Genomic DNA, 57671 nt, shown 5'->3' with positions numbered 1-57671 from the left:
CGCGGCTCGACATGCAGATTGGTGAAATTACATCGTCCGCCCCCGGAAATCAGAATCTTCCGGCCCGGCTCATTATTATGCTCCAGAACAAGAACACGCTTTCCACGCTGCCCGGCTGTCAGGGCAGTCATCAGTCCGGCAGCCCCTGCCCCCAGGACAATTGCGTCAAAGACCTCATGTTGCCTGCCTGCCATAAATGTTTCAGTCCTGTTCGGGTAATCGATCAGCAGGCTTGCTTCACTCCGGCGGAAAAATCCATACCGGAAAAACGATACTTCATAAGACCTTTACGCCGCCGTCGGGTCTTCCCGCCGCCACAGTCTTCGCATCAGACGCCCGTCAATCGCGGCCAGTCCGATGCCGATCAGGGCTACACCCGCGATAGTATTCCAGGCGACTGGCTCACCGAGAAATACAGCGCCCATCATAATGGCGCTCACAGGCACCAGGAACGTCACAAGAGCGGCCCGGGTCGCTCCCTGACGCGCAAGAATGCGAAAGTAAATCAGGTAAGCGAGCGCTGTGCTGAGCAACGCAATCCCCAGAAGAGCCGCCCAGCCGGAAAGTGTAAGTGGGGAAATGACCTGGAGCCGGTCCACGAAGATGGCGAATGGCGCAACAGCTATGGCTGCGCCTGTCAGCTGGCCGGTTGTTAGCTGAAGTGCCGATATCCCCTTCAGCTTCCGTGAAAGAGCGTTGCCAGTCGCATAGGACGTCGTTGCTCCGAGACAGGCCAGTTCACCGGGCAACTCCGTCAGCGATAAACCGCCCACCAGATCACGTCCGATCAAAATGGCCACACCCGCGAACGCACAGCCAATGCCGGTCATGACAGATCGCGTCAGACGCTCGTCTTTCGTCGTCAGATGCATGGCAATTGCCGTAAAAATCGGAGTGGTCGCATTAAGAGTGGCCGCGACACCACTCGGCACGGACCTTTCGCTCCATGCGTAGAGGCAAAACGGGAGAGCACAGTTAAAAATTCCGAGGATCAGAAACCACCGGGCCTTATAAAGTGTCAGTGACAGGCGACCGCCGCTCAGGCGCAGAATCACATGCAAAACCAGGGCAGCCAGTCCCACACGCCCCAGGACAAGCGTCGCAGGCGGAAGCACGGGAGCCAGTATTTTGTAAAAAAAGAACGAGCCGCCCCAAAGCACGGAAAGAAACCCGAGAACGAACCAGTTCTGACCTGTGGAGGAGGAGTCCCGGATGTCGCCTGTGGCTGTCATGCAGATATACTATCTTTTACAATCGGCTGCCTGACAGGCACGACTCTGTGATGAATCCGGTGTCAGGGGGAGCTTCGTGCATATAGCAATATGAGATCCGGCCACCGGCTTTACTCACACATGACGTTGCAAAAGCGTGGTCATATAAATTTCCGTAACAATACTTATCGGAATCCCGTCCTTACGACGCAGCACTGCGACATGCCGAAGGATTTCATCTCCGCCTGTTCGTGGCTGAAGCCTGACGCTTTCCAGTGTTGTCCGTGAAATCGTAAGGGGAGACACAACGCGTCCAAAAGGTTCCGACGTCATTGTGAGGACGTGATTCATGGTATCCGGAAGTCGCGCTGGTACATACCAGTTCTCAGCCCGCGACAGAATATGTCTGTGTACAGAAAGGCTTACGCGGCGATACTGCACGATCTCATCTGGTCTGACGGCGAGAAGTTCTCTGATCTGATCTGGCGGCCTGCCCGGCCCGTTTCGCTCAACAGATGCTGTCATCCTGACAGGCGCAGGAAAAAGCAGAAGGTCTTCACACCACAGTTCCATAGCCCGCGTTGCGCTCGACGCGGCGAGCAGCGTCTCATCAAGTTTCTGAAGAAGACTGGTCTGACCCAGGGACATATGCATGGTCGCCTCAACCAGCTTCGAAAATACGGCGTCTGGCAGGTATCCGTGATTTTGCTGTCAGCAAAGGGAGCCCGCTCCAGATATTTTTAACAGCCTCGACGATCACAACACCCCCAAAAGCGGGAAGAACGGTTCCCCCTGCTTTTTCGATCGTCTGCCCGATTTTTCCGCTGCCAAATTTACGAAAAGGTGGCACGTAAAGACCTGTTTCGCTGTGCTCGACATGGAACATGGCCTGCCCGAGACGAAGCCGTATCTGTCCTTGAGAAAACGGTGTTCCCTGGCCAAAAGGAGTGGTGTCACTAAAGGCCCACAGGCCCCGGCGGTTAGGAATAACCAGCAGGAGTCTGCCATCATCCTTTAATATTTTCCATACTGCGCGTAGCAGGCCAGCCTCGGCATGATCGGTCTCAAGCGCATGGATCATCAGAATGCGATCGAAAGACAGATCGTCGAAAGGGAGACCTTTCCCGCTGACGACGCACTCTCTGGGGTAATGTATTATGCTTGATTCTGATGATGATATTGCAGCTTTGAGCCTGGCAGCCACGGTAAGGGCGCTGCTGTCATCCCAGAGAGGCAGATAAGGAGCGGCAAAACCGAGCCCGAGCAGCCGCTGCCCTGTCAACTCCGGCCAGCGGCGCGTGAGATGAGGACCGAGCAGGCGAACGGTACGTTCTCCCGCGGGGCTCGCGTAAAATGCCGCTGCCGTGCGAACTTCATCATGCATGATGCGTACACTATCAGAAAGCCATGCCACGAGGCGACAGCAGCACAGGCGGAGATCACCGGATGCCAGTCACAGTTTTGCCTATTCCCGCTCTGTCAGACAATTATGTCTGGTTATTGACCGATGAGAAAACCGGTGCTGTTGCCGTGGTTGACCCCGGAGACCCGGCTCCGGTTCGTACTGTGATTGAAGCTCATGGCGGTCGGCTGGACCTTATTCTGCTGACGCACCATCATTCCGATCATACAGGCGGCGCGGAAGTCCTCCGGGAACGTTATGGCGCACGAATGGTCGGCGCTGAGGCAGATGAAGCCCGCCTGCCCCGCCTGGATCAGGCCGTGCGTGCTGGCGATCATGTAACACTCGGCGACAGCCGGGCATCAGTGATTGACACGCCAGGGCATACCCTTGGCCACATTGCCTATTACTTTGCAGATCCGCCTTCCCTGTTTTGTGGAGATACTCTGTTCAGCCTGGGTTGCGGCCGGCTGTTCGAGGGAACGGCAAAAGACCTGTTCGACAGCTTTCGTCGGTTTGACGCTCTCCCGGACCAGACGCGTGTCTATTGCGGACATGAATATACCGAATCGAACGCCAGATTTGATCTTCGCATTGATCCCGATAACGCTGCTTTAGCAAGAAAAGCTGCGGAGGTTTTCGCTTTACGGGCTGAACATAAACCGACCCTGCCTTCCACGCTGGGCAGCGAACGTGCCTGCAATCCGTTTCTGCGGGCGCCGGACATCGAAACACTCGCCAGGCTGAGGCATGAAAAAGATCAGGCCAGATAACAAACCGCTTTTCAGGACCGTTACCGGACCGGACGCATATTACCGGGCAACAGAGAACCGAGAGTTTCCACAGGCAGGTTACCCACCATCCATGATCCGTTTCGAATCCGAACCGGAAGGGTGAGCGAGGTTTTATCGGCGGTCTGGCCCGGATCATTATCGTCTGGCCCGACAGGATTTTCCTTTACAGATAAACCGCGCGACGCTCGGGTCACTGCCAGAGAAAAAAGATGCGCGATCTGTGCGACCGGAGGAGAGATGCTCCCGGCTTCCGACAAATTGTGTGCGGTCTGATCGAGTCCATGAAGGGTGAGATTAAAATCGCCGGTGCTTTGTTTTTCATAAACAAGCCGTCCGGCGAGTGTTGCAGACAGAGGCCCGAGCTTTCCTTCCCCGATATGAAGAGTGAAAGTTGTGTTACTGTGATTTCCGCCACCATTTGCCGCATCACCAGATGATCCGCTGACAGAGGCCGCCGCCCGGAGCGCAGTTATCCGGTTACCCAGGCCCGTCACGGAAAAAGGCAGCCTCACCGAGGCCAGTGAAGTATCGGAGGCCAGTGTGAACTGACTCTTGCTGACAGAGCTCCATGTAATGACCGAGCGCACACCGATTAATTGCAAAATCAACGGCCCTGAAGTTGCACCATAACGAATCGGTGAAACTTCGATATCGGCAGTTTCTTCAGGTAAGATGAATATTGCTTTTCCGCCTGCATCGGAATTTTCAGCAAAATGTACGGATGCAGCGCTCCCGTGTCCGCTCAACCGCATTGCAAATATGACACTTCCGGATTTATCCGTGCCGCTGGCAACAGCAAGAGCCTGCGAACCGCCAAAAGTCAGCCTGATATGTCCTGACTGAAATCGACCTGTTTTAACGGTAACGTGGTCACAGCCATACAACAGGTGTTTATCCCCGACATATCCGGATAATCTGACATCCGTAAGATCGGTTTCTGTCGATAAAATCGCGAAACGTGAAGACATAGTACGCCAGTTCAGTCTCCATCCGGCTTGTGCGAGATCGTCCCGCGCAGTCAGAAGCGCCTTTGTCGCGGCCCGATTTTCAGATGCGTTAACGGCAATCAGAGCGAAACCGGTCAGGCCTGCCAGCGCCAGCCCACACATGCCCCACAGCAGGATTTTCGCCTCGTACATCGCCTCATCTTCCACGCGTAAATCCATGAACTCAATATGGAATTATGCCTCGTCAGTGTGATGTGCCCTGACGGCTCGCGGATTTTATCCACAGGTCAGCGTAGGTTTCATCCACGAAAATCGGGAAAGTTATCCCCTGCAATCTTATCATTTTCTGGCGATGCGACGTTCGATGCGAATCGATAAAAATCGCTGTTTTCTGCGGCTTTCGAATAAAGTGCAGGTCATGCTGAAAATCGATCTTGACTCAGGAAACTGCCATATCCCGTTTGAACTTCCGGCTTTCACAATATAGCCATGAACACGCCGCGTTTTATCCCACAGAGTTATCCACAAGAGGATGCTGAGCTTCGCTCCTGTTCACCAGAAGCGGCTCGGCGTCACGCCATGCCTGCTCGATCGCTCCGAGCATAACGCGGCGATCTGCCCCTTCAACGGGATCACACACAACGATCGAGATCGTTCCGGGTCGCTTAAGAATGCCCTTATTGGGCCAGAAAAGTCCTGAATTGGTGACAACAGGATAAACCGGCAGCCGGGTGTGGCGGGCCATTGCGACAATCCCGGGCCTGAGGGCTGTCTTCTCGCCAGGGGCCAGGCGGCTGCCTTCCGGAAAAATAATCATTTGCCGCCCTTCTTTTGCTGCCCTGTCGGTTTCGCGCAGCAACGCGCGCATGGCCTTGCTGCCGGCTGTCCGTTCGATAGCAATCATTCCGGTGAGTTTGAGCATTGGCCCCATGAAAGGAACACGCAGAAGCTCCTGTTTCATGACATAGGCGGGTCGTGGCACCAGGGTCATCCAGACCAGCGTATCGAAAGCCGACTGATGCTGTGATGCTATGATAAACGGACGATCCAGCGGGAGTTTTTCAAGCCCGATGACACGGGTTTTAATTCGGCAGATCCGCCGCATACCTTCGAGAAGGACGGCACTCCATAATCGCGCATAAGGCAGAGCGAATCCGTGAGCAAACGCCCGCAGAGGCAAGGAAACCAGCCCCAGCAAAATGGTCGCGACAACGAGATACGCCCTGAACGCAGCGGAGCGGAGCATAATCATGGAGCAGCGGCCTCCGTGTTGTGGTGGCTGCAGGCGAGCCTGACCAGTCCCGACCCGAACCGTGAAGCGCCGGATGCAGACCAGAAAACCCCTGCCCGTGCAAGCCTGAGGGCTGCCACTCCGATATGACACTTGATTATCCCGCGCTGACCGGCCAGAAACCGAACCATGTCGCTTCTCAATTCGATCAAACTTGTCATTGCCCGCCCTCATCCTGAAGCCCGCCCGTTCCTGGGTGTTTCAGGCGCGGCGACACTTGTCGCCCGCTATTTGGGGTGGCGCCTCAATTGTCCGGTCTTGCGTCGGGTCGGCATGGCAAGTGGTCTGTTTTTCGGCTTTTGTCTGTATTTTTTTCGGGATCCGAACCGGGTTCCTCCGGCCCGCGAAGGCCTGGTGCTGGCACCTGCGGATGGTCGTATCGTCTCAATCGAGAAAATTGCACCTCCGCCTGAACTTGGAATGGGCGATACGCCTGTCTGGCGTGTTGCCACCTTCCTGTCGGTTCTGGACGTGCATGTGAACCGTATCCCTGTCGCAGGTACAGTTACACGCATAGCCTACCATCCCGGCAAGTTTCTCAACGCCAGCCTCGATAAGGCTTCGACGGAAAATGAGCGAAATGCCCTGAGCGTGACGCTGCCAGACGGACGTATGGTTGCGGTCGTTCAGATTGCCGGTCTGATCGCACGTCGTATTGTCTGCTCGGTCAAACCGGGAGACCGGCTGGAAGCAGGCGAGCGGTTTGGTCTGATTCGATTCGGTTCCCGCACTGATGTCTATCTGCCACCGGGCGTAACACCTCTGACAGAAGTGGGTCAGACGATGATCGGTGGCGAAACCGTCATCGCGCAGCTTGCGTCGTAAATTCGGACTGCGGCCAATTCGCAGTCCTGCGTTCCCATGCCCATGGAAGCGGATTACCTGGTCGATTTCAGGTTATTCAGCGCACCATGTTAGCAGACCCGGGCACGACAGCTGATATGGCAGAGACAGCACCCCAGCGTCGCAAACGGCGACGGCTCAGAGCCACCCGCTTACCGCGCAGGCGTGTAAGAGGGCCGTCCTTCAACCGGCTGATCCCTAACCTTCTTACCATGCTTGGTCTGTGCAGCGGCCTCATGGGAATGCGGTTTGCACTGGATGGACGCTTTCAGAGCGCTGCCATCGCGTTGCTGATTTCGGCGGTTATAGACGGACTCGACGGGCGTATTGCCCGTCTGCTTCGTGGATCGACGCGTTTTGGCGCGGAATTTGACAGCCTCTCTGATTTTCTGTGCTTCGGTGTTGCACCCTCGTTTGTGCTTTATTTGTGGGCATTAAAAGATGCTGGCCGGTACGCCTTTCTTCCCTGCATTCTTTTCACTGTATGCATGGCATTACGGCTGGCACGCTTTAATGCGAGCTTGGACGGAGAAGAAGAGAAGCCCAAATATGCCAGTAATTTTTTTACCGGTGTCCCCGCTCCGGCCGGGGCGGGTCTTGCATTGTTTCCGCTCTTTTTAGGTCTGGAAGCCGACAAACTCGGGTATCGGAATCTTTATGAACTGACACGCCTTCCGTGGTTGCCTGCTCTCACACTTGCCAGCACGGCGTTTCTGCTCGTTTCGACGCTTCCTGTCTGGTCATTCAAAAACTTTAAAGTCCCGGCCAGGTTTGTATTGCCTGTCATGCTCGGTTGCGGCGCCTATGTCGTCGTTCTTGTGGCCGATCCCTGGGGCGTACTGGCCGGAATGGGCATTGCTTACGTTGCCCTTCTGCCTCTGAGCCGGATAAGTTTTCTCCGCCTGAGACGGGCGGCCGAAGCTCTTCAGGAAGAGGAAGACGTTCCGGAGGCCTGAGAAATTTACGGGCCGCAGATTTTTTTCATCATTACCCTAACCGGTTACCGCGGACGCGCTGCCGTCCTGATGATCCGGACTGAACGGAGTCGTTGCAATTAACGCTACGATCCCTTCCAGAATATGATGCGGTGAAGGCGGGCATCCCGGAATGGCACAGTCAACCGAAGAACACCCGCCAAGACCACCAAGCATGGCATAATTTGCTGAGAACGGACCGCCATCAATGGCGCACGATCCGACAGCCAGCAAGCCTTTTGGGCAAGGCATGGCGTCCCACGCCGCTCTGACCACAGGTGCCATCATGCGCGAACAGGCGCCGGTCACGAGCAGCATATCCGCAGTCCGGGGATTACCTGCAAAACCCACCCCGGCTTCGGCCAGACCGAAACCGCCATTAATTAGGGCCTCCACTTCGGAGCCACAGGCTTCACATCCGCCGCTATCAACGTGAAACAGCATCAGAGGCGACCGGGATACCACGGGCGGCAGAGCCGGACCGGACGGTGCCAGCAGAGACGCAAACAATGCACGCATCAGAACAGTCGACACGACATCCTATCTCCCTCTGATGCGGGCCTCCCCGGTGAAGACCTGCCCGTTTACTCTTATTACAGATCAGCGGCTGCAATCGAAATGCCGAAAGAGCATCTTACCAGATCAAAATTGTCGGGAGTGGTTCCCGGAACACTTTGTTCAAGAGCCATCAGCAGCCTGGATGCCGGGTCGGAGATATAACATTGTCTTACCCTCCCATCCTGCAAGCTGACGACATACCACACCGGACCATGAGGCCCTTCGATGGCCGCGTAGCCTTTGCAAGGTTCCGCCAGCATGACAACCGCCGGACCTGATCCTGTTTCTCCATTATCATGACTGTTAAGAAGCTGCTCCGAGATGCTTTCCAGAATTCTGAAACTCTCACTGATTTCTTCAAACATGACGTCACATCGCGTCAACGCATCACCACCGGATGACACCACGGGACGAAACAACGCATCGTCATAAGCTTCCAGATGAGTCCGGAGATCACTGCCATGCCCGCATGCCCGTCCCGCAACACCCTGTAGTTCCAGGGCCCTCGCCTTCGCATCAGAAAGTCGTCCGGCCTGTTGCAATCGTTGTCGGAAACCAGGGATTGTTCGCCATAACAGTTCCAGTTCTTTCATCCCGGAACGGGAAAAAGACATCAGTTCGCCACAGAGCGCCTGCAATTTCTCCCGGACAGTCACATTGTCCTGCCAGCACTCAGGCGCTTCCCTTCCGAAGCATACACAATCCATAAGCAGCCGATGACCAGTCGCCGCTTCGCACAGCTGTAAAATCCGCTCACGTAAACCGTAAAGTCCGGTTGCCGCAATCTGCGCATCTGCCGCTCTGGCTGTTCGGGCAAGAATAAGAAGATGGGTTGCTATACGTTCAGTTTCACAAAAAACGACGCGGCAGCGGTTAGTGCTCCTCTGGGTCTCAATACCAAGAGCGTTTTCAGCGGCAGCACTGAATGCCCACTGATGTGCGACAGCGGAGCCGGCGCCGACACGCCCGGCGAGATGCAGCGCACTGGCAAGCGTTGCCTCACGCATACGGGCGGTGATTCCGCGATGTGCGTATCCGGCGCGTGTCTCAACTGTACGAATTACACCGTCCGCAACACCGAGACGAAAATGAACCGGCCCTTCCGTATTGCCGGTTGCCGGCCCCCGGCCGAAGATCATGCCATGCGCCGCAACCCGCTTATCGGGAGGTTCAAATTCGGCGAGACCCGAGGCTGGAGAGGAAGGAACAGATCTTGTTGCCAGTGGAGCCGCAGACGTCCACGCTCCATGATCGATGAGAGGACGTGTGTCTGAAGCTTCCATTGCTTCCACACCCCACAGATCCCGAATCATACGCTCGAACGGTGCGGCCGCCGCCCGCACGCCGGACAAACCGCGATAACGCGGGCCTTCCAGCGTATAAGAGGCCATCAGTGGTCGAGGCCCGGCTTCTGCCGTACTGCCGTCGTTGAGCAGCGCATAAATTTCATTTCCGTCACACCACAATCCCACAAAAACGACGGGGTCATCGACCAGATACTGGACAAATTCATGCCATGCCGGTTCATCCAGCCGAAAATGCCAGGTACATGCTGTCTGTTGACCCGCCCGAATGATCCGCCGGACTGACATCCGCTGAGGAGCAGAAAGTGCCGGTACACTACTGAAGAGGAACGGGCCGCCGCTCACCCCCCGAACTCCGGAAACCTGTCCGCAGAAATTTGTAATGGCGCAGAGACAGTCTGAGGCAATATCATTACGTAGTCTCTGTCGGCAGAAGATCGCGTCCGACACGACGGATTGCTGGTAGTACAATGATTGTCAGCGCCAGCATCATAGCAACCGATCGTGGTGCCATGACATACAGAATGATCAGGACCGTTACGAAAGGCAGAAGACAGGCCAGCCGCTCAACGGTTCTCATGGTCCGGACAGAGTCTGATTTTGTTTTACCGGACATAAACCATGGCAATGTGAGCGTCGGCGCTGTCAGCGCCAGACAGACTACCTCTGGCAACTCCAGTCCTGCCGCAACAGCAGCAAGCGCAAGACATGCCTGTGTCAGATTATAGCCCTGACGCCACCGGACAGTATATCCAGGGGTCAAAAACTGCATCCGAAGCGTCGTTACAAAAAGCGTCACGAAACCAAAACCAATGAACACCGTGGAAAATATTATGCCTCCATCAACTGATAATGGATGCATTGCCAGAGAACCGGCAACAAGCAAGGCGCCGGCAGCGGTTCGAAACGTCGCGCAGACTGTCCGAACATCCGCGGGCTTCTGATCACAATTTTCCACCGGAAAGGCGGTAACCGGAAAAAGCCCCCCCAGAACCGCATAACCTGCCCCGGCCAAAAGCCCGCTGGCAGGGCCTGGAAAAAGCAGCCCGGCAAGGACAAGCAGTGCTCCAGAAGCCTTTACGCGCAGCGCCATCCAGCCTGTAACAGCACGTCCCTGCCCCCTGTCAGTCATGACAACACTCAGGATTGAGGCCAGAAGCAGCGTTGCTATTTTCAAAAACGGATCAGCAAGAAAAACCGCGACAATAACAAGACCTGTCGTCCAGTACGGCCGCGCATACTGCAGAGGCTGATACTTTTGATATTTCTCGGCACGAAGGCAGGCGCATTCTGTTAGCAAACTGACAGACAGAAGAACACTTCCCACTACAGCCAGGGGCGTCTCAACCAGCCAGAAATGCGTAGTGCTCGCATTTATTATTGTCAGATAAATTGCAAATGGCAAATTAAGGACGCTCATTACCAGTCCAGAAATAGAGAATGGCATCCGAAGAGTATCATTATCACGGAACTCACCGCCGTCATTCGCACCTGGCCCCACTGAGGCAACAAGAGCTCCCCCGGCGAGAAACGGCCAGATGAGAGCGAGGAAAAGTAAAATTTCAGATACTGCTTCCATCAGGGATTATCATGCTCGTATCTGTTGGATGTTATACTTAGCAATGAAAGACGTTGCGCCAGCCACGAACCCGCGCCAGCCAGAAAAAGAATGCCAATGCCTAAGAGCCAGACCACGTGTGTCTGAGCTGTATCAGCTGCTGCGAGAAGAATTCCGTCACATGCTGAGAGAAGGCCCGCAAGCTGGAATTTAATTCCGGGACGAACCGCAAGCGTGGCAAGCCCGGCAAAAACAATCATAAGAGCCGTTGTGATAGCGGACGGATTTACCGGCACGCCGGACAGAAACGGAAAAATTTCGCCCGCGGACAAATTCATACAAACGCCGACACTAAGAGTAAGCGAGAGGGAAAGAGCTGCGGGAATGCGGGCTGGTTCGGACTGCTCCGCATAAGCGCCCAGCCTCCAGACCGGGACTATTGAAATAACAAGTGCTACAAATGCAACAAATAATATCCGGCCCGTATCGAGAGCAGGATTTAAATGATGAAGCGTCACGACTGAAATTGCCGTCAGCAACCCCAGAGCCGGGAGAACCGCCGGCCCGCTAAAAGCTGTCAGCAGTGCCAGGAAAGGCAGGAGCGCCAAAGCGAGTGTCACAACCTTTTTCCCTCCGCATGGTCGCGGGAGATTTCCTGCTGCAACGTCTCCCCAAGGGAATTCACTGAGGCGAGATGTGAACCGAATACAATCTGGATCGCGAACAGCAGTAAAAGTAACGCCGCTGTCGTTCGCATACGAATGACAGCAACGGGTCCCGCAACGATCAGACGACTGACAGAAAGAACAATGCACAGCATAATGCAGCGAACTATCCAGAGCAGAAAGCCGAGACCGAGATTACCGAGGCTGTCCAGAATCCCTGCGGATTCCGAAATGACCACCAGCGAGCCCGGCCAGAGAAGGTCGCCAGCCAGTGTCAGCCAGACAAGAGAAATGCTGTCACAGGCCAGCATCAGCATGGCGCGATCTGTTCCCTGAGCACTGGTTTCAATCTCGTCGGAACCCGAAGATGAGCCAGAAATGAGGAGCGCTAAGGCAGCGAGAACGAACGGAGCTCCATCTCCAAATGGGCTTTCGGATCTGAGACTGCTTAAAACAACATCAAGGTTTGTTGTCGCACTTTTAGTAAAAAAGATTACCGAAACCAGAAATATTACCGGAATGATGGCTGCAACTGAAATTATGCCACGAAAAGTATTCGCTGCCGTTTCTGACAGACCATTCAACAAAACAAGCTGACAGGAAATATAAGAAGCCATTAACAAGAAAGTAATAGTTAAAATATCTGATAAGGGCGCTGTAGCAAGTCCAAGCGCAGATGTCGGCACTAATGCCGATGCGACAAGTGCAGATGTTATTCCACTCGTCGCTGCAACCGCAACAATGACATTTGCCTGAGACGCCATTACATCGACATTCGCGGGCTGAACAGAAAGTTCGCTCCAGTATTTCCTGGTCAGATACAGGCGACGAAGCACAGGAGGCGCGGCAACTCCGGCAAACCGCGCGGACATAAAGCTATGAAAACCCGACATTACGGGTGCAACCAGAATGACTAATCCCGTCTGAATAACTGAAAGTGCTGATGCCGAAAAAAAGGACATTCTGTTCATAATCTTAATGCTGCGAACCACAGACCTGCAGCTATGATCAAAAGTACAACGGCCAGACCATGCGTTTCAATTGTATGAATTCGACAAAGGACAAACCTGAGCAAACGAGGAGTCAGAAACAGAGTCTTCCTGATATAAGAACGTGCATTGCTTATGAATGCTGGCAGAGCCGGGACCGCTTGTTTCAGAATTGCGCTGGCCATATCTGTCCCTGGCCACAACAGGGGCTCTCCGAAAGGGAGACAGGAAGAACGCCATTTCAGGCCACCCGACCATGGCATTTCCCCGGTTGCCGATACGTCCGGAAATATCTTACGAGGCAACGAGGATGGTAGCGGCTGACGTGGAGTGCGCCGTCTCAACAGGACGACTGGCACTGCAATAGCTGCAAGCATGAATGTTACCGCAATCGGTGTCCAGGAAGAGAGACCATCGGGACCGACAAGAGTAACGAAAGATGATGAAGTGACTATTGTGCTATGTTCATCATGAAATGGTGCTCCGATACCGGTTGCCTGAAATGTCACCATTCCGGGAAATACAGACATTATCCCTGAAATGAACAGACAGATGAGAACAGGCTGCATTACCGACATGGATACATCTGTGCTGGCCGCCATTCGAGGAGAACGCGGCACTCCGAACACAACCAGAATCACAAGCCGAAGAATGGCCAGACAGAACAGAGTGACGACCACACCAAAGCCAGCCAGAAATGTAATTGACGGCAGAGCAGGCGCATATCCTTCCGGCAACAGCGCCAGTGCTGTTGTCACCACCAGCCAGAGCACGCTGAACCCGGCTGCAGGGGGTAGCAAAGCCATTACACACATTGCCACAGCGAATGCTCCGGTCAGCCGGGGAGCAAACAGCCCAAGACCACCCAACAGGGACAGACGATCTGAACCACCACTTCTGACAACATGATCACCGAGATACAGAAGTGCGATCGCCACGGGCCAGACGCATATGAGGTCGACGACAAATGCGCTGAGCGCAGCATGGGCGGATAAAGGAGAGTCTGCTGCAATGGCCAGGAGATAAAGGCCGGATGCAATAACAGCCAGCACATGGGTAAGAGCAAAAATTCCACCGAAAGCCGTGCTGGCCCGACGGGTGAAAAGAGCGTCTGTCGCGCGTGTAATGCCCAGTATCACTCCACCAACCAGAAGCAGACCTGCCATTTGCCGGATCGATGTGTTCTGAGTGTGCAGACCGTTTCGGCTGAGAACAAGAAGACTGCAACCCATTTCAAGAGAGGGTGCCAGGGCAAACGCCCCACGTCCCGGGGCGGCTGCACAACCGGAAACAAGTGCCGGAATGCATGCGATCCACCCGGTGCCCGGGGCACATGATGCGACAAACAAAAGTGAACGAAGCCCGCTTCCGAAAAGACTCTGTCGGGACGAAAACAGAAGCATCTGTGCTCCGGCCCCGGTCATGGCCAGAAGCCACGGCTCCACAGAAAGCGCACCCAATGACGCCATCGCACAGGCAAAAGTGACACGGCGCCCGAACCGATCATCGGACACCTCGATAAACAGACCTGTCATCGCAAAAGGAAACAGGAATATCGCTTCCTGAGCACCCGTCCTCAGGCCCAGAACAAAATCGGCGCCGGGTGCCGTTGTCCATGCAAGAGATATAAGGGCGGTCAGCGCGACGAGCCCCCAGCATATGCGGGCAGCAAGACTAAGCTGTTCCGGCGAAAGCCTGACCCATGAGGATGGCGCGACAGCGAGCCCGCATGCCGAGACAATGAGCAACAAGGCAATGATTGTCAGGATTGTCAGATACCCATCATGACAGAAGCCGAATAACTCTGCCGTATTATCCTAATGCATCGTGTCTGAAAGGTGCAATCCGCGACTATGCGGAGGCTGACGCGCTTGTTTATTCAAACAGATTCGCCAGAGAAGAAGCGATATGTGCCGTCAGAATCGGAATGACCTTATCGACAGTCAGACCGGCCTGGTCAACGTAAGCCACGTCCTGAACATTATAAATTCTGAAGGCTGAAGCCTCGCCACTCTCCTGATATCGTGCATTTGAATTTACGACGTTCGTCGCTGTTCCTGATACAGGATCTGCACTGACAGCAGCGCTTTCCCGGCTCGTCCGGATCAGTTGTTGCACTGGAAGTCCACTGCCCGGGCGTTCAGCCAGGCGAACGTCAGTTATCACCGCAAACGTAACGTCACCACCCATGATCTGGCTGAAAAGCCCCGTCGGAATGTTACCGATATAGGTCGATACAAGCCCGCCAGGCACGGAACCTCTCATAAGAGAGGGATTCTGGCGACTACGCCTGATGCGCCCGGCCTGAAGAACATTTACCTGGAGTTCAAACCGGGCAATATCCGGGTCATCGACAAGCGTGTAGCCCCGCTTCCGGAGCGCATGCACAAGCTGGGCTTTAACATCAATACCCGGAAAATCGGACGTATTCCTCACACCGACGTAAATCGTACGCTGATCGGGCGCCACCGGATCAAGGAAGATCGTTTCTGACATCCTGGTGTGAACAGCCATCTGATTCTGAGCTGTTATGGCTTCCTCACTCGCACATCCGGAAAGCACAAACAGAAGCATCACGACCATGCGGAACCACGCCGCGATGTCTTCTGCCCTGCCTCTGATTGTAAAGTGACTGCCGCCAGGAATTCTCATACCCGGAATCTGTCAGAAATTCATTAATGAAAGATTTCTGATTAATGGCCGCTTTGCGTTATTAAGTTTTTCGTAAAGCCCAGGGAGGAGCTGTTTTACCGCTGGCTCCGCGTTTGCCGAGCCACGGCTTCAGATCATCGAATGCCCTTACTCTTACGGTTCCGGGCCATAACAACCCCTTTGAGGCGCTGAAAACGACAGCCTGCTTCAGACCCGGCCCTGTATCCTGATATTTCTGTAAAGCGACACCCAGTCCTCGCGTCATGACCGGCACCTGATCCGCCGGAAAAACAAGCAGACGCTTGTCGCCGCCAAGCACAGCGACATGATCGCCGTCCGCAGGAACACAAAGACGGGCGCTTTCATCACCTTTAAGGTTAAGAATCTGCCGTCCGCCTCGTTTTTCAGCAGAGAAATCAGCATCAGCCACAATCATGCCACGTCCCGCGCTCGATGCGACCAGCCACTTTTCCTCCGCACCCAGAACAAAAACGGCAAGAATATCCTCGTCATTCGAGAGATCCATCAAAAGGCGAAGAGGCTGACCATCACCCCGTCCACGAGGAAGATCGGCAACACTGACGGTAAAAGCGCGTCCATCGGTTGCGAAAAATCCAAGTCTGTCAGTACTCTGGCAGGGAAGGGCAAGCCGTAATTCATCACCTTCCTTAAATTTCTGCGCCGCTCCGTCGATGCCATGTCCGCGAACGGCTCTGACCCAGCCTTTTTGAGATAAAATCATGGTCAGAGGCTCTCGCTCCACGAGAGTGGCCGCCGAAATATCAATTTTTTGCGGTGCCGTGCCAAGCGTGCTGCGCCGTTCTCCCAGCGGTCCGGCGCCGAAGGTTTTGCCGATCGTCTTTACTTCGCTGGCAATATGGGACCAGCGAAGTTTTTCATCGCCCAGCAACGCGCGAAGATCGTCCCGCTCCGTAGTCAGCTTGTCGTGTTCCTTCCGGATTTCGATCTCTTCAAGCTTCCTCAGACTGCGCAGACGCATATTCAGCACAGCCTCAGCCTGAATATCCGTGAGACTAAATGTCTGCATGAGAGATGCTTTTGCGTCGTCCTCCTCCCGGATGATGCGAATGACCTCATCAAGATTAAGATAGACTGCGAGGAACCCCTCCAGAATCTCCAGACGACGCTCGACGGCGGCAAGTCTGTGCGTGCTTCGCCGCTCCAGCACTTCATGACGATGATCAAGCCAGGCCTGCAGGACCTGGCGAAGGTCCAGCACGCCAGGCGCACGATCCGGACCGATAACATTCATGTTGAGCGAAAACCGGCTCTCAAGCTGTGTAGCCCGGAACAACGTCTCCATAAGCACTTCGGGTTCGACACCGCGTGATTTCGGCTCAAGAACCAGACGGATATCGCTTGTGCTTTCATCCCGGATATCTGCGAGCAGCGGGAGTTTTTTCTGAATCAGCAGGTCAGCGATCTGCTCAATCAGTCGTGACTTCTGCACCTGATACGGGATCTCGGTGACCACGATATTCCACGTTCCGAAACGCCCCTGATCAACCTCCCATCGTGCCCGGATACGAAAGCCGCCACGGCCTGTCTCGTAGGCCTTCAGAATGGCATCTGGCTCCTCGACGATGATTCCCCCGGTGGGAAAATCAGGACCGGGCATATACCGTAGCAGTTCGGCTACGGTCGCCTCGGGTTTGCGAATCAGAAATCCTGCCGCAGCACAGATTTCACCGGCGTTATGCGGCGGGATACTGGTTGCCATCCCCACGGCGATGCCGGCAGCCCCGTTAGCAAGCAGGTTGGGGAAGGCGGCGGGAAGGACAACCGGTTCGGAATCCTCGCCATCGTAGGTTGCCCGGAAATCGACAGCATCGTCTGCGATGCCCTCAAGCAAGGCCTGCGCAACACGTGTCAGCCTGGCTTCGGTATACCGCATCGCAGCAGCATTATCGCCGTCGACCGAACCGAAATTGCCCTGCCCTTCCACCAGCGGAAAGCGGACCGCAAAATCCTGAGCGAGCCTGACCAGAGCCTCGTAGACGGAGGCGTCGCCATGAGGATGATATTTACCGATCACGTCACCGACGACACGTGCACACTTTTTAAACCCCGATGTGGGATCAAGCCGTAGTTGGTGCATCGCGAAAACAAGACGCCGGTGCACTGGTTTCAGCCCGTCCCGCACGTCCGGCAGCGAGCGGGACATGATAGTGGACAGCGCATATGCCAGATACCGTTCGCTCAGTGCGTCAGAGAGCCTGGTGTCCTCAATATGGCCTTCGAACGTGTCACTCATGTCCTGTCCTCCGTGTCGCGCACCCTTAACGGAGAGACACGCATTGGCCAATGTTCCACCGGATTTTTCGTTTCCGCACCCTGCCCGCTTCGCATTTTGCCTGCCGGTGCTTGCCGCGCTTGCCGCCTGCTCGCCTGCCGATCCTTACCTTCACACTGGCAGCGACCTTGCTCATAGCGGGTTTACCGCCCATCCGGCGGATACCACGGCCCGATACGAGATGCTGAATCTGCTGCCTGCGGGGATGCTGACTTATCGTCCGACAAGCACAGGCCTAGTTTATCTCTACGCCGACCGAATCGGTTGTGGCTGCGTTTATATGGGTTCCATGTCAGCGTTTAGTGATTATTCGCATACTCACCCTGTTCCCGTACATGATGATATGACCGCTGAGATCAATCAGCATCCGGGCTGGGACTGGAGCATATGGTCCGAAAGCGCGGACCCGGGACCTAATCAGCCAAAGCATCTTATCGGAGCCGAATGGTAATGACAGGAGCAAAAGGCTGCGTGCGAAAATCCGACAGCGATTCTATGACGGAGTTGTCGAACACTCATTGACCGGCATCACCGCCTCATTCCCAGGGACGTTTTTCTTCCTTATGGCCACAGCTGCGAACACACCCGATAATCTGACTGAATATCTTCTGAGCATCCGGGATTCCCGTTCCGAGCCGTTAATTACTGTGCCTGAAGTGCTCATACCCGCGGATGAACATGCGGCTTACGAAATCCAGGATCGTGTGGCCCGGCAACTCGGTGACATACGTGGATGGAAGGTGGGAGCGGGCAGTCCGGACGCCGTTCCCGCAGCGGCCCCCCTGCACGCAGAAACGATTTTCCCGAATGGTGCTGTCATCCCGGCAGAGATGTGCCGCCACCGTGGCGCAGAGGCTGAAATTGCCTATCGATTCAGACATCATCCGGAAGGAGATCCGGCAAATACAACACGGGAGACCGTGCTGAATGCGATCGAAAGCGTGCACCCGGTGATAGAACTTGTCGATACACGATTTGCAGAACCTGGGTCGCAACACCGTCTCGCGCATCTGGCCGACCAGCAGAGTCATGGTGTGCTGATTGTCGGGGATGCCATCAGAAACTGGTGCCTGACTGATTCGTTTTCCGAAACAATCACGGTTCGTGTTGATCACGGGAAATCTTTAGAAAAGGTAGCCAGAAATGCAGCCGGTGATCCAATACGACTACTCATGTGGCTGGCGGGTCATGCTGTGCAGCGTGGTATGCCTTTTGGGGCAGGAACAATCGTGACAACAGGCTCTCTGACAGGCACGTTGTTTGTTCCGCATCGCACGCATCTGAGTGCGGAATTTGGAACATCAGGTCGGGTTTCCACTTTCCTGGCCTGAATCTGAAAATTTTTCTCTTTCCGCCGGAGAAAACAATGACCTGACTATGTCAGCGAGACGTATCCGGGCAGCCGGCAACGGACGATGCAGCGGCCCGAAAACATCTCTTGTCAGAAAATGCCCCGTAAGGCGCAGGCCATCATCGCGCTCAGACGGCGTGCCGGTATCGTCAGAATTCAGCAAAAAAGCAGGAAGTGGTAACAGACGGGAAATCCACTCCCCCGCACCTTTCCGCGACACGGCACGTCCGGAACGAGGCGACACATAGGCAAGCTCTGTCCGTGTTCCTGTAACGGCGCACTTTGTCAGGTCGAGCGAAAATCCCAGATCCTGCAGCAGAACCATCTCCCAGCGAATCAGCGTCGCTAATTCTGCGGGTCCGTTCTGATCAGATTCGTTACCCATGCCGATGGCAGAAAGAACCCTTACTGTGTCGTCAAATAATCCGGAATAAACTTCGCTTTCCGGCAGTGCTGCGTCTGCGACAGCACAGATTGACGACAAACATGCCAGACTGAGCCTGGAACCGAGGGCTCGTGCAGCATTGGCCTGAAGCATTTCACCTGAAACCGTACCGAGTTGTTCGGCCAGACGGGCATTCCAGCGCGCCTGCACGACATTGCCGGGCTGCCAGGTCGCAGCATTCCGCCGCCCCATGCCTCCCCGTACCAAACCATGAGCCACGCCATGCTCTGCCGTAAAGAGATGAACAAGCGCGTTCGCTTCACCAAACAGAGACGCGGATAAAACAAGGGCGGGTGCTTCCCAGTTCAGGGATGCCCCGCCCTTTGTCATTTCAGCTTCGGGCCTGATCAGCCACCAGCGGCCTTCGCGACTTCTGCCGCGAAGTCATTATCTTCTTTCTCGATACCTTCCCCGAGCTGGAAGCGATCAAAGCCGACCAGCTTCACGCCCGCCTTATCGAGAACGGCTTTCACGCGGCTTTCACCATCGTGAACCCATACCTGCTCCAGAAGAACAACCTCTTCATAGAACTTGCGAATGCGACCTTCGATCATCTTCTCAATGATCGCATCCGGCTTGCCGGAGGCTCTGGCCTGCTCTTTCAGCACTTCCCGCTCACGCTCAACTTCAGCGGGGTTGATACTGCTGACATCAAGCGCGGCAGGCCGTGTTGCCGCGATGTGCATACCGACCTGGCGTCCCAGAGTAATAATGGCTTCGCTCTCGGAAGGAGCTTCAATCGCCGCCAGTACACCGATTTTTCCAAGACCCGGCTTCAGAGAGCCATGAATATAGGTCGCAACCACACCGGACGGCACTTCCAGAACGCGAACGCGACGGATCGACATATTCTCGCCAATTGTCGAGATAAGATGCGTCAGCTCATCAGCAACCGTGCGACCACTTGCAAGCAGAGTTGTTTTTACTTTTTCGAGATCATCGCCAACTTTAAGAGCAGCCTTAGCCACATCTTCGACAAAAGCCTGAAATGCCTCGTTTCGCGCTACGAAGTCCGTTTCCGCATTGATTTCGACCATAGCGGCACGCCGGTCTTCCGACGCGACCCCGATGAGCCCTTCCGCTGTCACACGACCAGATTTCTTGGCTGCCGCTGCGAGGCCTTTCGTGCGCAACCAGTCAATGGCTCCTTCAATGTCGCCAGCCACTTCCTTCAGCGCCTTTTTGCAATCCATCATGCCTGCCCCGGTCTTCTCACGAAGCTCCTTAACGAGGGCTGCGGTAATTTCCGCCATTGTTCTATCTCCAGAATAGCAGCAAGCACGTCACCGCACGGGACGTGCTTGCATTCATGCGCAATGCCTTGCCCTGACCTCGCCATTTATGGCGAGACATAGCTATCAGCCTGCAGCAGCGGCAGGCGCCGGCTCAGCGGCGGCAGCTTCGGCAACCGGCGCTGCTTCAATAAAAGCCTGCTCAACCGGCAGCTCTTCCGATGCGCCGAAGTCCTGACCCGAGGCGCCCAGTTCGGCCGAAATACCATCCAGAACGGCACCGGCAACAAGGTTGCAATACAGTTCGATCGCACGGATAGCGTCATCATTACCTGGGATCGGGTATGTCACGCCCTGCGGATTTGAGTTGCTGTCAAGAATGGCGACAACAGGAATACCCAGCTTGGTGGCTTCCTCAACCGCCAGTTTCTCCTTCGTCGTGTCAATCACGAACAGGATATCAGGCAGGCCACCCATTTCCTTGATACCACCAAGAGAGCGCTCAAGCTTTTCCTTGTCGCGGGTAATATCCAGAATTTCTTTCTTCGTCAGGCCATGCGTATCACCTGCAAGCATGTCCTCGATCTGACGCAGACGCTTAATGGAACCCGTGATGGTCTTCCAGTTCGTCAGCATTCCGCCAAGCCAGCGGTGATTAACATAATACTGACCACAACGCTGAGCAGCTTCGGCAACCATATCGGATGCGGCACGCTTCGTTCCGACGAAAAGTACGCGGCCACCTCCGGCCACGGTATCGCGGATTACTTTCAGAGCGCGATCAAGCAGCACGACAGTCTGCTGCAGATCAATGATATGCACCTGATTGCGCACGCCGAACAGATACGGCGCCATACGCGGGTTCCAGCGGCGGGTATGATGTCCAAAGTGAACGCCAGCTTCAAGAAGCTGACGCAGAGTAAAATCAGGCATCGCCATGATTTGAAATCCTTACGTTCCGGTTATTCCTCCGCAGCACGCTTAAAAGTCCGGTAAAACCGGACACCAGGACGAGCACTGCGTGTGAAGTCCCGTATCTCCCGATACAGGCCGGGGCGGATATGGCGGTTTTCTGCCCGAAATGCAAGTTCAGAAAGAACGAAGAAGGCTTATTGCGCCTCAGCCGGGATACCGGACCGCATCAGAAGCTCCCGCAAATTGCGCACAACGGGGAAAACTTCGACGTTATGGTCACCCCCCAGTTCTCTCCAGGCCTGCTGCTCCAGTTCCACAATATCTTTATCTTCGAGAAATATCCGATTGGTAAAAATGCCTAACACCGGCCAGGCAAGGTCCAGCAGAAATTTCCACTTCGGACGCTTTACCGACAGCAGCCCGAAAGTCTGCGTTTCATCCTCATTTTTTCCCTGCGGCACATAGGCGGCCCAGAGATCCATGATCAGATCGCCATCTTTATCGTGTATCTGCAGGGTCTGGTAAGGATAAGCGGTACGAACTGTCACGATTTCGTCGACAGGCTGATCCTTCACATCGATATTTTTATTATGCTTCCCAAAGAGAAGTCGCTCTGCCAGCGGCTGATCTCCACCTTTACGCGCGAAGCTGTAGCGAGCCTCAACAAAGTTCTCACCTTTGTCCTGCCCCATAAAACGGGACGTGATCTGCCCCATCTGCTTTCGGTGCAGACACTGATGATTCATGTCCATCAGGTTTTCATGCATAAAGGAATAATGGCAGTTCACACGTGGATCAAAGCGGCGTGTCTTAAATTCAGGGTTATTGACCTGAGCGGGGACAGGCACCGGGATATGTTCTGCAACTGCCGGATCACCGGGGAAAATAAACACCAGGCCTCCGCTTTCCTGGCATGGATAGGCTTTTACACCGCGCCCTACTCCGGGCCTGTTCAGATATGGAACAGTGATGCAATCGCCTTTCCGGTCAAAAGCCCAGCCATGATAACAGCAGCGCACTACCTCACCGTCTACGTGCCCCTTGCTGAGGGGGACCTGACGATGAGCACAACGATCCTCAAGGGCATAAACCGCCCCACCGTTTTCCGGACGCACAATAACAATCGGATCGCCCGCATAACGTGTCGCAAACGCTTTTCCCGGGCGGATTTTATGCGACCAGGCAACCGGATGCCAGAAATCAGGGTTCAGGTTAATGCGCCGAAGATCCGGTCCCTGCCTCTGATACAACTCGCTTGTAATGGCAGGCTGTTCACTATCCGGGCGTCGCTCTGAAGACTGATCTTCCCGACTCTTCTGCATCAACATATTTCGATCTCCACGTCGCGCACCAACTCTTATGTGGAATCGCTTCGTGACTATCCGGCTCCGTTGCAAAACAGGGCCGCCAGTCCGCGAGCGAATCCCGGCGCTGACAGCATTAAGTGCATAACATCACGCCGCTGTTATACAGGATTGAGCGGTCCACTATACGATGCAAGACCAGCCGATGCATAGCTGAACGACATATGGAAAATCACCAAGCACTTTTGAGTAGAATGTTCCGTGTCATATTCCGCAGAACTCAGTTGTCTGTGCCCGAACCCAGCCCGTAGAGCTTATACTGGAGCATCATATGCGCAGTAGGATATTGCTCAGCAATCTCTCCGTCATTCCCATATTTTTCGAGCACGACGATACCCAGCGCAGGATCGATATGAGAAGCGGGATTAACAGCAGGGACAGAAGAAGATATTTTACTTATAGCCGACGGTGCAGTGGTCTGCTGTCGATTACTGTCAACGCTGTTATTTTCACCTGTAAACAGAACTGATGCCTGCTTTGCAGGACTGACCGATATTTGCATCGGGAACCTCGGAGGTTAATTTCATTAAGCTTTATGGAGAATAAATTTTCATTTTGCAATCATAAGTTGCATTAAACTGTCTCGATACGCGTTACGCCTGCAATTGTCCTGAGCGCCTGCCCTACCACCGGGCTGATCCGGTAACCGCCTCTCAGACGCACCTCTACTTCCTGCGTTTCGGCAATACTCGGCAATAAAACAATCCGGCCGCGCCCCTCCTGCTGCCTGGACAAAACCGCATGAACTCCACTGACAGCATCTGCATTATCGAGCCAGATGCGCATCTCTCCGCCAGCCTGTGCCGCCACATCTTCCAGATGGCTAACGTCTGTCGCTGTGATTCGCAGAGCCTCACCTTCCAGCTTCAGATCAGCTGTCACCAGTACAGCCTGACCGGCGATCAGAAGTTCGCGGACACGGCTCAGTACCTCAGAAAACAACGTAACCTCGCAACTGCCGCTGGCATCGGAAAGTCTGACCCATGCCATTTTGCTTCCACTGCGGGTCGGGCGCTCCTTCCTGTCCACGACACACCCGGCGATTTTGACGCGTATGATGCCTCCTTCTGCCGCCGTCAGAAGACGAGCCATCGGGATTACACCCAGCCGACGGAGTACCGCCCGGTAAGAATCCAGCGGGTGGGCCGTCATATGGAATCCGATCGCATCCGCTTCGTAGGAAAGCTTTTCGAACTCAGGCCAGTCAGTGTCCTGACAGAGACGAAGAGGCTCCGGCTCAGAAGTATCGCCAAACAGACCGGTCTGCCCGCTGGCAGCTTCCTGGGCGCGCGCCTGGGCACTCCGCAAAATCGTTTCAATTGAACCGAAAACACGGGCACGATTCGGCTCAAGCGAATCAAATGCGCCTGCTCTCGCCAGATTTTCCAGTTGCATCTTGTTGAGTTGCTTCGGATCTATCCGGGCCGCAAAATCGGCGAGGTTCCGAAACGGCGTTTTTCCCCTTACCTCTTCGAGACTCAGCATTGCCGAAAAGCCGACTTTCTTCACCGCGGCCAAAGCATAGCGGATACAGAGTTTACCGTCCGCCTGTGTCTCAACCCTGAAATCCGCTCCGGACTGATTAATATCCGGCGGCATCACGGAAATACCGAGCCGCTCTGCTTCCTGACGCAAGGCAGCCAGTTTTTCCGTCCGCTCCCGGGCGAGCGACATACAGCCGGCAAGGAAGGCAACCGGATAATTCGCCTTCATCCATGCAGTTTGGTACGACACAAGCGCGTAGGCAGCTGCGTGCGATTTATTGAAGCCGTAGTCAGCAAACTTTGCCATCAGGTCAAAGACCTCGACAGCTTTATCCTTTGGAATCCCGCGTTTTGTCGCGCCTTCGGTGAAAATCTCGCGCTGCTTATCCATTTCAGCCCGGATTTTCTTACCCATGGCGCGACGTAACAGATCGGCAGCGCCAAGACTGTAGCCGGCCATTTTCTGGGCGATCTGCATGACCTGCTCCTGATAGACCATAATGCCGTAGGTCTCTTCCAGGATGTCGCGAATTTCTTCATGCGGAGGCTGCCATTCCTCGCCATGCTTTCTTCGGCAGTAATCGGGGATATTGGCCATGGGGCCAGGGCGGTAGAGGGCAACGGCAGCAATCAGATCTTCAAGCCGGGTCGGCCGCATCTGCTTGAGCACATCCCTCATGCCCGCGCCTTCGAACTGGAAGACACCCGCAGTATCGCCACGCGCCAGCATTTCGTAAGTCGTCGCGTCATTCAAAGGGATTTTTGCGAGATCAACCTCGATACCGAGACCTTTGAGGAAACGCACTCCACGCTGAAGAATTGTCAGCGTGGTCAGGCCAAGGAAGTCAAATTTTACCAGTCCGGCCTGTTCAACAAACTTCATGTTAAACTGCGTGACCAGCATGTCGCTTTTCGGATCCCGGTAAAGCGGCACCAGATCAACAAGCTGGCGATCACCGATCACGACTCCTGCCGCGTGAGTAGAAGCGTGACGATAGAGACCTTCGAGCTGCTGGCCGATTTCCATCAGCCGGCGCAGCGCCTCGTCGCTCTCACGCATTTCCTGGAGTTTTGGCTCCCCTTCGATGGCCTGTTTCAGCGTGACGGGTTTGGCCGGATTGTTCGGGATCAGTTCGGCGACCCGGTTGACCATGCCATAGGGTAAGCCGAGCACACGGCCGACATCGCGTACAGCGGCACGGGCCTGAAGTTTTCCAAAGGTAATGATCTGCGCAACCCGGTCAGCACCATATTCACGCCGGACATAAGAGATGACTTCGTCCCGGCGATCCTGACAGAAATCGATATCAAAATCCGGCATTGAGACGCGTTCAGGATTCAGAAATCGCTCGAACAGAAGATTGAACGGAAGCGGATCAATGTCGGTAATGGTCAGCGCATAGGCAGCCAGCGAACCGGCACCCGATCCACGTCCCGGGCCGACCGGAATGTCATGCTTTTTCGCCCACTGAATAAAATCGGCAACAATGAGAAAATAACCCGGAAATCCCATGCCCGAAATGATGTCGAGCTCGAATTCAAGCCGTTCAGAATAAATTTTCCGGATCTCTTCGTCCGCGTTCATGGCCTGCAAACGAAGTTCGAGTCCTTCACGCGCCATAGCGCGAACCGTTTCGTCCTCATTCGAACCTTCGCGAACTTTCGGACAAACCGGCAGCAGCGGTTTGCGTGTTTCCACTTTCACCGCGCAACTCCTTGCAATAGCAAGTGTATTGTCGCAGGCATCCGGGAGATCAGCAAACAGCGCACGCATCAGTGACGGCGGTTTGAACCAGTTCTCAGGGGAGACTTTCCAGCGATCCTTTTCTGCCATCGTGCGCCCCTGCGCGATGCAGATCAGAGCGTCATGAGCCTCGTGCATCTCCGGACGTGGAAAAAAGCACTCATTCGTCGCCACCAGCGGCACTCGCAGCCGATCGGCCAGGGCGATGACACCAGGTTCAACAGCTTCTTCGATCGGCATTCCGAAGCGGTTGAGCTCCACCACAAGAGAGTCGCCAAACGCCTCTTTCAGCCGGGCCAGCCAAGTCTCAGCTTCGCTTTCAAGACCTTCCCCCAGCATATTATAGAGAGGGCCACGTGTACCGCCTGTGAGGCAGAATAATCCTTCGGCACGCTCGCAGAGCAGATCGAGACTGACGGACGGATCCGTCGTATCTCCCTCAAGGAAGCCTGCTGATGACAGAAACTGGAGATTCGTAAGGCCAGTTTCATTCCGTGCCAGCAGTACAACGGGCTCTGAAGAACTACCGGGAAGGTCACTTCGGGACGGCAGGCCTATCTGGCACCCGACAACTGGCTGAACGCCTTTACCTGTGCAGTACTGCGAAAATTCGAGGCCACCGAACAGATTACCAGTGTCGGTAATAGCGACGGCCGGCATGTTCATGCCATCCGCAAGCGCAACCAGTTCAGGGATACGAATCGCGCCCTGACTGAGCGAGTAAGCGGAATGGACTCTGAGATGAACGAAATCTGCATACGACATGATCAGATATGTAGCACGGATCTCCATGGAACGGGATGCACACCCGTTTCTGAAAATGAAAAAGCAGTCAGAACAAACAAACGATACAAATACTACGAGAAATTACACAGATTATCAGGAATGGATTTTGGAAAAGAAAATTTCTGACGGCTTTTCGTGAAGGCAGTGATTAAATGGATGATATTACTCCGAATAATAATCAGTTTTTTCATTCCAGCCTAATGCAATCACAGGCCTCTTCCGGAACACGCCGGAAAGAAACCCGTAAAAAAGCTGAAGAGTTCAGCGCTGCGTAAGCGTCCGGCGGACGGCCATATGCCAGCCATCAATCATCATTTTTCGCTGTGCTGCATCCATCTTCGGTTCGAACAACGCTCCCCGCTCCCACTCCGAGGCGACCTCGTCGAGACCATTCCACACACCGACACCGATCCCGGCGAGATATGCTGCACCGAGAGCCGTAGTTTCGATCTGCTTCGGCCTTTCTACCCTGGCCTGCAGCATGTCCGCCAGAAACTGGCTGAACCAGTCATTGGCGGACATACCCCCGTCGATCCGCAACGTACTGGCTGTCCCGCCTCCGTCCTGCGTCATCGCAGCCACAAGATCCAGTGTCTGATACGCAACAGATTCGAGCGCAGCACGGGCAATATGCGCCTCCGTGGCATCCAGTGTCAGTCCGCAGATCAGACCACGAGCATCCGGATCCCAGTGTGGCGCACCAAGTCCGACAAAGCCCGGCACCATATAAACACCATGGTTATGCGGGACACGCGTCGCCATATCGTCAGTCTGCGACGCATGAGTGATGAGATGCAGACCATCCCGCAACCACTTGATTGCCGCTCCGGCAACGAAGATTGACCCTTCAAGTGCATACGCAGTCTTACCGTTCAGACGATAAGCTATCGTCGTCAGCATCCGGTTACGCGAAACAATCGGCGTTTCGCCGGTATTCAGAAGGACAAAGCATCCTGTGCCGTAGGTCGCCTTCGCAGTACCAACCTTAAAACACGCCTGACCGACCACGGCGGACTGCTGATCACCCGCCATTCCCGCGACCACGACAGCACGACCGAACAGATCGGGCGTTGTTTCTCCGAAAACGCAGCTATTATCTTTGACTTCAGGAAGAAGCGATTCGGGGATGCGGAACAGTCTGAGCAGTTCCGCATCCCACTGTTGACGGTGAATATCAAACAGCAAGGTACGACAGGCATTAGTGATGTCGGTGGCATGAGATTTACCACCAGTGAGTCGCCACAGCAAAAAGCAGTCGATGGTTCCGCAAGCCAGTTCGCCTTTTTCCGCGCGTTCGCGGACCCCGGCGACGTTATCAAGAATCCATGCCAGTTTGGTCGCACTGAAGTAGGGATCGAGCAGAAGGCCGGTTCGCTCCGTAACCAGCTTTTCAGCTCCCTCTTTTTTCAGTTCACCGCACAGTTTTGCCGTCCGGCGGTCCTGCCAGACGATGGCGTTATGGACAGGCTTACCGGTTGCACGATCCCATACAACGATCGTTTCGCGCTGATTCGTAATGCCAATCGCTGCAATACGATCCACGCCGCCGGATCTCTCAACGGCTTCCTGGGCCGTGGCCTTTGCATCCCGCCAGATATCTTCAGGATCATGCTCCACCCAGCCCTGATTAGGGTAATATTGTGGAAACTCCTGACGCGCGACAGAAATTTCCTGTCCTTTAGCATCGAAAACAATGCTGCGGGTGGAGGTAGTCCCCTGGTCGATGGCCAGGATGCGATCCTGTTTGATCATGACGTCAGCTCCTTGGGTGTCACACAGACTGGTCAGTGGAAGAAACCGCAACAACGGGCGCGTTGCGAGGGATAAAAGGACGTATCAGTGTCTGATAAATCCCGGCGCCGGCGACACCGCCAATGAGCGGGCCTGCGATGGGCACCCACCAGTAATTACCTGGCGAAGGCAGAGCAGACGTTCCCCAGCCTGCGAAATAACAGAACAGCCGGGGACCAAAATCACGGGCGGGATTAATGGCCCAGCCGTCGAGAAACCCAGCGGAAGCACCGATTCCCGCCACGAGAAGACCAATCATCAGGGCGCTGGAATTGGCTTGCGGCGCCATCGTATTATATTCGTAGGTGATCGCGAAAATCCCTAGCAGCAACAGACCAGTCAGGATAATCTGAACGACGAAGGAATGCAGCGGCGTCACAAAGTCACCTGGATGTGTGAAAAAGACCCCGGCCGCCGCGCCGTCATGCAGGCGATCTATATTATGCGCAGCAGCAAAATGATCGATCACCGGCGCGAACAGCGTGTAAACGCCGGCTGCGCCGATCACCCCGCCAACCACCTGCGCGGCCATGTAGAAAGGCACCTTGCGCCAGGAAAAGCCCCGAAAAATAGCAAGAGAAAGCGTAACGGCCGGATTAGCGTGCGTTCCGGAAACAGCACCCGTTACATAAATTGCGGTGGTGACGGAAAGTCCCCACACGATACACAATCCCCAATAGGCTGTCTTGTAAGGGCTGGGGTCATAGAGAAAAAACATCGCAGCGGAGGAATCGCCCATAAGGACAATAATCACCACCGCGATACATTCGGAGATCAGTTCTCCGAGAAACTTCTTCTGTAATGTCATGCTGTCCCGCTCTTATTTTTTATTTTCTACAGGAACGACACCCATTGAAACCAGACGGTCAGCCCAGCTTCTGGTGTATGTAATCCGTCACCTTCTGACGTTCTTTTTCAGTCATGTGAAGACCGATTTTACTACGACGCCAGAGGACATCCTCCGGCGCTTTCGCCCATTCGTTTTCAACAAGGTAATCGACCTCGGCTGTCGTCATACCCTGCCCGAGATCTTCTCCCAGGTCAGCAAGTTCTTTTGCATTCCCGACGATATCGTAGGCCCTCATGCCGTAGGATCGCATCAGCCGCCAGGCGAGCTGCAAAGGCAGAAAGGGCGCGGCATCCCGAAAGCGACGAAGAGCAGCCTCAAAGCCTCCGCTTCCCAGATCACCACCCGGCAGAGCCGCATCGGCGGTCCAGGAATGTCCGGCAACAGCCGGCAGCACAGGCGCCAGTTTTTCAAGTGCGTGTTCAGCCAGTTTACGAAATGTCGTAATTTTCCCGCCAAAAATTGACAGAAGCGGAGCGCCACCCGTTGTGTCCAGATCCAGAACATAGTCACGTGTCACAGCTGATGCATTCGCAGCAGCATCATCATAAAGCGGACGCAGACCTGCGTAGCTCCACACCGCGTCTGACGGCTTTATGGATTTGTTGAAGTATCGATTTACACTTTCACACAGATAGCTGACCTCCTGTGGTGAAATCTCTACCAGCCCCGGCTCTTCGTTCCAGGCAACATCCGTCGTGCCGATAAGTGTGAAGCGCTGTTCATACGGAATAGCAAAAACGATTCGTTTGTCAGGGTTCTGGAAAATGTAACACTGAGGGCCATCGAATATCTGCGGCACGACTATGTGGCTGCCTTTCACAAGACGTACCGACTTCGAGTTCGGCACAGCCAGCTGGTCCGACAAAAGCCGGGCAACCCACGGCCCCGCCGCATTCACGATCGCCCTGGCCCGCACCGTTGTCACAGCATCGTGAAGCATATCCCGGATTTCGGCTTCCCACATACCGTCAACACGACGCGCACTGATAAGACGCTGCCGGGTCCGGATTTCGGCGCCCCGCGCAGCCGCGTCCATCGCGTTAAGCACGACCAGACGACTGTCCTGAACCCAGCCATCTGAATAGACAAAACCTTTTTTATAGCGATCCTGCAGCGGCTTACCGGCAGAGTGTTTCGTGAGGTCAAGCTCTCTCGACTTCGGCAGCTTCATGCCGGGTGCGAGATGGTCGTAAAGAAACAGGCCCAGCTTCAGCATCCAGACCGGACGCATACCTTCTGAATGCGGCAACACAAAACGCAGTGGCCACATGATGTGAGGTGCAATCGCCAGCAGACGATCACGCTCGATCAGAGCCTCCCGCACCAGACGGAATTCATAATATTCGAGGTAGCGCAAGCCACCATGAATCAGCTTTGTGCTTGCAGACGACGTATAGCTTGCAAGATCGTCCTGCTCGACCAGCAGGACCGAGGCCCCCCGACCGGCGGCATCACGAGCAATTCCGGTACCATTTACGCCTCCTCCTACGATCAGAAGATCAAATACACAGGAAGAGTCGCTGGAAGCTGCCGTCATCATGTTATCCGTTTCAGGTTCGCGAACTAGGCCGTGAAATTCGTATCCGAACATCGTGCCATTTGACAATGGGTATAACCTTCGCCCGAGCGGCCTGTTCCATAAAATTTACATAAAAAATATTATGTTCGTTTTCGAACATCCGGAGCGGCAACATGCAGCGCGACACCGGCAGCAGAAAGCACATCGCAAATGGCGGCCGAAGGCATCCGGTCGGTGAAGAAAGCACTCACCTCCGAAATATGACCAGCCCGCACCAGTGGGCGACGACCGAACTTCGCGTGGTCAGCCAGGAGAAATACTTTTCTGGAATTGCTGCGTATCTGTGCGGAGGCCCTGATCTCGTCTGAATCGAAGTCCAGGAGCGTCCCGTCCTCATCAATTCCGCTGATACCTATCACCCCGTAATCTGCCCGATATTGACCAAGCATTGTCAATGAATCGGGGCCAAGGATTCCGCCGTCACGCACGCGCACTGTTCCGCCGGTCACCACGACGCGACAGTCCGGGCCACCGGCGAGCAAGGATGCGACATGCAGATTGTTTGTGATGACCTGAAGTCCGTGATGCCCCCCGAGCGATCGGGCGAAAGCTTCAGTGGTTGTGCCTATATTCACAAACAGGGACGCCCCGTCGGGGATCGCGGCAGCGGCGCTGCGTCCGATCGCCTCTTTTTCACGTCGGTTCAAAATCTGCCTCTGCGAATACGCGATATTTTCGACAGAAGACGGACCACTTGCTCCCCCGTGATGACGGACAACCTCGCCAGCCGCATCAAGGCCACGAATGTCGCGACGAATGGTCTGCACGGCCACATCAAAGACGCGGGCCAGTTCCTCATTTGAGACATAGCCATGCTTACGAACCATTACAGCGATAGCCCGATGTCGGGATGCCCCTGTCGAGAGATCAGACATCTTCACGCACCGGAATGCGCATCACTCAGAGACTTCAGGACCGATGCACCATATCGTTCCAGTTTTGAGCCACCGACCCCTTTGATCTGCCCGAGTTCAGTAAGCGAACCCGGACATTCGAGAGCGATATCCCGCAAAGTCGCATCATGAAAAATAACATAAGGCGGGATTTCCTGCTCTCTGGCTTCGTCTCGCCGCCATTGCCTGAGGGTATCGAAACGTGCGCGTGCGTCGTCAGGCAATTCATCGGAAACAGAACCTGCACGCCCGCCGCGAGCACCACCGGTCTCAGCCTGAACAGCATCCTCGCGAAGGCGGACTTCTTCTTCGCCGCGCAGAATGGGACGAGCAATGTCATTCTGCAGCATCAGACCTCCATGCTCGTTACCCATCATCAACGCTCCCCGGGCAATCAGTTGCCTGACAACACCACGCCAGAAATTCTCGCTGTGTTCCTTGCCGATACCCCATACTGAGAGTTTATCATGTCCGTTCCGGGTTGCAGGTTCAGAGACCTTACCCCGCAACACGCCGATAACGTGCAATGCGCCAAAACGCTGCCCCGTCCGGTAAATCGCCGAAAGCAACATGCGTGCCGCCTTCGTCCCATCGAAGGTTGGCACCGGACTGCGACAATTGTCACAATGCCCGCAGGGTTTCTGCAGCGTCTCGCCGAAACAGGTCAGCAAAGCACGCGTACGGCAGGCTGTCGTCTCGGTCAGCGCGATCATTGCTTCCAGACGGGACCGCATCACGCGTTTTTCACTGTCCGGAGCCGCAGACTGATCCAGCCAGTACCGGGCGCGGGTCATGTCCTCGCCGCCGTAAAGCAGCAGCGTATCGGACGGTAATCCGTCGCGACCGGCTCGGCCGATCTGCTGATAGTAAGCCTCTGGTGATGACGGCATATCAAGATGAACCACAGCCCGCACATCCGGACGATCGATTCCCATGCCGAAAGCGATTGTCGCCACCATCACAATCGGCTCACCGGAACGGAAACGATGCAGTGCCGCACGTTTCTCAATCGGCGACAGGCCGGCATGAAATGCACAGGCAGGCCATCCTCGCTCCCGCAGAGAGGCCGCGACTCTTTCTGTGCGTGCACGTGATCCGCAATAGACGATGCAGGCCTCGCCTTTGTGACGATTCAGGATTGCCGTTACCTGCTTCATCTCTCCCCCTTTCGGACGGGCGGAAATGATCAGATTAGACCGGTGAAAGCTCGCGGAGAGAACAGCAGCCCCGGGCATCGCCAGAGCCGCCAGAATATCTTTCCTGGTCCTGGGATCGGCCGTTGCGGTGAGGGCGATACGGGGCACACCGGAAAAATGCTGCGGCAGATTTTCAAGTGCACGATATTCCGGCCGGAATTCGTGCCCCCAGGCCGAAACGCAGTGAGCTTCGTCAATCGCGATAACGGAAACCTGCATCCGGGACAGGCGGCCGAGCGTTCCGGGCGAAAGCAGTCTTTCCGGAGAAACGTACAGAATATCAATCTGTCCGGCTGTCAGCTCAAAGTGAATTCGGGACGATTCATCTCCGTCCAGTTCAGAATGCAGAGCCGCTGCGTTTATGCCAAGCTGCCGCAGGGCCGCGACCTGGTCATCCATAAGGGCTATGAGTGGCGAAACCACCAGCCCCATGCCGGGACGACAAAGAGCGGGCACCTGATAACAAATGCTTTTGCCGCCACCGGTCGGCATCAGGACCAGTGTGTCCTCGCCTGCCATCACACGGCTGACAGCGTCTTCCTGCAACCCGCGAAATGCGGGGAACCCGAAAACACTTTGCAGCACTTCAACCGGGGGCACACCGACAAAGCGGTCCCGACTGCGGCGTTGTGGCGTCTGATCTGAGAGTGCCGCTACCGGCTCTTCAAAAAGTTTTTCATCCGACACGAGATAACGTCAGGATGAAACAAGTTCGATTTCAACCCTGCGCGAGCCGACTACGCCTTCCGAATTTGAAGGCGCCCGGGGTTTCTGCAAAATACGCCTGGCGGGCACCCCGTCCGCTACCAGTTGCTGAGCGACCACCTTCGCCCGATCAATGGCAAGAAGTTCGTCGGCCGACAGATCGCCGCCGTTCCGCGCGTACCCTTCGACTTCAACAGTAAGGTCAGGTCGTTTTGCGGACCATGCGGCTGCTTCGGCGACAACATTTTTTGCCGGGTCATCAAGCGCCGTTGAGCCAGAACCGAAAAATACTACGTATTGCCGACCCGGCCCCGCCGCACAGCCGGCGAGGAAGCAGAGGCCAACGACAGGGAGCAACCGACGCATTAAAAATCTCCTGGAAGAAGTGTTCAGTTCCGGACCCCGTCCCGTTACAGATCGGGTTCAGTCAGTAATTTCGTGCCTGCGCCGACGCTCCACGTCAACCAAGGCATACCATCCGAACAGACTATTCACGCTGTAGCGGCTGTCGCCCTGCCTCCGGAAATTCTCCAGACACGATCCAGCTTCTCAACGCCCGTCAGACGGTGAGCGATCAGCAAGACCGAACGATGAGCAGCGACAGTATTCAGAGTTCTGAAAAACTCCTGCTCAGTCTGCGCATCGAGCCCGGTAGCCGGCTCATCAAGCACGATCACGGGGGCATCCGACAAGAGCGTCCTTGCAAGCGCAATCCGCCTTCCCTGCCCGCCTGAAACCTTCACCCCCCCTTCGCCGAGCCAGGTATCAAGCTGTTCAGGCAAAGTTCGGACAAAATCGCCTATGGCCGCCTCATCAAGAGCTTTCCAGAGCGCCTCTTCAGTGGCCTGCGGTGCGCCCAGCAGAAGATTATTCCGGATCGTATCATCGAAAAGATGAGTTGCCTGCGATAACCAGGCGATTTTTCTTCGGAGCCAGGTATCCGGCAAAGTCGCAATATCGACCCCGCCCAGAAGAATGCGGCCGGCCTGCGGGAACGCCGCTTTCAGCAGCAATGCCGCTACTGTGGATTTTCCGGCTCCGGAAGAACCAAGAAGTGCGACCCGCGAGCCTGCCGGAATCTCGAGAGAAAAATTATCGAGCACCGGTGCTCTCCCGGGCTGCCAGCGAAAATCAATATCTTCAAAACGGATATCAAAATTTGCCGGCATCTCATCAGACTGAACCACGGAAGCATCCGGTGTTCCTTGTTTTTCCGCAACGGCAACAACACGGCGCGCGGCGGCGCCCATGTTTCCAGCCAGCATTCCGGCCCGCGTCAGCCCGGACGCGCTCTCAAATGCGGCCAGCGTCAGAAACAGAATTCCGATCCCCTGCACAACAGGGATGCGCGCAAACCCGACACCGGCAATCGCTGTCAGAACGAGAAGGATGGCAAGCTGGGTGCAGCACTGAGAAAACGCGCCTGCATAAGCCATCCGGGCTGATAATTCGGCCTGACGTCTCAACAGGGTATCATTATCGGATGTCACCCGATCCAGCATTCGCGTTTCCGCACCGAATGCCCTGATCTCCCGCATGCCGCCAACCAGATCGAGCACACCGACACGAAGCCCGGCCTGAGCACGGTTCAGTGCACCTCCCTCCTTCCGGCTTACACGTGCGGCAGCCAGCGGAACCACGAATGCTGAAGCGCAGAACAGCACGCCAACAAGAACAGCAAGGAGAGGATTTGTCCGAAATATGACCGCAACGAGAACCGGGAACGTAACACAGGCACCGGCCAGTGGCAGAAGAATTCTGAGATAAAGCCCGTCCAGAACTTCAACGTCCGACACGAGACGGGACAACAGATCACCGGCGCGACGGAACCCGAGACCGGCAGCCGCACCGCTGGCAAGTGATCTGAAGAACCAGACACGAAGCGTTGCCAGAGCCCGGAACATCGCATCATGCGCGAATAGTCGCTCGCTGTAGCGAAGCGCGACGCGGCTTATACCCAGAAGCCGCAAGGAGGCTGTGGTAACAATAACAACACCCAGCGCCGCTCCGGCAAACCGTAGTCCGGCACTGCTCATCAGCGCCAGGCCCGCCATTACAGCCAGAAGCGATAAGACCAGCCCGACTGCGAGACGGACAGCATGGGGGCGCCAGACCTCCATGATTCGCACAAGCGCATGGCGATCGGCCCCCTCCTTCCTGTTGCGGGCACCATTAGGAAAATCAGGCATTGAGTCACTCACAGAATGAACTCCCTTGCCGGAACCGTATTCATGCCGCCCCCTGTCGGGCCGCGACACGACCATGCACGAGATCAACCCGGCGTCCGGTGAACATATGGACGGCCGTCGAATGGCTCGCAAGAATGACCGTGCGCTTCAGGGCAAGACGCTTCAGACTTTCAAAAACATCAGCTTCAGTCACCGGATCAAGATAAGCGGTCGGTTCATCAAGCAACAAAACCGGTGCATTCTTCAGATAGGCTCGCGCGATAGCGATACGCTGCGCCTGCCCGCCGGAAAGCCCGAATCCGCCTTCACCGATGATTGTCTCCAGGCCATCAGGAAGTTCGGAAAGAAATCGGTCAACAGCAGAGGAGCGCAGGGCGGCGGCAAGCTCTTCGACATTTGCATCCGGTTTTGCGAAAGTAATATTTTCCCTCAGCGTACCCGCAAACAGGACTGGCCGCTGGCCTATCCACGACGTCATTTTTGCAAGGGCTTCGGGCACGATAGTCTGCATATCCGCGCCATTAAAAATAATACGGCCACTGTCAGGCCGGATAAAACCTAGCAGCAGTTCCATAACCGTCGACTTACCTGAGCCGGACGGCCCGGCAAGAACCGTAGTCTCACCAGCTGGTACAGTAAAAGACACATGGTCAAGCGCCGGACCGCGCGACGCATCCCATGTGAAGCTTACGTCTTCAAAAACGATCGTCACCCCATGCGCCTCGACCGTGCGAACCGGCTGTCCTTCGGTTAGCGGCTGCGGCTCCGGAAGGGCAAGAATCTCCGCGGCGGCTCCCTGCGCCAGAGCCCTGTCCTGATAAGCCAGAGCGAGGCCGCGAAATGGCGCGAAAAACTCCGGGACAATAAGGAGGGCGAAAAGACTGTCGACCACAAAATGAGGCAGATACTGACGATCGGCGCCACTCGTGGCGATAAGAGCATGATGGCCGTCGGCAATGGCAATAGCGATGAGCGCAACGATCATCGCACAGTCGATGGAGGCCGATGAAAGAAATGCGATACGCAGAATTTTCATCGTCCGCACACGCAGATCTTCGGCGGCTTCAGAAAGATGCAAAGCTTCTTCATCGGCGCGACCGGACAGGACGATCGTTGCAATGCCGCGAATACGATCCAGAAAACGGGCCTGAAGACGGGTCATCGCAAGAAACTGATTGCGAGAGGCAACGGCGGCACCAACTCCAAAGACCGCTTGTGCAACAGGCACTGCGGCGCCGCAGATTGCAAGGATCAAAGCGGCACGTGGCTGAGCCCACAGGACAGACAGTAAAAGACAGGCCGGCGCAATGATCCACAGCACGGAAGCAGGCGCCCATCGGGAAAAATATCCGTCCAGCGCTTCGATGCGATCAACAGCGAGGGATGCCAGGGCACCACTATGCGCCTGCCGAAGAACGGCAGGCCCCGCTCCGACGATTGCGGACAACACTTCGCTGCGAAGCCGTCTGCGCGCAGCGCGCCCGGCGGCGGCGGCTGACAGTTCGCTGGTAATATTGACCGCAACGCGCAGAAGCGCCGCGGCGATAAAGCCGATAAAAGGCCATAACGGCTCATCAACTCCTGCCGCACCGGACAGAGGAAGCAATGTTGTAAGGGCCGGCCCAAGAATATTGGCTATGCACCACATCTGCGCAGCAGCCAGCAGGCACGACATCACACTCAGAATTATGGACGGCCGGGCCATACGCAGGCCAAGGCGCGCCTGCGCACGGGTCCACGCCCGGATCGCCGCCTTGCTCTCGTTCATGTGTTCTCTATATCGAAGACGATCTCACCAAAACAGAGCCTATCACGCGATGCTGCCTTCCCGGATTATCATCCCCGATTAATCAGCCGGATTCGTGCCCTGATTCTATGTTGGGGCGCGGTTTGCAGGCACGGAATATTCAACGATAAATCGTGTCCCGTCACCTTCTTCAACCCGGAGGCTTGCAGATATCTGCCGCGCAAATCCCCGGATCAGTTGCAGACCGATTCCTTCCCGATCACCATTGTCAGCCGACGTCGAAAGGCCAATCCCGTCATCCGCGATGATGAGTGTTATAAGGTTACCGGTCCGGGACATCGAAATCGAAATTGTACCGTGACGGTCCCCTGGAAATGCAAATTTTAGCGCATTTGAAACCACTTCCGATACAATCAGAGCAATTGATGTCGCCTGATCCGGTGCCATCACAATGCCGCCGGCGTCGACATGCATTACAATGCGCGACCGCACGTCCTGCCCTGCGGCAGTGAGAAGCTGTGCGCTGAGTTCGTCGAGGAAACTGTTCATGTTGAGGCTTTCAAGCTCACCCTCAACATAAAGATGCCTGTGGAGCGTTTCGAGTGTTCTCACACGATCGCGGGCAAGCATAAACTCCTGCCGGACGTCATCGTCTCTGATCCGACTCCCCTGCAGGCTGAGCAGAGAAGCCACAATCTGCAGGTTGTTTTTAACGCGATGGTGGATTTCTCCCAGAAGTATCTTCTGATGATTGACAGCTTTCTGAAGTTCCTGCTCGCGTCTTGCCAGACGACGTGTAGCGGTCCCGAACGCCCAGGCAAGTTTCCTGTATTCCTGCGGCGCGGAAAGACTTACCGAAGCATCGAACGCTCCTGCCCGCTCCCATTCCTGCACAGCTTCAGTCAGCCTGCGCAGAGGATGAATAACGAGACGATGCCCTGCGATCATCACCCCCGCGAGGCCGGCCAGCAGGAGCGCAAGCACGAGAGCGATCCAGACGCCAAGCATCCACATAGTTCGCGTTTCCTGCGGAAGGCGTGCAGCCTCCACAACAACCGTTCCTACACCACCAACCGGGCCATAAGCACAAAAGCGACTCGATAGTTGCAGGGATGATCTTCCCAGAACATCTTCGGTCGCGAGACTGACAAGCTTACGGATGATCGCGCCATCGGGGGGAGGCCAGCCACAATCCGAACACAAGGAGACCAGGCCGGCATCCGGCGCCATCAGCCATGCTTCTGCATTAGTCATCAGCCGCGGTGCAGTTCCTCCGTCCGATGAAAAATGTGTCTGAGATGGGATTGCAGTCTGATCAAGGGGCTCGATCGCTATCAGAAACGTAGACCTGTCATCTGATCTATTGAGGGATGTTACGGATACGGGGACCCGCACACTGAGATACGGACGCCCGTTATCAACCCAGATGGCAGCAGATTTTTCATACGTAATAGCCGGCCTCGCCCCGCTTTCGCAGGATTTAAAAGAACCCGAAGTCGTTGTTAACTGATGCGCAATTGCTCCGTCACTATCGACGATAGCTAACAGACAGTAGCGCGTTCCACTTGCTGACTGCGCGAGCTGTAAAAGCCGCCGGGCTGAATCATCATCCACCATCGAGTCGCTAAGTGTCTGCAACATAGCGACCGTGCGCTCAGCATCATGTCGCAGATGCTGGTCGATCTCCCTGACCGCGATTTCACTGCGCCGCTCGCTGCTTCTGGAAAGATTTCCGTAGTCCTGCCAGATGAGAATAGTTCCGAGAATAGCCACAGGCAAAACAGAGCCTATAATTATAGTGGCCATACGCGCTCTGACCGAATCGAAGAGCCGGGCAAAGCAAAAAGCGACTCGCAGCATACCCTTCTTGCGCTGCTGCAGCATCTGCTCTCCCGACACCACTTTCATGAGATGCAAGCCATAACAGCCCTCAGAAAATCCGCAGGAATTCGCAACAGGTTCAGATTACAGGATAATTGCGGGGCAAAGAGGTTTTTACAGGGACACACACAATCAGCCCGCCAGAGATTATTCAGAAAATGACAAAAATCTTCGGCGAAGTCGCCTCATGAATCCCTGTCCTCTTCGATAATCTTCAGCAATTCCTCCGGGACAGGCTCCTTTGCCACATCATCAAAAAGCTGATGCAACCCACGCCGGAGCCATATCTCAAAGGCGTCGTCCCCTCTTTTTCTGCTTTTTTTCGCAGATACGGACTTCTCGTCCCTGGCCGACATCGACAACCATCCCGGCAAATGTTCCAAAGGCTCCGGGCGCGATGCCGGGAAAGAATGGGTCACCATACCATACCCCGGCTTAAAAATTTATTCCCCGAATCTTAATTTATCCACGCAACCCGTTCGAACGGGTTGCTGCGCCCATCATTTTCCGGCGATCAACCTCGTTACGCAACGCAGATGCACGCTGACGCAACCCGTCATCTTCCGGAAGCTCCCCGGTCATCCAGGCTTCAAGCTGACGCCGCGCCCTGAAGACACGGCTCTTTGCCGTTCCCACAGCACATCCTGTGGATTCCGCCAGCTCCTGATAGCTCATACCATGCAGCACAACCATAACCAGCGCCTCACGCTGGTCATCCGGAAGTCGGGCCAGAGCATATCCAAGATCTTTCACAGCCAGGCGGTCTTCGTGATCCGCCTTACTGGACAAAAGCTCACCCGGAACATCATCAATGTCAGATGTAGCCCGCTGTTTTCTGAGATCCGATATGAAACGGTTACGAAGGATACGATGCATCCATGCCGCAAAATTCGTTCCGGGAATGAAGCTGTCGCGTGCATTCAAAGCGTTGCACACCGCATCCTGAACCAGATCTTCAGCCTGTGCGCGATTGCGGGTCAGAGCGAGAGCCTGAACACGAAGCTTCGGCAGGATAGAAACAATCTGGGTATGGAATGTATCAGCCATTATCTTTATTCCCCTTATTCTGAACAATGAATGAATGGGGAACTGATTTGGTTGCATCGAACCTGAAGAAAGATATCACGAAAACGAGAGACCATTCATACCAGAGCAGAAAACAGACCCGTTTAATTGTCTTTCACGGCGCAATCCCGAATTGCGATAAGCGCCGCGCGAGCCCGGGAGACACGGGCTTTCATCGTTCCGACAGCCACACCACAGATAACAGCCGCCTCATCATATGACATCTCCTGGGCTCCGACGAGCATCAGAGCTTCACGCAAAAGCGGCGACAGTTGCCAGAGCATGCTGTCGAGATCGGATACCTGATAAGAATCAGCATCCGGACTGGCATTCATACGGGTGCCTGAACCATATTGTTCCAGAACCGCCTGCTCACGTTTGCGGCGACGCCCCTGCTCGTAGAATAAATTGCGCAAAATGGTAAAAGTCCAGGCTTTCAGATTTGTCGAAGGATCAAATTGCGCCCGTGATGCAAGAGCCCGCATGACAGCTTCCTGTACAAGATCATCAGCCCGCACCCTGTCGTGGCTCAGAAAACGCGAAAAAGCGCGTAATTCAGGCAAAAGACCAACGATTTCATCACGAAACCGGGATGAAGCAGAAGCATTCTCTGCCTTCGTATTGTTTCCTGGCACTGGCGCACAATCGGAATTTGCCGCAGCACTCAGAAAACAGGCCCTTTTCTGATCATGGTCCGCCATGCCAATTTAATACCGCCTGTCATTTCGGTTCCTGCCGCGTAAGGAAACTCCACGATGCCCGATTCGCAACGAAGCGAACTGATCCGCGCCCTCCCCTATGCGCGACGTTATGCACGGGCCCTGACCGGAAGCCAGCCACGTGGCGACCTTCTGGTTGCTGAAAGCCTCCGTGATCTTGCATCCCGCGCGGGAGAAGCGCTTCCGGCCCGCCATGGTCTGTATCGCGCGATTTCGCAAAAAGCGGCAAGCCTGAGCGATGGGGAGCAGCCACATACACTCACCCTCATACAGCGTGAGCTTTTACTTCTTACTACGCTCGAAGGCGTGTCGGCCGGACAGGCAGCCAGAATTCTGGAACTGAAGCCTGAAGAAGCGGAAGCTCAGATCGCCGCGGCACATAAAACAATCCGCTCCGTCTCCCAGACGTCAATTCTGATTATTGAAGACGAACCGATTATCGCCATGGACATTGAAGATCTTGTTCTGCGATGTGGTCATACTGTGGCGGGGGTTGCACATACGCAGGCAGAAGCTGTTGCCCTTGCAAAGGAAACACGCCCCGGTCTGATTCTTGCCGACATCAATCTCGGTGACGGTGGCAATGGCATGGATGCCGTCACCGAAATCATGCAGTCCATGACTGTCCCGGTGATCTTCGTAACTGCTTATCCTGAATGTCTTCTGACAGGTAACACCGTCGAACCGTCCTTCGTCATCACCAAACCGTTCGAACCCATGACGCTGGCAACCGCGACATATCAGGCCATCACAGGCGGGGTCCCTCTTCCCTGATATGGCACCGCGCCGGATATTTGAGGCAGAAAACCGTCTGACAGCTTGCATCGCACAGCGCTTGGCCGCACTTTCCGGACATGGCTGCTCCTCCTCTTCTCCTGCTTCAGGACATCACTCTCACTCTTGGTGGGAAACCATTACTGGAAGGGACCGGATTCTCGATCTCTGCGGGCGAAAGGCTATGCCTTGTCGGACGCAATGGTTCCGGAAAATCAACGCTTCTTCGCATTGCGGCCGGGGAAATTTTAGCTGACTCCGGCACCAGATTTCTCCAGCCCGGGACGACTCTGCGCTACCTTCCGCAAGAGCCCGATCTTTCAGGACACAATACCGCACTCGACTACGTTCTTGCCGGTCTGACCGATCCTTCCGCCGAGTGGCGTGCCAGCGCCATGCTCGACGCACTCGGGATGAGTCCGGAGGAAAATCCGGCGACTTTGTCGGGTGGCGAAGCGCGACGCTGTGCTCTCGCCCGTGTTCTTGCCGCTGAACCGGATGTCCTGCTCCTTGATGAGCCTACGAATCACCTCGACATGCCAACCATTGAGTGGCTGGAACGCGAATTGCTTTCTCTTCGCACAGCCATGGTCATTATCAGTCATGACAGACGTCTGCTTGAAACCCTGTCACGCAGCGTAGTCTGGCTCGAGCGGGGAACAACACGACGTCTCGATCAGGGTTTTGAGCGGTTCGAAACATGGCGCGAGGAGGTTCTTGAGCAGGAAGAACGTGATGCCCACAAACTTGATCGACAGATTGCCCGTGAGGAAGACTGGATGCGCTACGGCGTCACGGGACGCCGCAAACGGAATGTCCGCCGGGTAGCCGAACTGGGAGCTCTTCGTGCGGCACGCATGGACGCCGTACGTCCACAGGGAAATGTCACCCTGACAGCCCAGACAACAGGCCAGTCCGGAAAGCTCGTTTCCGTAGCGGAGCAGGTGTCCAAGGCATGGGGCAACAGACCAATCGTAAAAAATCTGGATCTTCGGGTCATACGAGGGGACCGAATGGGGATTGTCGGAGCGAACGGAGCTGGCAAAACCACACTGCTCCGGTTGCTGACGGGCGTTGATACTCCGGACTCCGGCACCGTTACCCTAGGGCCTTCCGTCGCCATGATTACACTCGACCAGCAACGCCGTGCCCTTGATCCGGACCGGACACTTGCCGACACGCTGACCGGCGGTGGCGGCGATATGGTTCAGGTCGGAGATGAAAAGCGGCATGTCATTGGTTACATGAAAGATTTTCTGTTTCGTCCTGAGCAGGCACGCACTCCGGTCGGACGGCTGTCAGGTGGAGAACGGGGGCGCCTGATGCTGGCCTGTGCGCTTGCACGTCCCTCTAATCTGCTTGTTCTCGACGAACCGACAAATGATCTCGATCTTGAAACACTCGATCTTCTGCAGGAAATGCTGGCGGCCTATGACGGAACAGTTCTGATTGTCAGCCACGACCGCGACTTTCTTGACCGCGTTGCAACATCAGTTCTGGTAGCAACGGGGGGCGGCTCATGGACCGAATATGCTGGCGGCTATAGCGACATGCTGGCGCAGCGTGCGGGTGTAGCACCTGACGAACGACATGTTCCGGAACAGCACCCCTCTCCGGAGCATGAGAAAGCTCTGCCCTCTTTGGTTCCGACGCAAAAAACTGTCGGTACACGAAAGTTGTCTTATAAAGACCAGCATGCCCTGGAGAAATTGCCTGGCCGGATCGCTGAGCTGGAAACGGAGATCGAAAAGCTTCGCAGGAAACTGGCTGATGCTGATCTCTATTCCCGCGACCCGAAAGCTTTTAATCGCCACACCGAAGCACTCGACACTGCCGAGCGCGCGCTGACAACAGCAGAAGAGCAGTGGCTCGAACTCGAAGTAAAACGCGAAACTTTCGGGACCTGATAAAAAATCAGGCTCGTTCAACTCGGCTGACTATATTTTCAATAGTCAGCCGGTCTTCAAAATCAGGTCATCCGTATCAGCCGAAAAATACAGTCATTCGACGACCAAACAGCCTCTCTCACCCGACTTTGACAGCTTCTGCCAGCAACCCGGTCAGACGCTGAGCAAACAAAGCGGGATCTTTCGGGCTTTCCCCGTCCTGAATACGCGCAACATCCAGAAGAACTTTTGCCAACTCGCTGACTGCGGCACTTTTCTCGGCAGCCTTACGCGCAAGCTCCCTCACAAGGTCGTTACGAGGATTCAGCTCCAGTATGGGTGCTGTCTCCGGGACTTTCTGCCCACTGCGTCGCATAAGCTTGAGCATCTGCAGGTCCATGCCATGCTCCGGAGCAGCCAGAACAACCGCACTGGTGACCAGACGATCAGTACCCCGGACGTCTGAAACATCGTTGCCCAGAGCTTCTTTGAGCGCCGGGATCAGAATTTCCAGATCTGCGGCTTCTCCTTCCGCAGCCTCACCCTCGACCAGAAACTTTTCAAGATCCGCATGGCCCTGAGTCACGCTCTTCAGCGACTTACCTTCAAAGCTGGTCAAACGGTCCGGCCAGAAAGAATCAACCGGCTCGGACAGCAGCAAAACTTCGATCCCGCGCGCCCGAAAACCCTCGAGTTGCGGTGAACTGGCAAGCGCCTCTTCATTATCACCTGTGAGATAGTAAATCGCGTCCTGCTCTGGCTTCATCCGGGAAATATAATCGACCAGAGTTGTCCAGGAGTTCGGCGTATCCCCTGAATTTTCGGTGACAGAGAGAACACTCGACCGGAAACGGGCCAGACCGGCCAGTTCGGTACGGTGCTCGGCATCCTCCCAGATTCCTTCCTTGATAATCGAGCCAAAATTTTCCCAGAATGTCAGGAATGAATCTGCGTCAGATGAGCGGGATTTAAGTTCATTCAGCACGCGACCTGTGACAGCCTTGCGGATACGCGCAAGAACCGGCGTCGATTGCAGCATTTCACGTGAGACGTTCAGCGGCAGGTCTTCCGTGTCCACCACGCCCTGAACAAAACGCAGCCATGCGGGAAGCAGCATCGCATCGTCAGTAATGAACATGCGCCGGACATGCAGGCGAATCTTACTTTCCCGAGACTGTTCACCAAATTCGAACGGACGGGACCCGGGGATAAACAGCAGGGCGCTAAATTCTATCGTCCCTTCGGCATGCCAGTGAAGTGTTGCCCAGGGGGTATCGAAATTATGCGTGATATGACGATAAAAATCATTGATCTGATCGTCGGTTAGTTCGCTTTTCGGCTTCCGCCACAATGCTGTACCTTCATTGGCCGGGCTTTCACCGTCGTCTTTCAAAATGGTAACAGGCCAGGAAATATGATCCGCCCATTTGCGGATAATCTCCTGAAGCTTCCATGGCTCAAGAAATTCGTCCGCATCTTCTTTTATATGCAGCGTGATGTCGGTGCCCGCTTTGTCACGCGTCGCAGGCTCAATCGTATAGGCACCTTTTCCTTCAGATACCCAGCGCCATGCCTCATCCGATCCGGCACGACGTGAGACAACTTCAACCCGATCCGCCACCATAAAGGCGGCATAAAAGCCGACACCAAACTGACCAATCAGATTTGGCTTATCTTCCGGTTTGGCAGATTCCAGTTCTTTGCCGAACGCACGTGTCCCCGAACGGGCAATCGTTCCCAGATTACTGACGAGTTCTTCCCGGCTCATGCCGGAACCATCATCAGAAATGGTCAGCAGCCGGGCATCCTTATCAGGATTAATGCGAATTTTCGCATCATCCGGCAAAGCGCGGGCACCATCCGTCAGCGCCTCGAACCGCCGTTTATCTGTCGCATCTGCCGCATTTGCGACGAGTTCACGCAGAAAAATCTCACGTTCGGAATAAAGAGAATGGACGACAAGATCGAGAAGACGTCCGACCTCCGCGCTGAATTCATGCTGTTCCGCTCCGGTCGAGGTCGACGGAGTTCCGGTCTCCTGTTCAGCCATTTATGAGTATCCCCTTCTTTTTTAACTTTTAGGTCAATTAAATAGACTGCCTTTTAAGGAGAGCAGTTCTTTACTGAAAATATGTGTGGTGTCGTAATTCACTTTTCAACCATAAGCTGCACACAAGATTCCGACTTACCGGAACGCAGCGGTCGCATAAGATCAGAATTTTCTGTTTGATTAAGGCCCGCAGAAACTCACGAAGAACCTGATGTGCGATCCAGGTATTTAACAGAACAGGTTGTGATCCGGATATCCGGCAGACAGAGATTCAAAGTCATCTTGTCCAGGCGAACCGGGTTTCCCCTGACCATACCGGCCGGGAAATTCAAATAAGTGTCAAAGGTTTCGATGCAGACAGAACATCACCCTGCCCGCATCGAAACCAGTAGTTCAGGTCGAGCTTTTTTCCTTCAGAGCAGCCAGCACATCTGCCGGGCGAACAGGCTGATGTCGAAGACGAACACCCACCGCGTTAAAGATCGCATTGCCAATAGCTGCGCCGATGGTTGTTACTCCCGGCTCACCCAGACCCATTGGCTTTTCAGTGCTTTCAACGAATTCAATATCCATTTCAGGAACATCGGCTATCCGAAGCGGCGTGTAAGTGTCCAGATTGCGATCTTTACAGACGCCATCAACAATCTCACTACCTTCGCACAGGGCCATACTCAGCCCCCACAGCGCACCGCCTTCTGTCTGAGCCATAGCGCCGTCGGGATCGACCACCGTTCCTGCATCAAGCACGAGCCATATTTTCTCACAGGTCACGATTCCGGTTTTACGATCGACCCGAACCCGCACAGCGCCGGCAGTCCAGGTCGGCATCCCACGTTCCTGCCCGAACGTGGTTGCGATGCCGATAGCTGTGTCTTTCGGAAGCGGTTTACCCCACTCGACCTTTTGCGCCAGTCGTTTCAGCACAGCAGCCTGCCGCAAAGCACCGCCAACTGAATCGGGAGCTTCGCCTTTATTTCTGCCGTCCTGTCCGCCGCCATTCAGCATAGAAAGGCGAAGTTCAACAGGATCTCTGCCGATCTCATGCGCGATTTCATCCCAGAACTGCTCGGCTGCCCATGGCGTCCAGCCAGAACTTACCGAGCGGAGCCAGCCAGGACGAAACGTGTCATTAGCAAGATCATTGCTCAGAGCACGCACCCGGACCGGACCGCAATCATACCAGTGATCAGCACCGGCAATCGCGAACTGATCATAGGGTTTGCCGTCCACTCCTTTTTGCATAAAGGCTGCGGCCATAACCTGTGTGGGCCAGCCTGCTGCGGCATGATGCTGCATCCCGATGAGCGTGTTCTTCTCATCAAGAGCGACCCGCACCGTCTGAACAGAAGGCGAGCGGATTGAATCAAACATCATGTCGTCGGAGCGCGTCAGAATCAGTTTGACCGGTTTGCCGCCGATTGCCTTAGACGTCAGAGCTGCCGGAACAGCGTAGTCGCCATTCAGACGGCGACCGAACCCCCCTCCGAGAAGATAGCTCATCATCTTCACTTTGGATTCCGGAACAGCCAGAGATTTGGCAATGACCGGGAGAAACAATGTTTGCCACTGATTGCCGCAATGGATTTCCCATATGCCGTCTTTAAGCCGGGCAATCGCGTTCATCGGCTCCAGCTGATAGTGCATCACCGACGCGCATGTATATTCACGCTCGACAACGCGATGAGCGCGTTTGAACGCGTCATCAACACCGCGATCGTTAAATATCATCGTCCCGCCATCGCTGCCGTCAATTTGCATGCGGCCGTGATCGAGAATGTCTTTCTCCATGACGTGAGCTGTCTTACCGGGCGTCCACTCAACCTTCAGAGCATCTGTCGCCCGGATTGCTGCGGGATACGAGGAGGCCAGCACAACGACCCAGCCTGGCACCGTATCAGAAGGATCATCAAGCACTATGTAGCGAAGATAACCGCGAACTTTCTTTGCCACGCTGTCATCAACAGACACAACTTTCGAGCCATATCGGGTCGGCGGCATCTTCGGACGCCCGTAAACCATTCCGTCAATTTTGGCATCAATACCGTAAATCGCCGTCCCATCTGTCTTAGATGGAATATCAAGCGCCTTGACTTCCTTGCCTATCAGACGACGGTCGGACGCAGGCTTCAAGGGCAGATTTTTCATCTGGTCCGGCGTAAAGCTGCGTACAGGTTTCGCCTGAGCCACGATGTCGCCAAAAGAAATCGAACGCGCTCCTGCGATGACCATGCCGTTGCGGGCAACGCATTTCTCCGGCGTCACGCCGAGCAGTTTAGCACCTTCCTCGACAAGCACCGTCCGCGCGGCCGCACCGGCCTGACGGAAGACATCCCACGTCATCCAGACAGACCACGAGCCACCGGTAACCATCAGTCCCCATTTCGGGTCTGTATCGACATAGGTAATCTTTACCTTGTCCCAGTCGGCTTCCATTTCATCAGCTATGATCCTTGCGAGGGCCGTACCAATGTGCTGCCCCATCTCTGCCCGGATGATATTGACGTTAACGGTTCCGTCAGGTGCGACCGAACACCAGATCGTCGGTTCAAATTCTTCCGGTGGCAGCGGAGCCCCGGGTGGATAAAGCTGAGCTGCCTTTGTCTGACGCGCAAAACCGAACAGAAGGGTACTGCCCGCAGCGGCAGAGAGAAAGCCACGACGGGACAGACCGCGGCCTGCGGCGCGGTCCTGCTCGGCGGCAATGCGTTCGAGCCTACCCATTGGACGTCTCCCCGGAATTTTTGGACTGCATCGCAGCAGCGGCCTGCTTAATGGCCTTACGAATACGGATATACGTCATGCAACGGCAGAGACTGCCGCCCATGACGCCGTCAATTTCTTCATCTGTCGGGGATGGATAGTCTTTCAGCAGGCTTGCGGCCTGCATGATCTGCCCCGACTGACAGTAACCACATTGCGGCACCTGAATATCACGCCAGGCTTCCTGCACCGGATGGTCGCCAGCCGGATCCAGCCCCTCAATCGTCGTCACCTCCGCGTCTTCAATCGCGGAAACCGGCGTAATGCAGGATCGTGTTGCCCGACCACCAACATGAACAGTGCAGGCACCGCACTGCCCGACACCGCAACCGAATTTGGTTCCGGTCAGCCCCAGGTCATCACGAATGGCCCACAGGAGAGGTGTATCTTCAGGCACGTCGAGCGATACGTCACGGCCATTGAGTTTGAATTTGATCATAATACGGCTCCGTGATCCCAACTCATGGCGAGACTCAGTGCGAAGAATTGACTGGCGGTTCTTCCACCAGTTTGCGGGCTTCCGCGGCTTTCTTATCGAGATCGGTCCATGGCGGCAGCGTCGTCCGTGTACGACGGAGATAAGCAGCTATACGCGCCATGTCATGATCACTCAGTGCGTTGTAAAAACTTGGCATTGCCACGCCACTCTGCCCCTCTTCCGCAGTCAGACCGCGAAGCATCACGAGATACAGATTGGTCGGCTCATCCAGCCAGAGCGCATTATTCAGCGCGAGTTCCGGGCGACCGAGCACGGGCATCGGGGCGGCATTATAGTGACATGCCGCACAGGCTCCCTGATACAGGCGCGCATCCGGATCAGTGCTCAGCACACTCCCCGCAAGATCCCGCTTCGACTGCTCCATTGCAGTCCGGAGAGCAGCCTTGTCGCCACCCACGCGCTGTGCGGCATGGTCCACATCAGCAAAATAATGGGCAATCGCGTGCACATCTTCTTCCGGCACGGTTGCCAGAAAATCGTGCGCCACCGGCGACATCGGACCACCCGCAGGGCCATGAAGAGGCGCAACGCCGTTACGCAGGTAGTCGTATAATTCATCTTCCGTCCATACGACCGGCGTCGGATTTTTATCGTTCAGCGGCGGGGCAATCCAGCCATCAACAGCGCCACCGTCATACATTTCGTCCGGCACTTTTTCCGCGCCGAGCAGGCCACGAGGCGTATGACATGCCCCACAGTGCGCCGCGCCTTCCGCAAGATATGCACCGCGATTCCACATCGCATCATGCTTCGGATCGGGTTGATAGACACCAGGCCGGAAATAAAGGAGCTTCCACCCGGCCAGCGTGAAACGAGGTGAAATAGACAGCGGGAAACCATTAGGTCTGCGCGTCATATGCACTGCCGGCTGGGACATGATCCAAGCATAGAGATCAGAGATATCCGCATCGGTCATTTTCGTGAAATGATCATATACGAAGGCTGGCAGCAGATGAGACCCATCGCGCGAAATGCCATATCTCAGAGCCCGACGCAGAGCCTCTTCGGACCAGTTCCCGATCCCGGTTTCAGGGTCAGGCGTAATATTTGACGAATAAATGGCACCGAACGGCGAAACCATCTTATAGTCGCCGGCAAGTCTGGGGCCTCCCCCGATATCCTGGCGCGTATGACACTCAACGCAGTAACTCTCGGCCGCGACAATACGACCGCGCTCAATCTTAGCCGCACTGAACTGCCCGGGCTGCGGCGGCGCCACTTTTGGTAGCGCAGGGTACCACGCGTACCAGAGAAAACCTGCTCCGCCGGCAATTCCTGCGCCGACTATGATCGCGAGTATGCGTTTAATCACTGAACCCTCACTACCGGAAAACCGGCCCGCCCCGTTTCACTGCACATAGCCGTACAGCACTTCTGCAAATGAAGTGTGACCTGTTACGCGTATGCAGAATCGGTGACCGTTGCTCCGCATCCTGCAATAAATGCATAACTCATTCAGAAGAACTGCAAAATAAGCATATGATTTATGTCATGCCGGAATTTTTATCACTACTGTGATTATTTTTCCATATGTACTAGGAAATTAGCGAATTCTGTCTGTATACGAACGAATACAGACAGAATTCTTAGTTTTGTTTTCTTTGCCAGCTACGCCACGGATGCAAAGAGACCCTGGAACATTCCGGCAGCCCACATAAAAGAAATGGCAATCAGGCCTGATTTACCATGACCGGTTTTTCACCCACATGAATCTGGCTGACCTCCTGGTGAGTGGTCAGCCGATTTTACAGCGGCGGAAAAATGAAGCTCAGAGTGTTGAGAGAACCCGGGCAGGACCTTTTGACCTGATGTCTGACCGGTAATGTCTGAACATTTCCCGGAAGGTCTGACAGTCAGCGATACCCCAGCCCTCAAACATCGGGAGATCGAAAACCGCGAGCAGATTACTGTCTTTAAAAACCGCTTTCTGCTCGTCGGTTGCCGCAGGTTCGCTAATTTCAATCGGATTACCCTTGCCATCCTTACCGCATTCGCATTCCGCCCAGCACGCAAGGGCGAATGCCTCACGCCGTGTGTCACTCCCCTTCCTGATGAGTTCATGAACAGTCTGCCCCAGAAAGACCGGTAGTTTTGAAAAACTGTCGGAGGCAATGCGCTCAAGCTGATCACCGACGGCATGATTACGAAAACGATGCACAACCTGCGCAGCGTATGCCGCCAGATTTATGTCCGATGGTGGTGAAAGAAGAGGAGCCACATCATCATTCAGAAAACGCTCCAGCAGAGCAATGAGGCGTGCGTCTCCCACCGCCTCATCGACTTTGCGATACCCCAGCATAAGCCCGCAGAATGCCAGGACGGAATGACCGGCGTTCAGCATCCTGAGTTTAACCTGCTCATAAGGCTCGACATTCTCAGTCATCTGCACGCCAACAGCCTCAAACTCCGGGCGTCCGGCGCAAAATTTATCCTCAATGACCCATTGTATGAAATCTTCCGAATAAACAGGCATCAGATCATCGACGCCGCTCTCTTTATCAAGACGGCGGATATCCTCATCAGTAACGGAAGGGGCAATTCTGTCGACCATGCATGATGGAAACGAGACATTCTCCCGTATCCATGCCCCCAGAGACGCATCGCGCGCTTCTGCAAAACCGCAGAAAGCCGCCTGCGCCACGCGCCCGTTATGCTGAAGATTGTCGCAACACAGAACCGTAAATGGCCCTGCTCCCGACTCTCTTCTGCGCCGAAGTGCTTCGGTCACAAGGCCGAATGCACTCTCCGGCACCTCGCGCTTCAGGTCTCCGGCAATGAACGGATCGTCGAGCCGGAAGTGGCCTTCACCGTCCACAAAATAACCGCCTTCTGTAATCGTCAGACTCACGATACGGATTGCCGGGTCAGCCAGCTGCGCAATAATTGGCTCATAGCCATCGAGGCAGCTCACATATCTTACAACCGAGCCAACAGCACGGATCGTACTCGTATTGTCAGGAGCAAATTCGGTCAGAGTGAACATGCCGTCCTGCCTGTGAAATGCCTCTGCCCGTTCCTCTTCACGACGTCCCTGCCGTATCCCGAGACCAGCAATCCCCCAGTCCTTCTGACCGTCGCGTCCGAGAATATGATCAATATAAAGAGCCTGATGTGCACGATGAAAATTGCCGACACCGATATGGGCGATACCCACGAACACGCTCTTCCTGTCGTAAACGGGTGTCAGCACCTCGGGCGGAAGTTTGTGCAGGGTGGCATTCGACAGGCCGGTCATTCAGACAGTTTCCTCTATTTTCAGATTTGCGTGAGCTATACCGGCTCGTGATGACATCACAGGGGCCGATGACGCATTGATCTGAGTCCTATAGCATAAATGCCGGCTTCGCATTTTACATCAGAGGCGTCGCTACACGATCGGGGTTGAAACTCCGCGCCGGGTTCGTTATGACCGCCGTTCGTTCACGCGCCCGGGCCTGTAGGGCATGCCCGGCCGTGACTTGTCTGCCTCACTTTGTGAGGTGACCAAATGTCAGGGAGACTGAAATGCCCAAAATGAAGACGAAATCGTCGGTCAAGAAGCGGTTTAAAATCACCGCGACCGGCAAGGTGCTCTGTGGTCCGGGCAATAAGCGTCATGGACTGATCAATCGCTCGCAGAAAATGAAGCGCACAAATCGCGGCCCGCAGACCATGACAGAGATGGATGCGAAGACCGTGAAACAGTGGGCCCCCTACGGGCTGGTCTGAGGAGCATCTGAACTATGGCACGTGTAAAACGGGGCGTTACCACTCACGCCCGTCACAAAAAAGTCCTTGACCTTGCTAAGGGCTATCGCGGTCGTTCCTCGACGAATTACCGCATCGCGCTTGAGCGGGTCGAGAAAGCTCTGCGTTATGCTTATCGCGATCGCCGCAATAAGAAGCGCGAATTCCGGGGGCTCTGGATTCAGCGTATTAACGCTGCGGTACGTGAGCATGGTCTGACCTACAGCCGTTTCATCAACGGGCTGGATAAGGCAGGCATCGAGATTGACCGCAAAGTTCTTGCTGCAATTGCATTCGACGATTCAGCTACTTTTGCAGAAATTGTAAAACTGGCTCAGGCCGCACTGGCCTGAATCAGTCTTACTGGCTTTTTGCAGGTAGTCCGGTCACTTCCGGCCTGCTTGCGGGATAAAAATTGCCATTTTTTGGCAACTTTTTATCCCGCTTCGCTTCCTTCTTCTGAGACTAAGTTTTCAGGCGGAATCGTAACTGGTCGATTATTTTCATCGAGCGCAACGAAGATAAAGCGACCACGTGTGACCAGTTGTGTTTCTTTTGACTGTCTGACGCGGCGCCAGGCCTCCACCTCAATCGTCATTGAGGTTCGCCCGACACGTGCGATATTTGTGTAAACGGACAACTCATCGCCCACAGTCATCGGCGCCAGAAACGACACGCCATCAATTGCCACCGTTACCGTCTTGGTGCGGGCTCGCGTACCCGCAGCGGAACCGGCGGCCAGATCCATCTGCGACATAACCCAGCCACCGAAGACATCACCCGCGGCATTTGTGTTCCCGGGCATTGCGATCACCCGGATAGTCAGATGACCCGACGGCTGAACGGGCTGGTTGTCCAACATGCTTTCTCCGACCTTTCCGTTTCGCCGTTTACGATTCCCACGGAGAATGAGCGAAAGTGAGAATACACACAATCAATTCTCAGCCGATCCCAGATTTAACGGCCGTAAAGCGCTTCCGGGGCGATGACAGGATCTGAGATGGTCTCCAGGCCGTTCGGAGAAAAACGACGATAAAAGCAGCTTCTTCTGCCGGTATGACATGCGACCCCTGTCTGGTCGACAAGCAGAAGAACCGCGTCTCCATCACAATCCAGACGTGCTTCAACAAGGCGCTGCACCTGACCTGAGGTTTCCCCCTTACGCCAGAGCGATTTACGGCTGCGGGAATAATAGCAGACCAGCCCGGTCAGAAGAGTTTCCTTAAGAGCCTCGCGGTTGAGCCAGGCTACCATAAGCACCTCACCTGAATCGTACTGCTGCGCAATCCCGCACACCAGACCGGCTGCATCGAAACGCAGACGACTCAGTTCATGCTCCACGATTTCCTGGCTCAGCACCATTTTTTCATCAGTGCGTAACCCGCTCACGGCTGTGTCTCCTCTGGTCTGAGGTCAGGGTCCGGCTTTGGGGTAAGCGCCATGGCAAGCCACGCAGGAATGCGTGGAACGATACGGTGACCACTCGCAGTCAGATGACTGTCAACTTCTGACGGGCGCAGAAATGCGAGACCGCAGTGATCATGACTTGATCTGATCTGCCCGACCTCCATGCCATCTGTCATCACAGGCGTGCTTGATGCAGGAACAGGAACCTCTGAAGCAATCGGGACAAGCCGTTTTTTTACCAGTCCACGATAGCGGGTACGGGCCGTCAGTTCCTGTCCCATATAGCATCCCTTTGTCCAGGAAATACCGTTTAACAGATCGAAATTCGCTTCCAGCAGAAGTGTTTTTTCTGCTTCGCAATCTCTCACGCCATCTGGCAGCCCGAGGACCAGTCGATGCAGATCGTAAGAAGCGGCATCAGCCCTGGCCACCGGTGACGGCTCGGAGCACAGCAATCGCCACCCGGCTCCGGGCAGGCGCGGATCGTGTGCGACAATGGCATTTTCTACAGTGGCGACATCAGGCAGCCCTCCCCATGCCGCATGCACAACGAGATCGGCGAGACGCAGAGAAACATCCGAACGAAGCCTGAATTTCGATAATGTCGCAATAATCATCTCTGCCTGCACGGCAGCACAATCCAGAAGCAGACGTGGTTCATCCGGATCTACCAGAATGAAAAAATCTGCTTTCCAGCGCCCCTGTGGTGTCAGCAGAGCAGCCCACACAGCTTGTCCCGGAGCGACAGTTGTCACGTCGTTAGAGACCAGCCCTTGCAGAAACCGGACCCGGTCATCTCCGCTGACAGCGACGACTTTCCGGTCGGAAAGATGAGCAAGATAGGACATGAACAAAAACTCCCTGGCAGCAGAAGCGCAGGACAAATATGATTTAAAGTCTGGAAACTTCGCCCTTTGTGAACACGGCCGCAAGACGCGAACCACAGAGAACGATGACCTTTCCGATCATATTTTCAGGAAACGCTTTCAGACGCCTTCAGTTACCCGACGTTGACGCTCGCTTTCTGTCTTCAGTTGTCCGCACGCGGCAAGAATATCGCGGCCACGAGGGACTCTGATCGGTGAAGCAAAGCCGGCCTCCATGACAATTCGGGCAAACTTCACCTGCTGCTCACGTGTTGACGGCCTGTAATCGCTACCTGGCCATGGATTAAAAGGAATCAGATTGACCTTGGCGGGAATGCCACTGATCAGACGCACCAGTTCACGGGCATCTGCTTCACTGTCATTGATACCTCGCAGCATGATATATTCGAATGTGATTCGTCGGGCATTGCTGGCAGCCGGATAACGTCGACAGGCAGCCAGAACTTCAGCAATCGGATATTTACGATTAAGGGGGACGATCTGATCACGCAGATCATCCCGCACCGCGTGCAGCGAAACAGCCAGATTGATACCGAGTTCATCGCCACAGCGATCCATCAGCGGCACGACACCGGAGGTCGACAGCGTAATCCGGCGACGAGACAAACCAATCCCTTCACCGTCCATGATGATCCGCATCGCCTTCGCGACATTTTCATAATTATAAAGCGGTTCGCCCATACCCATCAGCACAATGGTCGATAGCAGACGTGGAATCTCGCCTTTCGGGCTTGGCCACTCACCATATGAATCGCGGGCCGCCATGAACTGGCCGACAATTTCAGCCGCACCCAGGTTACGGACCAGCTTCTGCGTTCCGGTATGGCAGAACGTGCATGAAAGCGTGCATCCTACCTGGGATGAAATGCAGACAGCGCCGCGATCTTCATTACGATCCGGAATATAAACTGTCTCGGCTTCCTGCCCGTCCCGGAAACGAAACAGAAATTTACGCGTTTCATCAGTGGATGTCTGGACGACAGCGGCCTCCGGGCGTCCAACGATGAAACGCCCGGCCAGTTTTTGCTGAAGGGGCTTAGCAATGCTGCTCATCCGGGAGAAATCAGTTACACCCTGATGATAAATCCAGTGCCAGAGCTGCTTGGTACGGAAAGGTTTCTCTCCGATAGCGGCCAGTTCTTCTGTAATCTCTTCCCGCGAAAGACCGATAAGCTCGCGACGTCCATCATCCAGCTGTGCCGGAGGCGGCGAGAACAATGCTGACTTGGCGAGTATCCGCTCCCGGTCAGCTGCGTCGAGCGCAAATGCTGTGTCGCTCACGGCGTGTCATCCTATACGACAATCAAAGGGATTATGACGCGCTCCTATCATGAGCGATAGCAAATAGGGAGCAAAATCGGCAGAGACAGAATCAGCCGTTCCTTCGGGCGCCGATCAGGAACTCGCGATTCCCTTCAGGTCCTGTAATGGGACTTGCCTCAATTCCGAGGACATCCCAGCCTGTCTGGCTCTGCCACCATTCAGCAATCGTCTGGCAAACATTTTCATGAACAGCCGGATCACGCACAACACCTTTTGCTCCAACGTGTTCGCGACCGGCCTCAAACTGAGGTTTGATGAGGGCCACTGCCCACGCATCTGGCGTCGTCAGTGACAAAGCGGCAGGAAGCACCGTCCGCAAACCTATGAAGCTCGCATCGCAAACCACAGCTCCCACCGATTCCGGAATAATCGTGCTATCAAGATGACGTGCATTCTGTTTTTCCAGCACAACAACCCGGTCATCGGATCGCAGCTTCCATGCAAGCTGTCCATGCCCGACATCAACGGCGTAAACCCGCGCTGCGCCGTTAGTCAGCAGAACATCGGTAAACCCTCCGGTTGATGAACCGACATCAAGGGCAGTTTGCCCGGCAGGTGAAAACCCGAAAAAAGGCAAAGCATGCGCGAGTTTAAGTCCGCCTCGCGAAACCCATGGGTGATCCTGCCCTTTAAGGCTCAGAGAGGCGTCTTCCGCCAGCAAATCCCCGGCCTTATTAACGCGTCTGTCACCGTGATACGCCAGTCCGGCGAGAATCAGCGCCTGCGCCCTGGTCCGGCTTTCGGCCAGACCACGATCAACGAGCAACTGATCGGCCCGGCGTTTCGCCATATTAGGCAATCTGCTCTTTATTCTCGCTGACACCGAGAGCAGCGAGTGCGGTGTGCACGATGTCGGGTGCGTTGAGTTTTGCGACGTTATACTGCTCGAACTGCGTATCGTGGTCGATGAAGCGGTCTGGC

General features: G+C 55.1%; 51 protein-coding genes (1 of these 51 running past the window's edge). 9 read left to right on the top strand and 42 right to left on the bottom strand.

Annotated elements, in window-relative coordinates:
• The 4 genes from GOB90_RS00250 to GOB90_RS00235 form a co-directional block, all read right to left on the bottom strand.
• Positions 1-194, bottom strand: partial view of a BaiN/RdsA family NAD(P)/FAD-dependent oxidoreductase gene (locus GOB90_RS00250; protein ID WP_146885211.1) — the 5' end (the start) only. Its footprint begins 1003 nt before the window's first position; the window shows 194 of its 1197 coding nt (coding positions 1-194); the start codon lies at positions 192-194; its stop codon lies off the left edge, out of view.
• A gap of 93 nt (positions 195-287) precedes the next feature.
• A complete protein-coding gene (locus GOB90_RS00245; protein WP_146885208.1) occupies positions 288-1232 on the bottom strand; it encodes a DMT family transporter in 945 nt (314 codons plus the stop codon).
• A gap of 114 nt (positions 1233-1346) precedes the next feature.
• Positions 1347-1865, bottom strand: coding sequence for a hypothetical protein (locus GOB90_RS00240; protein ID WP_146885205.1), 519 nt, complete (start codon positions 1863-1865; stop codon positions 1347-1349).
• 7 nt (positions 1866-1872) lie between these two features.
• Positions 1873-2625, bottom strand: a complete 753-nt coding sequence (locus GOB90_RS00235) for a class I SAM-dependent methyltransferase (protein ID WP_261765901.1) — start codon at positions 2623-2625, stop codon at positions 1873-1875.
• A gap of 32 nt (positions 2626-2657) precedes the next feature.
• Here GOB90_RS00235 and gloB point away from each other — a divergent pair, with 32 nt between their 5' ends.
• Positions 2658-3386 (top strand): hydroxyacylglutathione hydrolase, encoded by a 729-nt coding sequence (gloB, locus tag GOB90_RS00230; protein WP_146885201.1) that lies wholly within the window; start codon positions 2658-2660, stop codon positions 3384-3386.
• A gap of 20 nt (positions 3387-3406) precedes the next feature.
• On the opposite strand, the gene GOB90_RS00225 is transcribed toward gloB, so the two are convergent.
• Positions 3407-4573: a DUF2125 domain-containing protein gene (locus GOB90_RS00225; protein WP_146885199.1), complete on the bottom strand. Its 1167-nt coding sequence runs from the start codon at positions 4571-4573 to the stop codon at positions 3407-3409.
• A 286-nt stretch (positions 4574-4859) separates the two neighbouring features.
• Positions 4860-5606 carry a lysophospholipid acyltransferase family protein gene (locus GOB90_RS00220; protein WP_146885197.1) on the bottom strand — a complete coding sequence of 249 codons (747 nt, stop codon included), beginning with the start codon at positions 5604-5606 and terminating at the stop codon, positions 4860-4862.
• A gap of 168 nt (positions 5607-5774) precedes the next feature.
• Here GOB90_RS00220 and GOB90_RS00215 point away from each other — a divergent pair, with 168 nt between their 5' ends.
• The gene (locus GOB90_RS00215; protein ID WP_146885194.1) at positions 5775-6470 is read left to right on the top strand and encodes a phosphatidylserine decarboxylase; all 696 of its coding nucleotides are present in this window, start codon (positions 5775-5777) and stop codon (positions 6468-6470) included.
• Between the two features lie 116 nt (positions 6471-6586).
• Positions 6587-7444 (top strand): CDP-alcohol phosphatidyltransferase family protein, encoded by an 858-nt coding sequence (locus tag GOB90_RS00210; protein WP_146885192.1) that lies wholly within the window; start codon positions 6587-6589, stop codon positions 7442-7444.
• 36 nt (positions 7445-7480) lie between these two features.
• Here the strand turns inward: GOB90_RS00210 and GOB90_RS00205 are convergent, their stop codons facing one another.
• The 8 genes from GOB90_RS00205 to parC all read right to left on the bottom strand — a co-directional run bounded on the left by GOB90_RS00205 (position 7481) and on the right by parC (position 17463).
• Positions 7481-7996 carry an NADH-quinone oxidoreductase subunit B family protein gene (locus GOB90_RS00205; protein ID WP_146885190.1) on the bottom strand — a complete coding sequence of 172 codons (516 nt, stop codon included), beginning with the start codon at positions 7994-7996 and terminating at the stop codon, positions 7481-7483.
• A gap of 59 nt (positions 7997-8055) precedes the next feature.
• Positions 8056-9669, bottom strand: a complete 1614-nt coding sequence (locus GOB90_RS19615) for an NADH-quinone oxidoreductase subunit D-related protein (protein ID WP_146885188.1) — start codon at positions 9667-9669, stop codon at positions 8056-8058.
• A gap of 67 nt (positions 9670-9736) precedes the next feature.
• Complete coding sequence (locus tag GOB90_RS00195; RefSeq protein ID WP_146885186.1) at positions 9737-10744, bottom strand: hypothetical protein; 1008 nt, start codon at positions 10742-10744, stop codon at positions 9737-9739.
• A 158-nt stretch (positions 10745-10902) separates the two neighbouring features.
• Entirely contained in the window at positions 10903-11502 is a 600-nt protein-coding gene (locus GOB90_RS00190) for a hypothetical protein (protein WP_146885184.1), read from the bottom strand.
• Entirely contained in the window at positions 11499-12539 is a 1041-nt protein-coding gene (locus GOB90_RS00185) for a hypothetical protein (protein WP_146885181.1), read from the bottom strand. Before GOB90_RS00185 ends, GOB90_RS00190 begins: the two co-directional genes overlap by 4 nt.
• Positions 12515-14287, bottom strand: coding sequence for a hypothetical protein (locus GOB90_RS00180; protein WP_146885179.1), 1773 nt, complete (start codon positions 14285-14287; stop codon positions 12515-12517). The genes GOB90_RS00185 and GOB90_RS00180 overlap by 25 nt, the downstream gene beginning before the upstream one ends.
• Before the next feature lie 124 nt (positions 14288-14411).
• A complete protein-coding gene (gene traT, locus GOB90_RS00175) occupies positions 14412-15188 on the bottom strand; it encodes a complement resistance protein TraT (protein WP_146885177.1) in 777 nt (258 codons plus the stop codon).
• A gap of 61 nt (positions 15189-15249) precedes the next feature.
• A complete protein-coding gene (parC, locus tag GOB90_RS00170) occupies positions 15250-17463 on the bottom strand; it encodes a DNA topoisomerase IV subunit A (protein WP_146885175.1) in 2214 nt (737 codons plus the stop codon).
• 43 nt (positions 17464-17506) lie between these two features.
• Here parC and GOB90_RS00165 point away from each other — a divergent pair, with 43 nt between their 5' ends.
• Positions 17507-17953: a hypothetical protein gene (locus GOB90_RS00165; RefSeq protein WP_242011698.1), complete on the top strand. Its 447-nt coding sequence runs from the start codon at positions 17507-17509 to the stop codon at positions 17951-17953.
• Between the two features lie 112 nt (positions 17954-18065).
• A complete protein-coding gene (locus GOB90_RS00160) occupies positions 18066-18833 on the top strand; it encodes a 2-keto-4-pentenoate hydratase (protein ID WP_146885174.1) in 768 nt (255 codons plus the stop codon).
• On the opposite strand, the gene recO is transcribed toward GOB90_RS00160, so the two are convergent.
• The 18 genes from recO to GOB90_RS00075 all read right to left on the bottom strand — a co-directional run bounded on the left by recO (position 18804) and on the right by GOB90_RS00075 (position 41294).
• Positions 18804-19607, bottom strand: coding sequence for a DNA repair protein RecO (gene recO / locus GOB90_RS00155; protein ID WP_146885433.1), 804 nt, complete (start codon positions 19605-19607; stop codon positions 18804-18806). The genes GOB90_RS00160 and recO overlap by 30 nt on opposite strands.
• 38 nt (positions 19608-19645) lie before the next feature.
• The gene (gene tsf / locus GOB90_RS00150; RefSeq protein ID WP_146885172.1) at positions 19646-20551 is read right to left on the bottom strand and encodes a translation elongation factor Ts; all 906 of its coding nucleotides are present in this window, start codon (positions 20549-20551) and stop codon (positions 19646-19648) included.
• 105 nt (positions 20552-20656) lie between these two features.
• Positions 20657-21469, bottom strand: a complete 813-nt coding sequence (rpsB, locus tag GOB90_RS00145; RefSeq protein ID WP_146885170.1) for a 30S ribosomal protein S2 — start codon at positions 21467-21469, stop codon at positions 20657-20659.
• A gap of 170 nt (positions 21470-21639) precedes the next feature.
• Positions 21640-22773: an aromatic ring-hydroxylating oxygenase subunit alpha gene (locus GOB90_RS00140; RefSeq protein ID WP_242011697.1), complete on the bottom strand. Its 1134-nt coding sequence runs from the start codon at positions 22771-22773 to the stop codon at positions 21640-21642.
• A gap of 256 nt (positions 22774-23029) precedes the next feature.
• Positions 23030-23311, bottom strand: a complete 282-nt coding sequence (locus tag GOB90_RS00135) for a hypothetical protein (RefSeq protein WP_146885168.1) — start codon at positions 23309-23311, stop codon at positions 23030-23032.
• A 71-nt stretch (positions 23312-23382) separates the two neighbouring features.
• Positions 23383-26802: a DNA polymerase III subunit alpha gene (gene dnaE / locus GOB90_RS00130; protein ID WP_146885166.1), complete on the bottom strand. Its 3420-nt coding sequence runs from the start codon at positions 26800-26802 to the stop codon at positions 23383-23385.
• A gap of 282 nt (positions 26803-27084) precedes the next feature.
• Entirely contained in the window at positions 27085-28575 is a 1491-nt protein-coding gene (glpK, locus tag GOB90_RS00125; protein WP_146885164.1) for a glycerol kinase GlpK, read from the bottom strand.
• A 19-nt stretch (positions 28576-28594) separates the two neighbouring features.
• Positions 28595-29422, bottom strand: a complete 828-nt coding sequence (locus GOB90_RS00120) for an MIP/aquaporin family protein (protein WP_146885162.1) — start codon at positions 29420-29422, stop codon at positions 28595-28597.
• Positions 29423-29480: 58 nt separating this feature from the next.
• Positions 29481-31001, bottom strand: a complete 1521-nt coding sequence (glpD, locus tag GOB90_RS00115) for a glycerol-3-phosphate dehydrogenase (protein ID WP_146885428.1) — start codon at positions 30999-31001, stop codon at positions 29481-29483.
• 122 nt (positions 31002-31123) lie between these two features.
• Complete coding sequence (locus GOB90_RS00110; protein ID WP_146885160.1) at positions 31124-31918, bottom strand: DeoR/GlpR family DNA-binding transcription regulator; 795 nt, start codon at positions 31916-31918, stop codon at positions 31124-31126.
• A gap of 2 nt (positions 31919-31920) precedes the next feature.
• Positions 31921-33732: a DNA helicase RecQ gene (gene recQ, locus GOB90_RS00105; protein ID WP_261765903.1), complete on the bottom strand. Its 1812-nt coding sequence runs from the start codon at positions 33730-33732 to the stop codon at positions 31921-31923.
• Between the two features lie 96 nt (positions 33733-33828).
• Positions 33829-34203 (bottom strand): OmpA family protein, encoded by a 375-nt coding sequence (locus GOB90_RS00100; RefSeq protein WP_146885158.1) that lies wholly within the window; start codon positions 34201-34203, stop codon positions 33829-33831.
• A 125-nt stretch (positions 34204-34328) separates the two neighbouring features.
• Complete coding sequence (gene cydC / locus GOB90_RS00095; protein WP_373322046.1) at positions 34329-36026, bottom strand: thiol reductant ABC exporter subunit CydC; 1698 nt, start codon at positions 36024-36026, stop codon at positions 34329-34331.
• Between the two features lie 40 nt (positions 36027-36066).
• A complete protein-coding gene (gene cydD / locus GOB90_RS00090; RefSeq protein WP_146885155.1) occupies positions 36067-37794 on the bottom strand; it encodes a thiol reductant ABC exporter subunit CydD in 1728 nt (575 codons plus the stop codon).
• A 105-nt stretch (positions 37795-37899) separates the two neighbouring features.
• Positions 37900-39681 carry a sensor histidine kinase gene (locus GOB90_RS00085; RefSeq protein WP_146885153.1) on the bottom strand — a complete coding sequence of 594 codons (1782 nt, stop codon included), beginning with the start codon at positions 39679-39681 and terminating at the stop codon, positions 37900-37902.
• 158 nt (positions 39682-39839) lie between these two features.
• Entirely contained in the window at positions 39840-40010 is a 171-nt protein-coding gene (locus tag GOB90_RS19895) for a NepR family anti-sigma factor (protein WP_456304216.1), read from the bottom strand.
• Positions 40011-40116: 106 nt separating this feature from the next.
• Positions 40117-40701: a sigma-70 family RNA polymerase sigma factor gene (locus tag GOB90_RS00080; RefSeq protein WP_146885151.1), complete on the bottom strand. Its 585-nt coding sequence runs from the start codon at positions 40699-40701 to the stop codon at positions 40117-40119.
• A gap of 122 nt (positions 40702-40823) precedes the next feature.
• A complete protein-coding gene (locus tag GOB90_RS00075) occupies positions 40824-41294 on the bottom strand; it encodes a sigma-70 family RNA polymerase sigma factor (protein WP_373322047.1) in 471 nt (156 codons plus the stop codon).
• Between the two features lie 180 nt (positions 41295-41474).
• Between GOB90_RS00075 and GOB90_RS00070 the strand changes: the two genes are divergently transcribed.
• Positions 41475-42212 carry a response regulator gene (locus GOB90_RS00070; protein WP_146885147.1) on the top strand — a complete coding sequence of 246 codons (738 nt, stop codon included), beginning with the start codon at positions 41475-41477 and terminating at the stop codon, positions 42210-42212.
• A gap of 80 nt (positions 42213-42292) precedes the next feature.
• On the top strand, positions 42293-44119 hold the full coding sequence (locus tag GOB90_RS00065; RefSeq protein ID WP_146885145.1) for an ABC-F family ATP-binding cassette domain-containing protein: 1827 nt from the start codon (positions 42293-42295) through the stop codon (positions 44117-44119).
• Between the two features lie 118 nt (positions 44120-44237).
• Here the strand turns inward: GOB90_RS00065 and htpG are convergent, their stop codons facing one another.
• The 5 genes from htpG to GOB90_RS00040 form a co-directional block, all read right to left on the bottom strand.
• Positions 44238-46148 (bottom strand): molecular chaperone HtpG, encoded by a 1911-nt coding sequence (gene htpG / locus GOB90_RS00060; RefSeq protein WP_146885143.1) that lies wholly within the window; start codon positions 46146-46148, stop codon positions 44238-44240.
• 393 nt (positions 46149-46541) lie between these two features.
• Positions 46542-48869 (bottom strand): xanthine dehydrogenase family protein molybdopterin-binding subunit, encoded by a 2328-nt coding sequence (locus GOB90_RS00055; protein WP_146885140.1) that lies wholly within the window; start codon positions 48867-48869, stop codon positions 46542-46544.
• Positions 48862-49347, bottom strand: coding sequence for a (2Fe-2S)-binding protein (locus GOB90_RS00050; RefSeq protein WP_146885138.1), 486 nt, complete (start codon positions 49345-49347; stop codon positions 48862-48864). The genes GOB90_RS00055 and GOB90_RS00050 overlap by 8 nt, the downstream gene beginning before the upstream one ends.
• 34 nt (positions 49348-49381) lie before the next feature.
• A complete protein-coding gene (locus GOB90_RS00045; RefSeq protein WP_146885136.1) occupies positions 49382-50719 on the bottom strand; it encodes a c-type cytochrome in 1338 nt (445 codons plus the stop codon).
• Between the two features lie 456 nt (positions 50720-51175).
• On the bottom strand, positions 51176-52642 hold the full coding sequence (locus GOB90_RS00040; RefSeq protein WP_146885134.1) for a mannitol dehydrogenase family protein: 1467 nt from the start codon (positions 52640-52642) through the stop codon (positions 51176-51178).
• Positions 52643-52911: 269 nt separating this feature from the next.
• On the opposite strand from GOB90_RS00040, the gene rpmI reads away from it, so the two are divergent.
• Both rpmI and rplT read left to right on the top strand, forming a co-directional pair.
• Entirely contained in the window at positions 52912-53115 is a 204-nt protein-coding gene (rpmI, locus tag GOB90_RS00035) for a 50S ribosomal protein L35 (protein WP_146885132.1), read from the top strand.
• A gap of 14 nt (positions 53116-53129) precedes the next feature.
• Positions 53130-53486 carry a 50S ribosomal protein L20 gene (gene rplT / locus GOB90_RS00030; protein WP_146885130.1) on the top strand — a complete coding sequence of 119 codons (357 nt, stop codon included), beginning with the start codon at positions 53130-53132 and terminating at the stop codon, positions 53484-53486.
• 83 nt (positions 53487-53569) lie between these two features.
• Here rplT and GOB90_RS00025 read toward each other — a convergent pair whose 3' ends face one another.
• The 5 genes from GOB90_RS00025 to GOB90_RS00005 form a co-directional block, all read right to left on the bottom strand.
• Positions 53570-53995, bottom strand: coding sequence for an acyl-CoA thioesterase (locus GOB90_RS00025; protein ID WP_146885128.1), 426 nt, complete (start codon positions 53993-53995; stop codon positions 53570-53572).
• Between the two features lie 95 nt (positions 53996-54090).
• Entirely contained in the window at positions 54091-54495 is a 405-nt protein-coding gene (gene hisI / locus GOB90_RS00020; RefSeq protein WP_146885422.1) for a phosphoribosyl-AMP cyclohydrolase, read from the bottom strand.
• A 23-nt stretch (positions 54496-54518) separates the two neighbouring features.
• On the bottom strand, positions 54519-55388 hold the full coding sequence (ygfZ, locus tag GOB90_RS00015; RefSeq protein WP_146885126.1) for a CAF17-like 4Fe-4S cluster assembly/insertion protein YgfZ: 870 nt from the start codon (positions 55386-55388) through the stop codon (positions 54519-54521).
• A 138-nt stretch (positions 55389-55526) separates the two neighbouring features.
• A complete protein-coding gene (gene rlmN / locus GOB90_RS00010) occupies positions 55527-56708 on the bottom strand; it encodes a 23S rRNA (adenine(2503)-C(2))-methyltransferase RlmN (protein WP_146885124.1) in 1182 nt (393 codons plus the stop codon).
• Positions 56709-56799: 91 nt separating this feature from the next.
• Complete coding sequence (locus tag GOB90_RS00005) at positions 56800-57540, bottom strand: TlyA family RNA methyltransferase (protein ID WP_146885122.1); 741 nt, start codon at positions 57538-57540, stop codon at positions 56800-56802.
• Positions 57541-57671: the final 131 nt, after the last annotated feature.

The sequence above is a fragment of the Acetobacter oeni genome (assembly GCF_011516825.1).
GTDB lineage: Bacteria > Pseudomonadota > Alphaproteobacteria > Acetobacterales > Acetobacteraceae > Acetobacter > Acetobacter oeni.
This window is presented reverse-complemented; position numbering and strand designations above follow the sequence as displayed.

Coding starts and splice junctions, on each gene's coding strand:
- traT (WP_146885177.1), bottom strand. CDS start 15,188: ATGAGAATTCCTGGCGGCAGTCACTTTACAATCAGAGGCAGGGCAGAA.
- GOB90_RS00140 (WP_242011697.1), bottom strand. CDS start 22,773: ATGTTGATGCAGAAGAGTCGGGAAGATCAGTCTTCAGAGCGACGCCCG.
- glpD (WP_146885428.1), bottom strand. CDS start 31,001: ATGACGGCAGCTTCCAGCGACTCTTCCTGTGTATTTGATCTTCTGATC.
- dnaE (WP_146885166.1), bottom strand. CDS start 26,802: ATGTCGTATGCAGATTTCGTTCATCTCAGAGTCCATTCCGCTTACTCG.
- GOB90_RS00080 (WP_146885151.1), bottom strand. CDS start 40,701: ATGGCTGATACATTCCATACCCAGATTGTTTCTATCCTGCCGAAGCTT.
- GOB90_RS00135 (WP_146885168.1), bottom strand. CDS start 23,311: ATGCAAATATCGGTCAGTCCTGCAAAGCAGGCATCAGTTCTGTTTACA.
- ygfZ (WP_146885126.1), bottom strand. CDS start 55,388: ATGTCCTATCTTGCTCATCTTTCCGACCGGAAAGTCGTCGCTGTCAGC.
- GOB90_RS00070 (WP_146885147.1), top strand. CDS start 41,475: ATGCCCGATTCGCAACGAAGCGAACTGATCCGCGCCCTCCCCTATGCG.
- GOB90_RS19895 (WP_456304216.1), bottom strand. CDS start 40,010: ATGTCGGCCAGGGACGAGAAGTCCGTATCTGCGAAAAAAAGCAGAAAA.
- GOB90_RS00225 (WP_146885199.1), bottom strand. CDS start 4,573: ATGGATTTACGCGTGGAAGATGAGGCGATGTACGAGGCGAAAATCCTG.
- cydC (WP_373322046.1), bottom strand. CDS start 36,026: ATGCCTGATTTTCCTAATGGTGCCCGCAACAGGAAGGAGGGGGCCGAT.
- GOB90_RS00050 (WP_146885138.1), bottom strand. CDS start 49,347: ATGATCAAATTCAAACTCAATGGCCGTGACGTATCGCTCGACGTGCCT.
- glpK (WP_146885164.1), bottom strand. CDS start 28,575: ATGATCAAACAGGATCGCATCCTGGCCATCGACCAGGGGACTACCTCC.
- GOB90_RS00220 (WP_146885197.1), bottom strand. CDS start 5,606: ATGATTATGCTCCGCTCCGCTGCGTTCAGGGCGTATCTCGTTGTCGCG.
- GOB90_RS00025 (WP_146885128.1), bottom strand. CDS start 53,995: ATGTTGGACAACCAGCCCGTTCAGCCGTCGGGTCATCTGACTATCCGG.
- tsf (WP_146885172.1), bottom strand. CDS start 20,551: ATGGCGGAAATTACCGCAGCCCTCGTTAAGGAGCTTCGTGAGAAGACC.
- GOB90_RS00085 (WP_146885153.1), bottom strand. CDS start 39,681: ATGAAAGTGGTGTCGGGAGAGCAGATGCTGCAGCAGCGCAAGAAGGGT.
- GOB90_RS00055 (WP_146885140.1), bottom strand. CDS start 48,869: ATGGGTAGGCTCGAACGCATTGCCGCCGAGCAGGACCGCGCCGCAGGC.
- GOB90_RS00005 (WP_146885122.1), bottom strand. CDS start 57,540: ATGGCGAAACGCCGGGCCGATCAGTTGCTCGTTGATCGTGGTCTGGCC.
- GOB90_RS00195 (WP_146885186.1), bottom strand. CDS start 10,744: ATGAGCGTCCTTAATTTGCCATTTGCAATTTATCTGACAATAATAAAT.
- cydD (WP_146885155.1), bottom strand. CDS start 37,794: ATGAACGAGAGCAAGGCGGCGATCCGGGCGTGGACCCGTGCGCAGGCG.
- GOB90_RS00245 (WP_146885208.1), bottom strand. CDS start 1,232: ATGACAGCCACAGGCGACATCCGGGACTCCTCCTCCACAGGTCAGAAC.
- parC (WP_146885175.1), bottom strand. CDS start 17,463: ATGAGTGACACGTTCGAAGGCCATATTGAGGACACCAGGCTCTCTGAC.
- GOB90_RS00210 (WP_146885192.1), top strand. CDS start 6,587: ATGGCAGAGACAGCACCCCAGCGTCGCAAACGGCGACGGCTCAGAGCC.
- GOB90_RS00160 (WP_146885174.1), top strand. CDS start 18,066: ATGGCCACAGCTGCGAACACACCCGATAATCTGACTGAATATCTTCTG.
- hisI (WP_146885422.1), bottom strand. CDS start 54,495: ATGGTGCTGAGCCAGGAAATCGTGGAGCATGAACTGAGTCGTCTGCGT.
- GOB90_RS00110 (WP_146885160.1), bottom strand. CDS start 31,918: ATGTCTGATCTCTCGACAGGGGCATCCCGACATCGGGCTATCGCTGTA.
- GOB90_RS00120 (WP_146885162.1), bottom strand. CDS start 29,422: ATGACATTACAGAAGAAGTTTCTCGGAGAACTGATCTCCGAATGTATC.
- GOB90_RS00240 (WP_146885205.1), bottom strand. CDS start 1,865: ATGCATATGTCCCTGGGTCAGACCAGTCTTCTTCAGAAACTTGATGAG.
- rpsB (WP_146885170.1), bottom strand. CDS start 21,469: ATGGCGATGCCTGATTTTACTCTGCGTCAGCTTCTTGAAGCTGGCGTT.
- rpmI (WP_146885132.1), top strand. CDS start 52,912: ATGCCCAAAATGAAGACGAAATCGTCGGTCAAGAAGCGGTTTAAAATC.
- GOB90_RS00100 (WP_146885158.1), bottom strand. CDS start 34,203: ATGCGTCGGTTGCTCCCTGTCGTTGGCCTCTGCTTCCTCGCCGGCTGT.
- GOB90_RS00215 (WP_146885194.1), top strand. CDS start 5,775: ATGTCGCTTCTCAATTCGATCAAACTTGTCATTGCCCGCCCTCATCCT.
- gloB (WP_146885201.1), top strand. CDS start 2,658: ATGCCAGTCACAGTTTTGCCTATTCCCGCTCTGTCAGACAATTATGTC.
- htpG (WP_146885143.1), bottom strand. CDS start 46,148: ATGGCTGAACAGGAGACCGGAACTCCGTCGACCTCGACCGGAGCGGAA.
- GOB90_RS00065 (WP_146885145.1), top strand. CDS start 42,293: ATGGCTGCTCCTCCTCTTCTCCTGCTTCAGGACATCACTCTCACTCTT.
- rplT (WP_146885130.1), top strand. CDS start 53,130: ATGGCACGTGTAAAACGGGGCGTTACCACTCACGCCCGTCACAAAAAA.
- GOB90_RS00040 (WP_146885134.1), bottom strand. CDS start 52,642: ATGACCGGCCTGTCGAATGCCACCCTGCACAAACTTCCGCCCGAGGTG.